The sequence below is a fragment of the Aeromonas sp. 11P genome (assembly GCF_051920165.1).
Lineage (GTDB): Bacteria > Pseudomonadota > Gammaproteobacteria > Enterobacterales > Aeromonadaceae > Aeromonas > Aeromonas veronii.
The window spans coordinates 344560-402230 of the sequence record NZ_JBQBDJ010000004.1; the positions used below are offsets into that span (position 1 = coordinate 344560).

General features: G+C 52.2%; 43 protein-coding genes and 5 pseudogenes (2 of these 48 only partly in view). 18 read left to right on the forward strand and 30 right to left on the reverse strand.

From position 1 onward, the window contains the following. Positions 1–75: the 3' portion of a sigma 54-interacting transcriptional regulator gene (locus tag ACTG1P_RS01820; RefSeq protein ID WP_440000319.1), read on the forward strand. It extends 2058 nt beyond the left edge of the window; 75 of the gene's 2133 nt are visible here — the last part of the coding sequence; the start codon falls outside the window, past its left edge; it ends in the stop codon at positions 73–75. Then, the gene (gene fdhD / locus ACTG1P_RS01825; RefSeq protein ID WP_440000320.1) at positions 72–902 is read left to right on the forward strand and encodes a formate dehydrogenase accessory sulfurtransferase FdhD; all 831 of its coding nucleotides are present in this window, start codon (positions 72–74) and stop codon (positions 900–902) included. The genes ACTG1P_RS01820 and fdhD overlap by 4 nt, the downstream gene beginning before the upstream one ends. Positions 903–1009: 107 nt before the next feature. Here the strand turns inward: fdhD and asd are convergent, their stop codons facing one another. After that, positions 1010–2122, reverse strand: coding sequence for an aspartate-semialdehyde dehydrogenase (gene asd, locus ACTG1P_RS01830; RefSeq protein ID WP_320656837.1), 1113 nt, complete (start codon positions 2120–2122; stop codon positions 1010–1012). 25 nt (positions 2123–2147) lie between these two features. On the opposite strand from asd, the gene ACTG1P_RS01835 reads away from it, so the two are divergent. After that, entirely contained in the window at positions 2148–2438 is a 291-nt protein-coding gene (locus tag ACTG1P_RS01835) for a hypothetical protein (RefSeq protein WP_440000321.1), read from the forward strand. On the opposite strand, the gene ACTG1P_RS01840 is transcribed toward ACTG1P_RS01835, so the two are convergent. From ACTG1P_RS01840 to ACTG1P_RS01850, 3 genes are all read right to left on the reverse strand, one after another. Then, positions 2429–3724, reverse strand: coding sequence for a D-amino acid dehydrogenase (locus tag ACTG1P_RS01840; RefSeq protein ID WP_440002268.1), 1296 nt, complete (start codon positions 3722–3724; stop codon positions 2429–2431). The genes ACTG1P_RS01835 and ACTG1P_RS01840 overlap by 10 nt on opposite strands. A 193-nt stretch (positions 3725–3917) precedes the next feature. Continuing rightward, complete coding sequence (locus ACTG1P_RS01845) at positions 3918–5438, reverse strand: cryptochrome/photolyase family protein (RefSeq protein ID WP_440000322.1); 1521 nt, start codon at positions 5436–5438, stop codon at positions 3918–3920. Continuing rightward, positions 5438–5599 (reverse strand): DUF2256 domain-containing protein, encoded by a 162-nt coding sequence (locus ACTG1P_RS01850; RefSeq protein ID WP_440000323.1) that lies wholly within the window; start codon positions 5597–5599, stop codon positions 5438–5440. Before ACTG1P_RS01850 ends, ACTG1P_RS01845 begins: the two co-directional genes overlap by 1 nt. Positions 5600–6060: 461 nt before the next feature. Between ACTG1P_RS01850 and ACTG1P_RS01855 the strand changes: the two genes are divergently transcribed. Next, a complete protein-coding gene (locus ACTG1P_RS01855) occupies positions 6061–7446 on the forward strand; it encodes a tryptophanase (protein ID WP_440000324.1) in 1386 nt (461 codons plus the stop codon). A 133-nt stretch (positions 7447–7579) separates the two neighbouring features. Here the strand turns inward: ACTG1P_RS01855 and cdd are convergent, their stop codons facing one another. The 3 genes from cdd to ACTG1P_RS01870 form a co-directional block, all read right to left on the reverse strand. Beyond that, positions 7580–8464, reverse strand: coding sequence for a cytidine deaminase (gene cdd / locus ACTG1P_RS01860; protein WP_440000325.1), 885 nt, complete (start codon positions 8462–8464; stop codon positions 7580–7582). A 197-nt stretch (positions 8465–8661) separates the two neighbouring features. Next, the gene (locus ACTG1P_RS01865; protein WP_440000326.1) at positions 8662–9348 is read right to left on the reverse strand and encodes an LrgB family protein; all 687 of its coding nucleotides are present in this window, start codon (positions 9346–9348) and stop codon (positions 8662–8664) included. Beyond that, positions 9345–9701 carry a CidA/LrgA family protein gene (locus tag ACTG1P_RS01870; protein WP_005333279.1) on the reverse strand — a complete coding sequence of 119 codons (357 nt, stop codon included), beginning with the start codon at positions 9699–9701 and terminating at the stop codon, positions 9345–9347. Before ACTG1P_RS01870 ends, ACTG1P_RS01865 begins: the two co-directional genes overlap by 4 nt. Before the next feature lie 161 nt (positions 9702–9862). On the opposite strand from ACTG1P_RS01870, the gene ACTG1P_RS01875 reads away from it, so the two are divergent. Beyond that, a complete protein-coding gene (locus ACTG1P_RS01875; RefSeq protein ID WP_440000327.1) occupies positions 9863–11572 on the forward strand; it encodes an alpha-galactosidase in 1710 nt (569 codons plus the stop codon). Between the two features lie 78 nt (positions 11573–11650). Here ACTG1P_RS01875 and ACTG1P_RS01880 read toward each other — a convergent pair whose 3' ends face one another. The 5 genes and pseudogenes from ACTG1P_RS01880 to ACTG1P_RS01900 all read right to left on the reverse strand — a co-directional run. Beyond that, entirely contained in the window at positions 11651–12151 is a 501-nt protein-coding gene (locus ACTG1P_RS01880; protein ID WP_005360277.1) for a hypothetical protein, read from the reverse strand. Positions 12152–12306: 155 nt separating this feature from the next. Next, complete coding sequence (sbcB, locus tag ACTG1P_RS01885; protein WP_440000328.1) at positions 12307–13734, reverse strand: exodeoxyribonuclease I; 1428 nt, start codon at positions 13732–13734, stop codon at positions 12307–12309. Between the two features lie 217 nt (positions 13735–13951). Next, entirely contained in the window at positions 13952–14176 is a 225-nt protein-coding gene (locus tag ACTG1P_RS01890; protein WP_440000329.1) for a hypothetical protein, read from the reverse strand. Between the two features lie 102 nt (positions 14177–14278). Next, a pseudogene (locus ACTG1P_RS01895) lies at positions 14279–14952 on the reverse strand (IS630 family transposase). Positions 14953–15063: 111 nt separating this feature from the next. Further along, positions 15064–15246, reverse strand: a pseudogene (locus tag ACTG1P_RS01900) (IS4 family transposase); the annotation flags it as partial. Between the two features lie 132 nt (positions 15247–15378). Between ACTG1P_RS01900 and ACTG1P_RS01905 the strand changes: the two are divergent. After that, the gene (locus tag ACTG1P_RS01905) at positions 15379–17415 is read left to right on the forward strand and encodes a reprolysin-like metallopeptidase (RefSeq protein WP_440000330.1); all 2037 of its coding nucleotides are present in this window, start codon (positions 15379–15381) and stop codon (positions 17413–17415) included. Positions 17416–17571: 156 nt separating this feature from the next. Here the strand turns inward: ACTG1P_RS01905 and gdhA are convergent, their stop codons facing one another. The 4 genes from gdhA to ACTG1P_RS01925 form a co-directional block, all read right to left on the reverse strand. After that, positions 17572–18903: an NADP-specific glutamate dehydrogenase gene (gdhA, locus tag ACTG1P_RS01910; RefSeq protein WP_440000331.1), complete on the reverse strand. Its 1332-nt coding sequence runs from the start codon at positions 18901–18903 to the stop codon at positions 17572–17574. Positions 18904–19130: 227 nt separating this feature from the next. Beyond that, complete coding sequence (locus ACTG1P_RS01915; protein ID WP_440000332.1) at positions 19131–19865, reverse strand: ankyrin repeat domain-containing protein; 735 nt, start codon at positions 19863–19865, stop codon at positions 19131–19133. Between the two features lie 2 nt (positions 19866–19867). Further along, positions 19868–20311 carry a hydroxyisourate hydrolase gene (uraH, locus tag ACTG1P_RS01920; protein WP_440000333.1) on the reverse strand — a complete coding sequence of 148 codons (444 nt, stop codon included), beginning with the start codon at positions 20309–20311 and terminating at the stop codon, positions 19868–19870. Positions 20312–20379: 68 nt separating this feature from the next. Continuing rightward, entirely contained in the window at positions 20380–21069 is a 690-nt protein-coding gene (locus ACTG1P_RS01925) for an outer membrane protein (protein ID WP_440000334.1), read from the reverse strand. 295 nt (positions 21070–21364) lie between these two features. On the opposite strand from ACTG1P_RS01925, the gene ACTG1P_RS01930 reads away from it, so the two are divergent. After that, complete coding sequence (locus ACTG1P_RS01930) at positions 21365–22174, forward strand: hypothetical protein (RefSeq protein WP_440000335.1); 810 nt, start codon at positions 21365–21367, stop codon at positions 22172–22174. Positions 22175–22240: 66 nt separating this feature from the next. Here the strand turns inward: ACTG1P_RS01930 and ACTG1P_RS01935 are convergent. Continuing rightward, positions 22241–23060, reverse strand: a pseudogene (locus ACTG1P_RS01935) (transposase). Positions 23061–23524: 464 nt separating this feature from the next. Between ACTG1P_RS01935 and ACTG1P_RS01940 the strand changes: the two are divergent. The 7 genes from ACTG1P_RS01940 (at position 23525) to ACTG1P_RS01970 (ending at position 38131) form a co-directional block, all read left to right on the forward strand. After that, positions 23525–24607, forward strand: a complete 1083-nt coding sequence (locus ACTG1P_RS01940; RefSeq protein ID WP_440000336.1) for a hypothetical protein — start codon at positions 23525–23527, stop codon at positions 24605–24607. A gap of 117 nt (positions 24608–24724) precedes the next feature. Beyond that, the gene (locus tag ACTG1P_RS01945) at positions 24725–25741 is read left to right on the forward strand and encodes an adhesion domain-containing protein (protein WP_069556478.1); all 1017 of its coding nucleotides are present in this window, start codon (positions 24725–24727) and stop codon (positions 25739–25741) included. A gap of 595 nt (positions 25742–26336) precedes the next feature. Continuing rightward, entirely contained in the window at positions 26337–31103 is a 4767-nt protein-coding gene (locus ACTG1P_RS01950) for an inverse autotransporter beta domain-containing protein (RefSeq protein ID WP_440000337.1), read from the forward strand. Positions 31104–31208: 105 nt separating this feature from the next. After that, on the forward strand, positions 31209–32282 hold the full coding sequence (locus tag ACTG1P_RS01955; protein ID WP_440000338.1) for a hypothetical protein: 1074 nt from the start codon (positions 31209–31211) through the stop codon (positions 32280–32282). Between the two features lie 232 nt (positions 32283–32514). Then, entirely contained in the window at positions 32515–33387 is an 873-nt protein-coding gene (locus tag ACTG1P_RS01960) for a hypothetical protein (protein ID WP_440000339.1), read from the forward strand. 481 nt (positions 33388–33868) lie between these two features. Beyond that, positions 33869–34492: a response regulator gene (locus tag ACTG1P_RS01965; protein WP_440000340.1), complete on the forward strand. Its 624-nt coding sequence runs from the start codon at positions 33869–33871 to the stop codon at positions 34490–34492. 3 nt (positions 34493–34495) lie between these two features. Continuing rightward, entirely contained in the window at positions 34496–38131 is a 3636-nt protein-coding gene (locus ACTG1P_RS01970) for an ATP-binding protein (protein WP_440000341.1), read from the forward strand. 89 nt (positions 38132–38220) lie between these two features. Here the strand turns inward: ACTG1P_RS01970 and ACTG1P_RS01975 are convergent, their stop codons facing one another. From ACTG1P_RS01975 to ACTG1P_RS02020, 10 genes are all read right to left on the reverse strand, one after another. Next, positions 38221–39453: an EAL domain-containing response regulator gene (locus tag ACTG1P_RS01975; protein ID WP_440002269.1), complete on the reverse strand. Its 1233-nt coding sequence runs from the start codon at positions 39451–39453 to the stop codon at positions 38221–38223. Positions 39454–39957: 504 nt separating this feature from the next. Beyond that, entirely contained in the window at positions 39958–40725 is a 768-nt protein-coding gene (locus ACTG1P_RS01980; protein ID WP_278166535.1) for an SDR family NAD(P)-dependent oxidoreductase, read from the reverse strand. 42 nt (positions 40726–40767) lie between these two features. Beyond that, positions 40768–41457 (reverse strand): porin OmpL, encoded by a 690-nt coding sequence (ompL, locus tag ACTG1P_RS01985; protein ID WP_236348609.1) that lies wholly within the window; start codon positions 41455–41457, stop codon positions 40768–40770. A gap of 95 nt (positions 41458–41552) precedes the next feature. Next, a complete protein-coding gene (locus tag ACTG1P_RS01990) occupies positions 41553–42419 on the reverse strand; it encodes an NAD(P)-dependent oxidoreductase (RefSeq protein ID WP_440000342.1) in 867 nt (288 codons plus the stop codon). Further along, positions 42416–43303, reverse strand: a complete 888-nt coding sequence (locus ACTG1P_RS01995) for an SMP-30/gluconolactonase/LRE family protein (protein ID WP_440000343.1) — start codon at positions 43301–43303, stop codon at positions 42416–42418. Before ACTG1P_RS01995 ends, ACTG1P_RS01990 begins: the two co-directional genes overlap by 4 nt. Further along, positions 43296–44189, reverse strand: coding sequence for an aldose 1-epimerase (locus tag ACTG1P_RS02000; protein ID WP_005346308.1), 894 nt, complete (start codon positions 44187–44189; stop codon positions 43296–43298). Before ACTG1P_RS02000 ends, ACTG1P_RS01995 begins: the two co-directional genes overlap by 8 nt. Then, entirely contained in the window at positions 44189–44977 is a 789-nt protein-coding gene (locus ACTG1P_RS02005) for an HpcH/HpaI aldolase family protein (RefSeq protein WP_236348611.1), read from the reverse strand. Before ACTG1P_RS02005 ends, ACTG1P_RS02000 begins: the two co-directional genes overlap by 1 nt. Before the next feature lie 11 nt (positions 44978–44988). Continuing rightward, positions 44989–46743 (reverse strand): L-arabinonate dehydratase, encoded by a 1755-nt coding sequence (gene araD / locus ACTG1P_RS02010; RefSeq protein ID WP_440000344.1) that lies wholly within the window; start codon positions 46741–46743, stop codon positions 44989–44991. Between the two features lie 64 nt (positions 46744–46807). Beyond that, a complete protein-coding gene (locus ACTG1P_RS02015; protein WP_440000345.1) occupies positions 46808–48265 on the reverse strand; it encodes a glycoside-pentoside-hexuronide (GPH):cation symporter in 1458 nt (485 codons plus the stop codon). A gap of 62 nt (positions 48266–48327) precedes the next feature. Next, the gene (locus tag ACTG1P_RS02020) at positions 48328–49716 is read right to left on the reverse strand and encodes a glycoside-pentoside-hexuronide (GPH):cation symporter (protein ID WP_234881673.1); all 1389 of its coding nucleotides are present in this window, start codon (positions 49714–49716) and stop codon (positions 48328–48330) included. 1005 nt (positions 49717–50721) lie between these two features. Here ACTG1P_RS02020 and ACTG1P_RS02025 point away from each other — a divergent pair. Beyond that, positions 50722–52026, forward strand: coding sequence for an alpha-glucosidase (locus ACTG1P_RS02025; RefSeq protein ID WP_440000346.1), 1305 nt, complete (start codon positions 50722–50724; stop codon positions 52024–52026). A 96-nt stretch (positions 52027–52122) separates the two neighbouring features. Further along, on the forward strand, positions 52123–52329 hold the full coding sequence (locus ACTG1P_RS02030; RefSeq protein ID WP_440000347.1) for a hypothetical protein: 207 nt from the start codon (positions 52123–52125) through the stop codon (positions 52327–52329). A 250-nt stretch (positions 52330–52579) separates the two neighbouring features. Here the strand turns inward: ACTG1P_RS02030 and ACTG1P_RS02035 are convergent, their stop codons facing one another. Both ACTG1P_RS02035 and ACTG1P_RS02040 read right to left on the reverse strand, forming a co-directional pair. Beyond that, positions 52580–53611: a LacI family DNA-binding transcriptional regulator gene (locus ACTG1P_RS02035; protein WP_069556383.1), complete on the reverse strand. Its 1032-nt coding sequence runs from the start codon at positions 53609–53611 to the stop codon at positions 52580–52582. Between the two features lie 554 nt (positions 53612–54165). Next, a pseudogene (locus ACTG1P_RS02040) lies at positions 54166–54984 on the reverse strand (IS3 family transposase); the annotation flags it as partial. Between the two features lie 85 nt (positions 54985–55069). Between ACTG1P_RS02040 and ACTG1P_RS02045 the strand changes: the two are divergent. After that, a pseudogene (locus ACTG1P_RS02045) lies at positions 55070–55988 on the forward strand (IS5 family transposase). On the opposite strand, the gene ACTG1P_RS02050 reads toward ACTG1P_RS02045, so the two are convergent. Further along, positions 55969–56097, reverse strand: coding sequence for a hypothetical protein (locus tag ACTG1P_RS02050; protein ID WP_440002340.1), 129 nt, complete (start codon positions 56095–56097; stop codon positions 55969–55971). The pseudogene ACTG1P_RS02045 and the gene ACTG1P_RS02050 overlap by 20 nt on opposite strands. Positions 56098–56914: 817 nt before the next feature. Here ACTG1P_RS02050 and ACTG1P_RS02055 point away from each other — a divergent pair. After that, a protein-coding gene (locus ACTG1P_RS02055) for an HD domain-containing phosphohydrolase (RefSeq protein ID WP_440000348.1) crosses the window boundary here: on the forward strand, positions 56915–57671 show its 5' portion. It continues 521 nt past the right edge of the window; 757 of the gene's 1278 nt are visible here — the first part of the coding sequence; the start codon lies at positions 56915–56917; the stop codon falls past the right edge of the window.

The following is a 57671-nucleotide window of genomic DNA, read 5'->3' on the forward strand; positions in this document are numbered from 1 at the left end:
ACCTTGCTCTCCAAGATGAAGCGCCTCGGCATCTCGGCCCGGGATCCCGAAATTATTGACGGGGTCGCACCATGAGAGAGCTACTTGAGCTGGAGGCGCAGAACGAACTGGCCCGCTGCGCCATCCACCGCGAGGTGGTGCACTACCGCGCCGATACCTTGACCTGCGACAGCGCAATGGCGCTCCCCTCCGAGACGCCGGTGGCGCTGGTCTACAACGGTATCGCCCACAGCGTGATGATGTGCTCGGCCTCCGATCTGGAGGATTTTGCCATCGGTTTTTCGCTCTCCGAGGGGATCATCGACAGCCTGCTCGATATCCACGACATCGAGCAGATTGACGGCTGTCAGGGGATTGAGTTGCATATCACTCTGGCCAATCGCTGCGTTCACCGCCTCAAAGAGAAGCGGCGCACGCTCGCGGGGCGCACCGGTTGCGGCATCTGCGGCAGCGAGAGTCTTGAGCAGGTGATCCGCACCCAGCCAGCGCTGCCTGACAGCCAGAGTCTGGCGGTGGGCCATATCGACAAGGTATTGAGCGCGCTGCGCCCGCTCCAGCTGCTGGGCCAGCGCACCGGCGCCACCCATGCGGCGGTGCATCTGGATGGGGAAGGCAACATTCTCGCCATTCGCGAGGATGTGGGGCGCCATATTGCGCTGGACAAGCTGGTGGGTCACTTGTGCCGCAGCGGTCGCCGTGATGGTGCCATTCTGGTGACCAGCCGCGCCAGTTTCGAGATGGTGCAAAAGTGCGCCAGCGCCGGGGTGGAGATCTTGCTCGCCATCTCGGCTGCCACCGAGCTTGCGGTCGAGCGGGCCGAGCAGACCGGTCTCACCCTGGTGGGTTTTTGCCGCCCCGGGCGGGCCGAGATCTATAGCGGCTGTCAGCGTATTCTGCTTTAAGTGACAGCAAGAGTGAGAGCCTGCTAAAGGGCTTATAAAAACAGGCAATGAAAAAGGGCGGGGAGTGTGACTCCCCGCCCTTGTTGTTTCTGCCTCTAGCTTGCGGATTAGCGCGCCAGCAGGATACGCAGCATGCGGCGCAGCGGCTCGGCGGCGCCCCACAGCAGCTGGTCACCCACGGTAAAGGCGGCCAGATACTCAGGGCCCATATTGAGTTTGCGCAGACGACCCACCGGAATGCTGAGGGTGCCGGTGACGGCCGCCGGAGTCAGCTCGCGGGCGGTGATATCGCGATCGTTGGGGATCACCTTCACCCAGTCGTTGTGGGCAGCCAGCAGGGCCTCGATCTCCGCCAGCGGCACATCTTTTTTCAGCTTGATGGTGAACGCTTGGCTGTGGCAGCGCAGGGCACCGATCCGCACGCAGAGACCATCCACCGGAATGACGGCGTTTTCGATACCCAAAATCTTGTTGGTCTCGGCCTGACCCTTCCACTCTTCACGGCTCTGGCCGTTGTCGAGCTTGGTGTCGATCCAGGGGATAAGGCCACCGGCGAGCGGTACGCCGAAGTTGTCTACCGGCAGGGTGCCGGAGCGGGTCTTCTCGGTGATCTTGCGCTCGATATCGAGAATGGCGGAGGCAGGGTCGGCCAGCTCGACCGCCACTTCATCGCGCAGCATCCCCATCTGGGTGACCAGCTCGCGCATATGGCGGGCACCACCACCGGAGGCGGCTTGATAGGTGGCCACGCTTACCCACTCCACCAGATCGGCCTTGAACAGGCCGCCGAGGGCCAGCAGCATCAGGCTGACGGTGCAGTTGCCGCCAACGAAGGTCTTGATGCCGTTGTTTAGGGCCTGCTCGATGACATCGCCGTTGACCGGATCCAGAATGATGACGGCATCTTTCTCCATCCGCAGAGCGGAGGCGGCGTCAATCCAGTAACCCTGCCAGCCGGCGGCTTTCAGGCGCGGATAGACATCCTTGGTGTAGTCGCCGCCTTGGGCGGTGATGATGATATCCTGCCTGGCCAGCGCCTCGATATCGAAGGCGTCCTGCAGAGTACCGGCATCGACGCCGAAGTTGGGAGCGGCCTCACCGGCCTGGGAGGTGGTGAAGAAGGTGGGTTGAATATGGGCGAAATCCTGCTCTTCCTGCATCCGGCTCATCAGAACCGATCCCACCATGCCACGCCAACCGACCAAACCTACTTTTTTCATATTGTCCTACCCTGGATTGCTGCTAATGAAAGGGGTGTTGCACGCCTGCGTCCCTGCTGGCGAAGGCCATTTACAAGGTCTTTACAAGCCATTTAAAAAATATGCGCTGCGAAAAATGCGTCTATCCACATTACGGATTGTGACGGCGGGCGCAAGTCGAATTGCACAATATTCTGTGCCGTTCGCTGCAATAAGCGGCAACGGCGGAGCGAGGGACAAAACGGGGCGCAGTAACGATGAAAAGGCCACCGCTTATGGCGGTGGCATGTCAATAAAGCGGGGGAAACAGCCCGACCGCGTGGGCGCTCAGGCGTAACGGGCCAGGGTCAACCCCTCGTCGCTGATGGCGGGTTCGCTGCCGCTGATAAGATCGCACAACAGCTGACCCGAACCGGCCGCCATGGTCCAGCCCAGGGTGCCGTGGCCGGTATTGAGCCAGAGACCGGGAATGGGGCTCGGCCCCACCAGCGGGGTGCCATCCGGCGTCATGGGGCGCAGACCGGTCCAGAACTCGGCCTTGTTGATATCACCCCCCTCGGGGAAGAGATCGCCCACCACCATCGCCAGAGTGTCGTGGCGCCTCGGATTAAGGGCGAGGTTGTAGCCCGAGAGCTCCGCCATGCCGCCGACCCGGATCCGCTCGTCAAAACGGGTGATGGCCACCTTGTAGGTTTCGTCGAGCACTGTACTGCGCGGCGCGGCCTCGGCGTTGATCATTGGCAGGGTGAGGGAGTAGCCCTTGACCGGATAGACCGGCAGCTCCAGCCCGAGCGGGCGCAGCAGCGGCCGTAAAAAGCCGGTGGCATAACTGCCGAGCGCACAGACGATGGCATCGGCGCGATAGCGCTGCTCACCCGCCCGTACCGCCACGGCGCGGCCGCGGGCTTGCTCAATCTCGTCGATGTCGCAGTTGAAGACGAACTTGACCCCGAGCTTCTCGGCTTCAAGGGCAAGGGCCTTGGTGAAGCGGAAGCAGTCGCCGGTCTCGTCGCCGGGCAGGCGCAGGCCGCCGACGATTTTGCCGCGCACCCGCGCCAGCGCAGGCTCTGCCGCTTCGCAGCCGCTGGCATCCAGCGACTGGTAGGGGACGCCGTACTCCTCCAGCACCTCGATATCGCGCTGACTGGCATCGAGCTGGGATTGGCTGCGAAACAGCTGCAGGGTGCCGAGCTGGCGCCCTTCGTAATCGATGCTCAACTCGTCGCGCAGTGCCTTCATACAGTCGCGGCTGTATTCGGCGAGGCGCACCATGCGCCCCTTGTTGGTGGCATAGGCGGTCGGTGTGCAGTTGGCGAGCATTTTGAGCATCCAGCGCAGCTGGAAGGGATCAGCAGTGGGGCGCACGGTGAAGGGGGCATGCTTTTGCAACATCCATTTGGCCGCCTTGAGGGGGATGCCGGGAGCCGCCCAGGGGGCCGCATAACCGGGTGATATTTGCCCGGCGTTGGCATGGCTGGTTTCAAGGGCAACGCCCCCTTGTCGCTCCAGCAAGGTCACCTTGTGACCCGCTTTGGCCAGATACCAGGCGCTGGTTACCCCGATCACGCCGCCACCGAGAACCACTATCTCCATATCGTCTTTCCTTAGACTCGTTTTTCTGATGTTTGGTTGATGGAAACCTTGATGTGGCCACCACCATAATCAGCCGCCACAGGATATTCAACCGCTCTGCGCAGGATTGGGATCTCCGTCTGCCTGCCAGTCACGGGGTGGTGTTTGATGCGATGACGCGCCTGATTGCCAGCGTAAATCGCTGCGCTGCTGTCAGGGGTATGTGTCAGGGGGCATGGCCCGCTTACAGCTGCTCAAGATGGATGAGATAGTGCTCCGCCGTCGCCAGAATGGCCTGCTGCTGTTCGGCGGCTTGGCCATCCCAGTTGGCATAGGGGAGGGCGAGGCGGGGATTGCCGCCCAGTTTGTCCCGATTGCGCCATAAAAAGTGCCAGTAGAGGCTGTTGAAGGGGCAACTCCCGTCGCCGCTGCGGGCTTTGACCTGATAGTGGCACCCCTTGCAGTAGTGGCCCATCCGCTCGAGATAGGCGCCGCTGCTGGCGTAGGGCTTGCTGCCCATCAGGCCGCCATCGGCAAACTGGCTCATGCCGCGGGTGTTGGGCAGCTCCACCCACTCGATGGCATCCACATAGATGCCGAGATACCACTGATCAACCTCGTCAGGATCAATCCCCGCCAGCAGGGCAAAGTTGCCGGTCACCATCAGCCGCTGGATATGGTGGGCGTAACCGTGCTCAAGGGATTGGTTGATGGCATGGCGCACGCAGGCCATGTCTGTTTCACCGCTCCAGAAAAAGCCGGGCAGCGGCCGGTTGGCACCGAGAAAATTGGTGCGCTGATAGTCGGGCATCTTCTCCCAGTAGAGGGCACGGACAAACTCGCGCCAGCCGAGGATCTGGCGGATAAAGCCCTCCACCTGCGCCAACGTGATGGTGGCCTGATTGGCCTGCCAGTGGGCTTCGGCGGCGCGGATCACCTCAAGCGGATGGAGCATCTTGCTGTTGAGGGAAAACGACAGTCGGCTGTGAAACAGGCTCCAGCCCCGCTCGCTCAGGGCATCCTGATAGCGGCCAAAGTGGGGCAGACAGTGGGTGAGAAAATGGGCCAGCAGCTCACGACTCTGGCGTCTTGTGATAGGCCACGGCAGTTGGCTGGCATCCGCCTCGCCGATGGTGCTGACCCCGTGGCGGGTCAGCATGGTATCAATCTCGCTCACCTCGTTGGCAAAGGTGAGGGGGGCCGGGATTGGCTGGCTAGCCGGCAGTTTGGCTCGGTTCTCGTCATCAAAATTCCAGCGCCCGCCAAGGGGTTGGCCGCGCTCATCGAGCAGCACTTGATATTGCTTTCGCAGGGAGCGGTAGAAGAACTCCATCCGGCTGTGGGGGTAGCGCTGCCAGCCATCGCGGGGGGTGAGAAAATGTTCGCTCTCCACCTCGGTGGCAGGGATGGCAAGTCCTGCCGCCCAGCTTTTCAACTGGCTGGCAAGGCGCCACTCGTCCGGGCTCTGCCAGGCAAAGCTGCTGGCCTGATGTGCTTCGAGCTGAGCCTCCAGCAAGCCGGGCAAGTCGTGCCAGCGGGCGCTCTCGTCGAGGGTCAGGTAACAGACGCGGTGGCCCGCTTGGGTGAGTGCTGCCGCGAAGGCGCGCATGGCGGCAAAGAAGGCCAGCACCTTCTGGCGATGGTGGCGGCAGTAGTCGGTCTCCTGACGCAGTTCCGCCATCAGATAACAGATTGCCGGATCCGGGGGGCGAAACCAGCTGTGACCGGCGTTCAGCTGATCGCCAAGAATAAGACGCAGCTCCATCAGACTCGCTCCTCAGGTTGCTGCCTGCTGTGACGAGCGTGGCGACAGCGCTCGCTGCAGTAGCGAACCTCCTCCCAGCTGCGCGCCCACTTGCGCCGCCAGCTGAAGGGGCGCTGGCAGACGGGGCAGATCTTCTCGGGCAGATGGGGTTTGCGATGCATTATGGCTTCCGGCCCTGGCTGATGGGGGGATGTGGCGTGTGGGTAGGGAGAATAACGAACCGGGGGCGCGGGCGGATCAACTTCACTGCCAGTTTGCCGCGCAGATGTGCACTTTGTGAGCGGGCGCACAGCCCGTCAGTGCACTCCTTGTTTGAAAATTAACCAGCCGTTAACGTGGCGAGGCTGCCCGTTGGCAGCATCCATCAACGGATCTTGTTGGCCATCGACTGTCTACAACCGATATGGAGGGGAGTGATGCCAATCATGACAGCTACGCCCCGGGCAGCTTGCCTGCTCGCCCACTGGTATACCCGGGATCCCATTCTCACCTTCGACTTTCCTCACCGCTGATTGGCGGCACCCGCCGTTTGAATTTGTCAGCCGGACGACCCTGATCGCCCCGGCCTCTTTGCCAATCCCGATTTCAAACACACTGGCCTTGCGCCGGTGAGGAGTCTTTTATGCGTCGTATACCCGAGCCGTTTCGTATCAAGATGGTCGAGCCCATCAAACAGACCACTGGCGCCGAGCGTCGTGCAGCCCTCGAGGCCGCTGGCTGGAACCCCTTCCTGCTGCTGGCCGAGGATGTCTATATCGATCTGCTGACCGACAGCGGCACAGGTGCCATGTCCGACCGCCAGTGGGCCGGTATCATGATGGGGGACGAAGCCTATGCGGGCAGCCGCAACTTCGTCGAGCTGGAGAGCTCGGTGCGCGATATCTTCGGCTATCAGCATGTGATGCCCACCCACCAGGGGCGCGGGGCGGAGCAGATCCTCTTCCCCGAGCTGGTCAAGCGCTGCAAGGGCAAGGCGCCGGTGTTTATCTCAAACTACCACTTCGACACCACCAAAGCCCATGTGGAGTTGGCTGGCGCGCGGGCCATCAACCTGCTCACCCCGAAAGCCCTCGATACCACGGCCCCCTACGCCTGGAAGGGGGATTTTGATCTTCCTCGCCTGAGCGACACCATCGAGACTATGGGGGCCGACAACGTGGCCGGTATCATCATCACGGTCACCTGCAACAGCGCCGGTGGCCAGCCGGTCTCCATGGCTAATATGGAGGCGGTTTCCGAGCTGGCCCGTCGCCACCATATTCCGGTGGTGATCGACGCTGCCCGTTTCGCCGAGAACGCCTGGTTTATCAAGGAGCGGGATCCTGCCTATGCCAAGTGCAGCATCAAGGAGATAGTGCGCCAGATGTTTGCGCTGGGGGACATCTTCACTATGTCGGCCAAAAAGGACGGGTTGGTCAATATCGGTGGGCTCTGCTGCTTCAAGGAGGATCTCGACCTGTTTCGCGCGGTACAGGTGCGCTGCGTGGCGATAGAAGGATTTGTCACCTATGGCGGCCTTGCCGGACGGGACATGGCGGCGCTTGCCATCGGTCTGCGCGAGGGGATGGATGAGGAGTATCTCACCTACCGCATCAGTCAGGTGGCCTATCTCGGCGAGCGGCTGGCCGAGGCGGGCATCCCCATCCAGACCCCCACTGGCGGTCATGCGGTGTTTGTCGATGCCAAAAAATTGCTGCCCCATATTCCGGCCGAGCAGTTCCCCGCCCATGCGCTCGCTTGCGAGCTCTATCTGGAAGGGGGCGTGCGCGGGGTGGAGATCGGCTCCCTGCTGCTGGGGCGTGATCCCGTGACCGGCAAGCAGGAGGCGGCGGACTTTGAGCTGCTGCGGCTCACCATTCCGCGCCGGGTCTACACCCGGGATCACATGGACTATGTGGCCGACTGCCTGATCGCGGTGAAAGCGCGGGCCAGCGACATTCGCGGGCTCACCTTTGACTACGAGCCGCCGCTGCTGCGCCACTTCACCGCGCGGCTGAAACCGGTTTGATCAGCAACCGGTTAGATGTGCTGATCAACCGCGCCAATCAGTGAGATCAAGGGCCGTTCCCGATTAAACGGCCAAGTAAAAAAGCCCCCGCACCTTGGTGCGGGGGCTTTCGTTTATCGACACAAAGCCGGGATCAAACCGCCTGATACTCCAGCTCGACCGAGCCCAGCGCCTTGAGGGTGGACTGGGCGGAGTCACGTTGGCTGATCTGGCCGTTTTTATTCTCCAGCAGCACGGCGCGGCGGATGGTGGCGAGATCCTCGCCGTTAAGCACCGCATGGGCGCAGGCCATCTGCATCGGCGGCAGGCTGGGGTTGAAGGCGGCGTTCTCGGCGTAGCGGCCAGAGAAGATGCGGCCATCGGCAAACTGCAGCGCTACCGCGGCATAGCCCTGGCTGTAGGGGGCGTAGCTTTGACGGGCTGCGGCCAGCGCGGCCTGCGACAGCGGGTCTTCGCTTTGAAGCTGAAGCTCTGCGTGATCCTGCGGGCTCATCAGCGCATCCGTGATGTCGAGATCCGCCGGGCCAAACGAGTGGGGCAGGAAGGATTGCAGGGCACTCAGGTCATCGGGCAGAGAGACTTTCAGGATCTTGGCGGTGCTCAGCTCGTTCATGAACTGACGGCAGTGGCCGCAGGGGGTGTAGTTGACGGTGATTTCAGAGATCCCGGTCTCGCCACCCAGCCAGGCGTTGGAGATGGCGGACTGCTCGGCGTGAACCGAGTGGAACAACCCTTGCCCTGCGAACTCCATGTTGGCACCGAAGTACCAGGTGCCACTCAGGCCGCAGGCGATGGCACCGACGTAAAATTTGGAGATGGGCGCCACCGAGCAGGCAGCAGCCAGCGGCAACAGGGTGAGGCGCAGGGCGCGATCATCGAGACCTGTGGCGGCTTTCAGGGTGGCGACTTGCTCCGGCGTGAAGCGGGCGTTGAAGTCGGCACTATCCAGCATGGGCTGCACGGCTGCTTTGAGCGGGGCAGAGAGGGTATCGAATGGCTTGGCAAAACGGGGATGCATAGTGTGTCCTCAAAGGCCAATTGGGCGGCCATTGTAGGGAGCAAGCTCGGGTAAATGTGTGAGCAGGCTCACGCCCTGATGGGCAAACGGAGGGGGATGGTAATGGAAACGTTTGTCTTGTGCAAATTGTGCGGCAGGTCGCACCCCGAGAGGCCAGCAAGCCTCCCGGAATGGTCAACAGGTGGTCAATGGGGTGATCAGATCAGCCAGTGATAGATGGCAAACAGCAGCGGGGCGACTGCCGCGGTGAGGATCCCGCACACCACCATGGCCAGCGATGCAAAGGCCCCCTGGGTGATCCCCTTCTCGGCGGAGGTGGCGGTGCCGATGGCGTGGGCACAGGCCCCCATGGCGAGCCCTTGGGCTTCCGGGTCGGTCACTTTCAGCAGTTTGAGCAGCGGGTAGCCGATCAGGGCGCCAACAATCCCCACCACCACCACCACGGCGGCCGCGATGGCGGGAATGCCGCCGATGGACTGGCTGACGCTCATGGCGAGCGGGGTGGTGATGGATTTGGTGGCAAGGGAGGCGAGCAGCGCCGGATCTGTGCCCATAAAATGACCGATCAGCAGGGTTGTGCACACCGAGATCAAGACGGAGGCGAGGGTACAGATTAGGATGGGCTTGAGCTTGGCCTGGATCTGGCGCACCTGTTGATAGAGCGGCAGCGCCAGCGCAACTACGGCGGGTTCCAGCAGCATGGTAATGGGGCTGCTGCCGCGCTCGTACTGCTCAAGGGGCAGATCAAACCAGAGCAGCAGGCCGATGATCACCGCGGTCGGCACCAGCACAGGGTTGATGATGGGCCAGGGCAGGCGGCGATAGAGTGCGCGGGTGGCTAAATAGAGCGTCAGGGTCAGGGGAATTGCGAGCCAGAAGATCATTTGTTCATCCTCTGGTAGAGCCGACCGACGGTGGCGAGGATCAGCACGATCCCGAGCACGATGCAGAGCATGATGACGCCGAAGGATTGGCGCAGGGGCTCAAGCCAGGCCACCAGTCCGACCGCGACCGGCACGAACAAAACGCCCATGTGGCGCAGCAGCAAGCCTGCCCCCAGCTCGACCCAGTGCAGCTTTATAAGCTGAAGGGAGAGCAGCACGAACAGCAGCAGCATGCCGATGATGCTGCCGGGAAAGGCAAACGGCAGGATGGCTGCCACGGATTTGCCTGCCAGCAGGCAGGCGACGATGACCATAAAGTCACGAAAGTACAGCAAGGCGCGTTGCGCGATCACGTGAACCTCATCGACTGGGATGAAAAATCGCAGTTTACCAGAGAGGCTGGGTCGCGGCATTAAAACAATAACAACTGAAATCAGTTCATTTGAGGCTGATTTGATTGGCATTTTTTGAAAAGTGCCTGATAGAACCCTTTTTCGAACTACAAGGAGTAGTGATGACATCCCTCTTGTCCCGAGTTCGCCAGCTGGCGAACGATACTGCGTTGCCACCCCATCTGCTGCAAACCCGTCAGTGGGAAGGGCCCCTGTGTCGGGTGCGACTCGACAACACAGGTTCTGATGCCACTCCGGTTGAGCGCTGGGTGCTGTTTGACGGCAAGCTTGGCCTGCCGGTGGAGAGCGCCATCTATGGTGAAGGATTCCAGATGCTGGCCCAGACCATGGGTAGCTGGCAATCACCGCAACATGTCGGCCGTTGCCCCGATGCCAGCGTTTATCGCATCACTGATGACAATGGCTATCACACCATTCACAACCTGTTGCTGGTGGAGCATGGCAAGGGGTGGCTGCTGCTCGCCTTTGCCAGCTGCCACCGTTTTGGCGGGGAGTTTCGCCTCTATCCTGATGGTCGCCTGCAGATCCTGATGAACTGCGAAGGGCGAAAACTTGCAGCCGGTGAGCACTGGCAGAGCGAGGCGCTGATCTGCCTCGAAGGGGCGGAGCGCGAGGATCTGCTGGCCGAGCTGGCACGGCTGATCGAGGCCGAGCACGGCTCGCTGATCGGTAAGGTGAGTGAGCGCCCGAGCGGTTGGTGCTCCTGGTATCACTACTACGCCGAGGTTAGTGCTACCGATATTCGCGAAAATCTGCAGGTGCGTGCCGAGCGCTTCCCGGCGTTACGCTATGTGCAGATAGACGACGGCTATCAGGCCAAAATGGGCGACTGGCTTACCCCTTCGGCCAAGTTCGAGCAAGATGTTGCTTCATTGGCTGCGGAGATCAAACAGGCTGGCTGTGAGCCCGCTCTCTGGGTCGCTCCCTTTATTGCCGAACCAAGCTCGCAGGTGTTTCAGGATCATCCCGACTGGTTTGTGAAGGGGGATGACGGTCTGCCGCTGCCTTCCGAACGAGTGACTTATGGCGGTTGGCGTTGCACTCCCTGGTATGTGCTGGACGGCACCCACCCCGAGGTGCAGGCGCACCTTGAGCAAGTGTTCCTTACCCTGCGTGAGCAGTGGGGCATTCACTACTTCAAGCTCGATGCCAACTTCTGGGGCGCTATCCACGGTGGCCGTTTCCACGACTCGGCCGCCACCCGAGTTGAAGCCTATCGACGCGGTATGGCGGCCATCCTGCGCGGTGCTGGTGAAGGCGCTTTCCTGCTTGGTTGCAACGCGCCCATCTGGCCAAGCCTTGGGCTGGTTCACGGTATGCGGGTGAGCGATGACGTGGAGCGCAATGGCCACCGCTATCGCCAGATCGCTCGCGAAGCCTTCTGCCGCGCCTGGCAGAATGACAAGCTCTGGGCCCTCGATCCCGACTGCATCTGCGTGCGCGATCTACCTAGCCAGCAAGCAAGCAAGGCGGATTACAGCTTCCATCTGGCAGCGCTGGTAGCGAGTGGCGGCATGATGCTGGCCGGTGATCGGCTGCAAGATCTCGATGAGGAGCAGGCGGCGCAACTGCGCAAGTTGCTGGCGCTCTGCTCAGCTCGAGCACCTTCTGCCCGTTTCGAGTCGATGGACTTTGCCTGCGGCGAAGTAAGCCTGCCCGAGGGGGGCACTCTGCTCTGCCTGTTCAACTGGGAGGGGCAACCACAGGAGTTTCTGCTGCCGGAGGGGGGAACCGATTTTTGGCAGGGGCAGGCAGTCGGCACAACCGTGACCCTGCAAGGGGGCGAGGGGCGGGTGATCCGCTACACCTGATCACAACATCACCACATACAATTCAGGCTCCATTACGGAGCCTGAATTGTTTCAATCAGCGGTTATCAGCCACGTTTTTCAGTAACGCCACTCAAAACCGACGGCGTATTTGGCTGAGCCATAGCCCGGGATATCACTGCCGGAGGCGATCGCCTTGAGGGTCAGCAACGGGGTGATGGGCACCCCCAGACCAAAACCGATGGCCAACTGATCATTGGGGTTCCCCATCAGATCGACCCGCATCACCCGATAGAGGGACATATCCTCGCTCAGGTGCATATAGGCTTGCGAAGCGCGGTTATAGACCTGACCAAACACCTCCAGCTGGAAACCTGACTGGGCGCTGATGGCCAGCGGTACCCCGACAAACTTGTAGAGATGGGAGCCGTTGAAGTAGCTGTTGGTGATCAGGGGAGTGAAATCAGTCTGCTGATAAAGGGTGTTGAAGTTCTGTTCTACGATGCGATAGGTCTGCTCGGGCAGGCGAGCAAGATAATCCGGCACATCGAACCGGTATGCGGCGTTGGCTGCCAGCGGCAGCAGGGCCAGTAATCCGAGCAGTGCGTGGTGACGAGGCATCAGCAAATGGCTTCCGTTCGGCCAAAGAGATCTCTTGCTTGGGAGACATCCGCTCAGGATGTTGCAAGATATTGGTTTTTGGGGAAATCCCCTTCGTCATTATGACCTGAAGAAGGGGATGGGCGGGAAGGATTTATTGTGAAACTACTCACAACTCATAAATCTTCCAGATAGTGATAAAGACTCTTTAGAATCGCAAAGTTCCGTTCGTTACTCTGGTTCTGCTCGGCCAGCGCCTCGAGACGGGGCACATAGTCCGGCAGACGGCGGCTGAAGTAGTCGCTGCAGTGCAGGCGCCAGCGTTTCTGCTCCGCTTCGCTCAAGGTGTGCGGCCAGTTGCGGGCGCGATAGCGGAACAGCATCTCCGGCAGCCGGGCGTCGGTAAAGGCGAACTCCCGTTCACCTAGCAGATCCGCGGGGGTGGCGCGCACCAGATCCATGGTTGACTTGTCGCCATGGCCAAAGAATCCGGCGTAGAGCTGGGTATCGGGGTCGCTGTCATTACTGCCGGCGAACTCCTGATTGAATACTTCCACCAGTTTTTCCCGTACCTCGGGGTGGGCGCGCAGCAGATCCAGGCTCTTGCGGCACTGCTCCCGATTGATGCCGAGCTCGTCGGCGCGCTCCGCCGTCAGGGTGGCGGCCGGCGCCAGCACCGGGCACTTGTTGATGTGCACCAGTTTCACCGGAATGCCCGCCAGATCCCCCAGCTCCTCTTTTTTGGTATAGAGGCGCTCGCGGATCTCCTCGCTGGAGAGTTCAATGAGCGGGGTGGGGTCACGGGTCAGATCCACCATGATCACCGCGTTCTGGTTGGTGGGGTGCCAGGCAAGTGGCGAGACCCAGCTTGCACAACCCTGCCAGGGGGAGAACATGCCGGAGACATGCACCAGCGGCTTCATGTTCACCACGTCAATCAGCGCCTTCACCTTGTTCTTGTTGCGAAGGTCAAAGAGATAACCAAACAGCTTGGGTTGGGCTTTTTTCACCAGCTTGGCCATCTCGATGGTGGCCAGCACGTCGGAGAGCGCATCGTGAGCATTGGCGTGGGCCACACCGTTGGCGACCGTCAGCTTCTCCAGCCGGAAACTCGGCTTGCCCTCATCGTCAAACGCCCACTCGATCCCCTCCGGCCGCAGGGCATAGCAGGCCCGCAGCATGTCGAGAATGTCCCAGCGGGAGTTGCCATTCTGCCAGCTGTAGGCATAGGGGTCATAGAAGTTGCGATAGAGGGTGTAGCGGGTCACTTCATCATCGAAGCGGATGCTGTTGTAGCCCAGCACACAGGTATTCGAAGTGGCGAACTGCTCGTGGATCTGGCGAATGAAATCCGCCTCGCACAGCCCGTCCTTCATCGCCTTTTGTGGCGTGATACCGGTGATAAGGCATGCCTCTGGGTCCGGCAGGTAGTCCGCCGGAGGTTTGCAATAAATGACCAGCGGCTCGCCAATGATGTTGAAATCTGCATCGGTACGAATACCGGCAAACTGCGACGGCCTGTCCTTGGCGGGGCTGATGCCGAAGGTTTCGTAATCGTGGAAGTAGAATGTTGGCTCGTTGCCCGCGTGTGCTGTTTTGCTCATGTTGCTCGAGATGAGGTATCCGATGACGGCGCCTGGCGCCTGGGTGGGCGGTGCTAGGCACCACAATTGCCTGCATGGTAAACCATAGCGCAGGCAGAACGAAGGGCGAGCCGTACTGGTGGCGGTTTATTGGGCAGTTTATCCCGACATTTTGTGCACTTCTCCTCTACTCATCGAGTCAATAAGGCCCATCCATCCTTCAGGATATGATGATTGTTTAGTGATATCTGTAGTGATCGGTAAAGATGGCCCCTTCATTGACGATCCTGTCCAGATTCGGGGTCTGGTAGCCCATCATTCCCTGGTTGTAAGCACTGATGTTCCAGTAACCGATGTCATCGCCCATGATGGCAAGAATAGTGGGCTTGGCGGCTGCTGTGGCACTACCAGCGGTGGCCATTAAGGCAAGGCTCATGGCTATTTTATTTATTTGAATAGCCATTATTGGCTCCACTCCTAATCTGATGTGAATTGGTACACAAAATGGGCGATGAAAGCTGCATGCGTTTAACGCAGCGGAAATAAATAACTGATCCCAATAGTGCTACACCTTCGCTGTGCCATAGCCATTCCCCAGGAAAGGAGACACGGTATCGATGAAGTGTTTCACTCGAGCCAGCAGGTTGGCCATCCCGCTGCATTGATGATTGCGCGTGATCGTTTCATGCAACTTGTGCTACAGCCGTTCTATGTGATTAACCCAAGGACTGTAAACTGGCTGGAATACCAAGCAGAACTTGGGGTTCTTCTTCAACCATCGCTCGGTCTGTTTGCTTTTGTGAATGATGTAGTTATCGAGGATCAGGGTGATGGTTTTGGCTCGTGGGTAGTGGTGACACAGCTTTTCCAGCATGGCGATAAACAGCGATGAGTTTTTCTTTATCCCACTGACTTAAAGCACCTTCAGTTGCCTGTATGGAGAACGCCTGCCAGGTGAATACCATCTCCATACAGCACCAGTAAGGTGACAATCTTAGAGGCACGGCCAGCCGGTAAGGCTTCTAGAGCCCCCAGACCTTCATCCCGATACCATCGAAGCCAACGGCCGATGGTCGAGCGAGCAGCGCTGGTAAGGTGATGAACATCAGTGATCGTGCGTCTTGCATGTAACAGCAAGATGGCCATCAAGCGAAGAGCATACTCTTTATCACGCGTGGCATGGATGATTTTGAGAATGCGGCGCCGTTGTGAGCGTGGCAGTGGTGGTAGGATAGGCATCAACTCAGTCCTTTGTGGGTGGCTTGTTTTGTTTGGCGACTAATGAGAGCGCACAAATTGGACTGAGTTCCCTTCCTCCAGTGATCTACTATTCGGAACAGCTATTTAGGTACGACATCGTCGCCGTCCGGCATCTTTCATTGATCGTCTCGCCAGTTTTGGCACTTCCCATTCATCACCGCGCCAAGCTTATCTAGGATTCAAGCTTTGAATTCCTAACACCAGATCACATGCCCCTACATCGATTATTTTTTTCAACTTTGCCCTGTCAATGTAATCAGCATACGTCAATATCTGCAGGGGCAATTTTTTAGACTTCCGCTAATAACAAAATGATTATGTGGGTAGGATCTTTCCTACCGTGTGTAAAGTTTATTCCTACCACATCGATAAAGTAGCCATCAGTCACAAGTGAGGCTATCTAAGATGACATGTATTATGAAAGGAGTATGTTTAGCCGCTGGTCTGTTCGTGAGCTGCGTATTGGATGCGGCCCCATGGATTACGTTGGCGGCAAAGGGGTCTGACCAAGAAAAAGGAGAAGTGCGAGCCAAGGCATATCATCTGTTAAGTGCTGATGAAGAGTATCTTCAACAGCTTTATGCCGGAATGAAGCAGATTGAACTGCCTCTGCCTGAGGGGGGAACCATAAGGTATGTGCTTACGCCTTATTCACTTCTACCCGATGACTTGGCACGCCAATACCCTCAATTATTAACTTTTCAAGGTTACCAAGTTGATAATCCCACAGGACAAGGGCGTTTTGATATAGGGCCTAATGGATTTTACGGTGTATTCACATATAACGGTCGTTCTGTGTATTTAGATGCTTTGGGAGATGGCCGCTATGCTTCCTACTATCAGAACGATTCTCGTAATAATTTAGCGAAGAGAGATGAGAAAATTGTGTCTATGCCTACTGTGGGCAGGCAATATAAACAAGTTATAGAAGGCTCTGCTCATAAAGGAAACGATATAGTCAAGGCGTACACAATTGCTATTTCTACTACTGGTGAATACACAGAATTTCATGGGGGGACAAAAGAGAAAGCACTCAATGCAATGATGACATTGCTCAACCGGCTCAATCAGATTTATCGAAGGGATCTTGGTGTTGAGCTGAGATTGGCAAGTGGTAACGACAATTTGATATTTATAGATCCACAGACAGATCCATTTCATAATGGTCAATTAGATATGAAAACCAATGCATCGGTTCAATCCTTGGCTAAGAATAATGGCCTTATTGGAGATTTTGACGTAGGCCATGTATTAACGACTAACGGAGGCGGCGTTGCTGTTCTGAGATCCCTTGGCACCGCTAGTCGTTCAATGGGTATGACGGGCTCATGGAATCCTACTGGGGATGCATTCTTCGTTGATTACGTCGCGCATGAGCTCGGCCATCAATTTGGTGCGGATCATACATTTAATGGAACAAGCGGTAGCTGTGGAAGTGGCAACCGCAATCCTAAGCAAGCTTGGGAACCAGGAAGTGGCAGTTCTATCATGGCGTATGCTGGTTTATGTGGAGAAGAGAGTATTCAGTCACATAGTGATCCTTATTTTCACAGCAAATCCATTGAACAGATAAAAGCGCACTTGTCTTTGCATTCTGATATTGGCACTGTAATTGAGTCGATGAATGAGGTGCCAATTGTGAATGCCGGTAATGATGTTGTGATACCAGCAATGACCCCATTCACGTTGACTGGCGCAGGTAGTGATCCCGATGGCGATGAATTGAGTTATACATGGGAGCAGATTGATCTTGGTGAGTTTTCTATGAATGTGGCTTCAATGGTTGATGATGGCTCTCGACCTCTGTTCCGTTTTATGTCGCCTGTCAAGAGTCCAGAACGTACTTTCCCTGCCATGAAATCCCTTTTTACGGGTGTATTGGCGAGGGGGGAAGCGTGGCCTGAGTTTACACGAGAGTTGAATTTTCGTCTTGTAGCACGAGATAACAGAGGTGGCGTCGCCAGCGATGATATGAAAGTCAAAATCCTGAGTGATGCCCGTTTCTCACTCTATCCGATACCAGGCAATCATATTACTGCTGGACAACAAAATGTAGTTAACTGGGAAGTGGGGGGCACTGATCGACCTCCTATTAGTTGCAGTATGGTTAATATCTCCCTGAGTTCAGATGAGGGGGTAAGTTGGCAGTCAATAGCACAGAAACAACCCAACAATGGGGCCGCAAGCATATATATCCCTGTCGATATAGCTGAAACTGCAAGAGTAAAGGTTTCTTGTGTAGACAATATATTTTTTGCCATGAGCCCAGAGTTGACCGTAAGCAATGCCTCACAAATGGCCACAGATAATACAGATAGTAATGAATACTCGATTGTTAAGGTTAATGAGGGCGAAAGTAACGATGGTGGTGGTGGTTCGTTTGACTGGGTTGCTTTAATTTTAATTGTAGGGGGGATATTTCTTCGCAGACAGGTGGGGTAATTAATACGAATATAATGTTTAGTTGTATACATACTATTTTGTAATAGAGAAAACAATACAATCAAATTTTACTAATGTACATTTTGTTTATTTTTAAAAGGGGTTCCCGGAAGGGTAATGATGCGAAGGAGTCTCCTTCGCATCATTGTTTTTGAATTACAAGATACCTTGATCCAACATTGCATCAGCTATTCGGACAAAACTAGCAATATTGGCGCCTCTCTCATAGTTTATCCATCCCTTGTTATCACGACCGTACTCGATACAGAGGGTGTGTATAGACATCATGATCTGCTGAAGATGTTCATCAACTATTTCTCTAGACCAAGATAATCGCTGAGCATTTTGACTCATTTCCAAACCTGATGTTGCTACACCCCCGGCATTCGCAGCTTTGCCAGGTGCAAATGAGACACCTGTCTCATGAAAAAGCGAAATTGCCTCCGCAGTACAAGGCATGTTAGCACCCTCTGCAACAAGTTGGACGCCATTAGTGATGAGCAGTTTTGCATCTCCGCTCCTCAATTCATTTTGCGTCGCACAGGGGAGAGCTATGTCAGTAGGTATAAACCAAGGGGAGCGCTTTTCATGGAATTGGACACCAACCTTATCTGCATATTCTTTAATTTGTCCACCATTGGTTTTGATTGCTTGCAGAGATTGGAGTTTTTCTGCTGTAAAGCCTGAGGGATCGTAAATGCAACCAGATGAATCGGATGCTGTGATCACCTTGCCCCCCAGTGCTATTGCTTTCTCTATCGCAAACTGAGCAACATTGCCTGAGCCAGATATAGAAATGTGCTTACCTGCAATGTGCTGGTTTGACTGGGCCAGCATGGCAGACACAAAATAAAGCAAACCATATCCGGTTGCTTCAGGCCGAAGCCGGCTGCCCCCAAAGGAGGCACTTTTCCCTGTAAATACACAATCATTTCTATTGGTCAGCTTTTTCATCATTCCTGCCATATAGGCGACCTCCCGAGCTCCTACACCAATGTCACCAGCAGGCACATCAGTATCAGGGCCTACATGGCGATAAAGCTCGAGCATTAACGCTTGGCAAAAGCGCATGATTTCTCCTTCACTTTTTCCCTTGGGATCGAAATCAGAGCCGCCTTTTCCTCCCCCCATTGGCAAAGAGGTCAGTGCATTCTTGAAAGTCTGCTCAAAGGCTAGAAACTTCAAAATAGAGGCGTTGACACTTGGGTGAAATCTCATGCCTCCCTTATAAGGACCGATAGCTGAGCTGTGTTGAATGCGAAATACTCTATTGACTTGCACCATACCCTTATCATCTACCCAACAAACGCGAAAGCGGATTAGCCGCTCTGGTTCCAGTATCCGCTCAAGTAAGTTATGCTGCTGGTATTTTTGATGAGATGAGTAAAAGGGCCAAATGGAATGAAGCACTTCACGGACAGCTTGCAAATACTCGGGCTGATGTGGATAACGTTGCCAAAAATGGTCAAAAAATAGGTCATAACTCATTAGTGCATCCTTGTATTAAACAACTCTGGTCACAGTTTGTTTTATATGAGGTTGAAATGTGACGTGGTTTACGATTTAGCACAAGAAAGAAAATTCTGAAATATTGCATTTTTGAAGGCGTATAGTTGCTGAAAATAATATACGCGGTACGGTGAAGTCATGTCATGAAGTTATGAGTACATAGATAATATAAAGGCTGCAAAAGTTGCAACCTTTATAAAATTATTTTAGCACGCTTTCTTTCCTGTTTTGAAATTTACTGCCCCGTGTTTAATTAGAATGTCAACAATATCCTGATGGCCACGTGAACATGCATAAGTAAGAGCGTTTTGTTGCAATGGTTCACTGACAAGATCTACTTTGGCACCAATGGATAGCAGATAGTTAACCATCTCAATTCTATTGTTGCTGGCGGCTATCATCAACAAGCTTTCTGCTTCTTTGTCTGCGCTCTGATCGTTGATATCTATTTTCCCTTTCAGTTTGCTATATATTGCCTTCGCGACGTCAGCGTTTTTCCCGAGTGCTGCTGATTTGAGCGCATTTTTGACGTCTGCATCGTCCGTCGCGTATAAGTCTGCACCTTTATCAATAAGATAGTTGACTATATCTTCGTAGCCGATAAAGGCCGCCCAGCCAAGGGCTGTCTGTCCGCGACCGCTTAAATTATCTTTAGCTTCAAGTGGTTGTCCTGACTCTACCATCTCTTTAACTTGAGCCAAGTTACCTTTTTTTATGGCATCAAACCACTTGGTGTGTGGACCTACGGATGGATAATAAAATATTCGATGTGGTAATACGTGACTATTGGCGATGGAATGCATCTCTTCGTAACTTAACCGATAGTCAGATAGTGATGCGGGTTTTACTGGTTGGAAGTCACTGGCTGCTAATATGGAGCCTGACAATGCTAATGTGAATATACTGGTGATAAAGATTCTTTTTGCTCCACGAATATACATAGTTAACTTCCTCTATATGTTGCGAAACCATATTGTGTCAATGTAATTGGGACATGATAATGTGTGTTATCATCCACATAAAACTCAATGTTCACTATGGGATAGAAGCTATTTTTATTCTGCAATTGGTAGTATTTTTCTGTTGAAAACTCAAGCTTGTACTTACCAAAAGCATCATTGCTTCCTAACTCAACATTGGTAAATCGTTTGATCCTGCCATTTTCATCTGTACGCTGGGTGTCGATTAGCTGCCACTGCTTGCTTCCATATCTAAACAGTTTTACTTCTACTCCATCAGCTCCTTTGCCAAGGGAGGTGTCCAGAACATGGGTACTAAGATAACCATTTTCCGCATTGATGTTGGTCGTGACCGGACTTGTAGCAGAATATGCAAGAGGGGATATCGACAATGGAAATAAAAGACTAAGCGCGATTTTATTAATCATGATCTATTGCTCATTGATGTTGTTAAGAAGCAGGTTGACGCCAACCTGCTGTTTTTAATGTGGTTTAATCAGAATGGATAGGTTAGGCCAAGGTAAATTTCTTGTAGTGATAGTTCAGCTTTTAATTTCTCATCACTCTGATGGCGAGCATTATCAAAACGGTTAAATCCGCTCTCAACTTTTCCTAGACCGATATAGCGGTATCCAAAGTCAGCGATAAATGACGAACTGATGTTTGCACGTAAGCCTGCACCGATAGAATAGGCAAGGTTGCTCTGTTCATTGCTATCAAAGCGTCTTCCTTCATTACCTTGCCAACCCTCTACATCTATCTTTGACAAGCCTAGACCCGCTTGACCATATACAGACCATGAACCGTAAACAGGTACTTCGCGGTATGCATTGATCATCAGTCGTTCAGTGCTTATTTTATAATTATTTCTGGAACCGTTAAAAGAACCACCGTCTATGCTTGTGATAAAATGTGAATCAGTCTTTGGATTATATTCCAATTCTATCTGCCAATATTTATCAAACTGATAGCCTAATGCCACTGAGCCACGCTTATCATCATCTTTGCTCACAACTTCAGTGTAACTCGCATTGCGAGGGTCAATACCAACACGAAGCGTGGTATCCATACTACTTGCGTACTGAGTACTGTCTATAAATTTTCCGGAAACATAATATCCATCAGCGTGAGCTGCTTGTTGAAATACGGCTGCACTAATGAATATTAAAGGAATATGTAATTTCATTATTTTTCCTCATTTTTGCACTAGCTATAGAAGCTATAGATGATAAAAGTTTGTTTTAATTATATTTTTAAAGTTGTGAAACAGGCTCAATCAATAATTGAGTTATATTATCGCCAATCTGTATGTTAACCGTGGATGAATAAATGCTGTGGTCTGTGTAAGGTATTTCTTATTAGGTGGAGGTTGTGTGAGTGACTAGGCCAAGTTTGGCTTTATGGTCAGGATATTCTGACTTTAAAAATCTTTGTTAATGTGTATTCTGCGTGGGGGCCATGCGAGGCTGCTTTGGGGTTGTATGAAAAAATGCATATCAACAACTTTAATGTTAAGAATAAATATCAGTGCGGAGATGAATATCGTGAAATTTTTTCAAATGATGGTGTCGTTAATATTTAACATAGCAATTTTCTGGCGATGGCTGATAATTGTTGTATTTCCGGTGATCGCGATGGAGAGTGAGCATACGTTGCCTGTTTATGGCCTAGGTGGGCCACTACAACCGGAGCTATCCGTTCCAAATTTTCGATTGGGGCAATTATTGACCGCCAATGCGCGCTCCAGCGATCCCGACGGTGATCCTATTCAATATCAATTTCGCTGGTGCACTCAGCCTGGGGGCGGGGGGATGTGTGTAGAAGGACAAACTCAAATATTCAACACTCCGGGGAACAGATACGTCGTTGCTAGAGCGATAACACCGAGAGGTTATCCGCAAGAGACGCAAGGGTATAGTGTATGGAGTCAGGAAGTTGTCGCCAACATGATTGGAACACCTCCTGTTGCAAAAGATGTGCAGATCATTGGAAATAGCATTGTGGGTCAGGTGTTGACCGGTCATTTTACCTATGAAGACATTGACGGAGATCCTGCTGGGGAACATTATTATTTGTGGTATAGGGCTGATGACTCGGCTGGGGCTTTGAATAAGGTTCTCGTAGCTGGCGGGGTCGACTACGTTCCCACTGAGGATGATATTGGTAAGTATCTGGTACTTGAAGTGACGCCTGTTTCAGCATCTGGGTCCATACCAAATAGCGGATCTTCAGTATCCGTTGTTACAGTTATGCCGATTGTTGATAGTCGGCAACAGCAGCATATGTTTTAAGGTCCAGATTCGCGTTGTTGACTAAATCAACCATCAAGTCATAACTTATCACGCCCCGGGTTACCACTACACTCGGGGCGTTCTGACTGGTAGGCCCAGGGTATTCAGCTTGTTGATGGCGCTTACATACGCCATGACTTCTCCCACTTGGCCGTTGTAGTTACGCAGACTGATTTTCCTCGTCAGTGACAGCTTGAACCGATACATCGCCGTCTCTGCCAGCGAGCGACGGTGATACCCCGATATCTTCTTCCAGTGCGCCAGCCCATCCTTTCGCATTACTAGTATGGTCTCATTTCTTGGATGTCCCTTTTTCCATAACCCCGCACTCTTGCGAGGTGGGATACAGGTTGTCGCCCCTTTGTGCGAGATAAGTTGATGGCTGGCTTTACTGTCATAGGCGCTATCCGCATAAACACATCGCAGCTTACGCCGCAGAGCGTTGAGCAAGGCGGGCAACACCCCGGCATCATGGACATTTTCCAGCGAGACTTCCGCCAAATTCGCCGTTTCTTAACGCCATGTTTTACGACCTTCCATTCGCCTTCGCCAAACACCTTCAGCCCGGTTGAGTCGATGACTAAGTCGGTGATACTCCCCTTGGCCGGTTGTCGATAGGACACTTTCACCGTGTCACCGTGCGAGCGCGCTGGCTGACACAGCTGTAGTCCGGTAGCGGTACATTCATCAACTCGAACAGAGAGTCGAGTAGTCCCAGAGTGGTCCGCAGAGTGAGGTTGAAAATCCCCTTGAGCATCAGGAAGGTACAAATGGTCTGGTCGGTGTAGAGCTGGCTGCGGCCCCTCCGCCCATGATGGTCGTGGTGGAACCAGTTGTTCATGGCCTCGGTATCAACCCGGAAGGTGAGTGAACCACGGTTAATCAAAGACTTGTTGTACTTAGGTCAGTTGGTGATGGGGTGAAGCGATGTGCCCATGATGCAGACTTGAAGGGGATGGTGGTGATCAAATCACCGAGCCCTCAGTTAGTTCCATCCAAGCTGCGTCGATTTGGGCAACAACGCTCGTACCATACCAATGCCGCAGGTTGTTTCCTACAAGAAGGAAGGATCTATCCTACATACCTGAAACCTCCTTGTGGCTATTATTTGCTCATCGATTCAGCGAGCTCGTTGAAAAGATAAAAATCCAAAATCGAGTTGCCGGTCTTAATGCGTTGGTCAATATGAAATGTTGCCCAGCCGGATACAGAGTTGTTTGTCCTTTGCCTCATCCGATAGGCTAAAAAGGGCAAGCGGTATCAAGCTGAACCAGGGATAGTCTCCTCGCGATTGTTAACAACGTGCAGTTGCTTATTGAGCTGCGTATGTAACCGACAAGGTCTCTATTCATGAAAAAGTTTGCAACCCCTTCTCACCATATTCGCCGTACCACCTTGGCTGCCGTTTTGCTGGCAACTCTGGTCAGTAACGGCGCGAGCGCTTTGGTCTCAACCAACAGCGCAGGTCCCATTCATGGCCGTCAAATCACCGTCGTTGCCGCACCGGAGATCACTGGGCTGGGGGTGGTCGGTGTGCCGGTCACTCTGCCAACAGTACCGGGTACTGCCGATGCAGATGGTGATGCACTGACCGACTGGTACTACGTTTGGCAACTGGATGGTGTTGATGTCGGCGGCGAGCAGTTAGCAGGCAGCATTGATGCCATTCCCGCCTACACCCCGCAACCTGCTGATGCTGGTAAGAAGCTGACTCTCAAGCTGCGTGCTGTTGCCGACGAGCGAAGCTTCCCGGTGGCAACCCGTTACTCAGCGGATAGCCTCTCCAACGAAATAACCATCGCTGCAGGTGATCTGGAAATCGGTGGTGAAGGCCCCATTGTTGAAAATCCTGGTATCCCGGGCTCCATCGGCCTTGACGGGGATGGTAACGGCAGTGGCCCAGAGAACCAGGAGATCAAAGTCGATATCGGTTCCTCCGTTAGCAACAACAACAACGGTGGTGATCTGGAGTGGAGCCTGGGTGGTGATGACAGTAGCCAGTTCACCATTGACGACAACGGTGTGCTGACCTTGAAACCGCAAGATGCAGAAAACCCGCTTGATAGTGATGGCAATGGCACCTATGTGGTTGAGGTAACGGTCACTGACCCGGCGACCGGGGCACAAGACACAATCACTATCACCATCACAGTTGACAACGTTGTTGAAGCCGCAACTGACGTCAAGGTAGTCGATGAAGCAGGCGTCGTCATTACAGGCAACCCGGTCGTAGGGACCACTTTGCACTCGGCCGTGACGCTGGATGACGGTGCTGGCGAGAAGCTTGACCGTGCTGATGCCACCTACCAATGGCAGCGTGCCCTGGATGGTACGGAAGATTGGGCTGGTGTTGCTGGTGCAACCAGTGCCACCTACACCACCACAGGGGCGGATCAGGGTTACAAGTTCCGTGTGGATGCCAACGGCAAGTAATATCACTACATATCCCAAGAGTGGCAAGGAGGCCCGGTCTATACCGGGCCTCCTTTTTTGTCCACAAACGGGTTGGCAATAAGTTCATAGAGTGACGTGTTAACCAAAGGAGGAACTATGATCTTTCCCCTACGTATATATCCAGCCGCGTGTTTGCCAAAGATAGGGTGCATGGTGTTGCTTCTGCTGGCTGGACAATCAGCGAATGCGAAGGTGAGTGATTCGACAGCTGTAATTCACGGGCGTGGGGCTCCGACAGCACCCGCCATGACATTTAAAGCAATGACACAAGATCAGTATTTGCGTGTGGATCGCGTTGACAATTCCGTTGATCCGGATGGCGATGAGATTACTTACCAGACACGTTGGTGTTCTGAACCGTCTGGTCAGGGATCTTGTTCGTTCGGTGATGCTCAGCTGATGTCAGAATCTGTGGGCTATTACGTTGGGGCTCGTGCTGTCACCCCACGAGGTTATCCGCAAGCCACCCAAGGTGGCAGTGTCTGGACTGAACTGGCCACTGGCCGGATACCGAAAGTCACCAATATCCAGGTCAACCGTGGCCAGTTGGCCGGGCCAGGAACAGCGGTCTCAGCCAATTACCTGTATGAAGATCTGGATGGGGACCTTGAAGGAGCCAGTCGCTATCAGTGGTACGCCAATGGCGTTGCTATCGCCGGTGAAACGGCACGCGAATACATGGTGAAAGAGACCGATCTCAACAAAGATCTGGCCGTAGAGGTCGAGCCGATTGCCCAGAGTGGCTTGGCAAATCGAGGTAGAAAGATGGCATCTGCGGTGTGGAAAGTAGCCCATCTCACAGTCAAAGTGGGGGCGCTCACCTTTCACAGGTCTGCGGTGTCGGGTCAACTGGCTTCCAACAGTAGCGCAACGACCACTTGCCAGCAGCGAGGGATGAGATTACCGACAAGGGCTGAGTATCAGTTTCTCTATAATGCCTATCCAGGTAATAAAATTTCTTCTGTGATCGGATGGCCAACAAACATCTATGCATTTTGGACTTCAGACGTTCACACCAACGGTAGCGTGCATTGGGCATTCAGATTGGATAACGGAACTACTAACGGAACATATTCGGTTAATAATGAATATTATCTTTGTGTCAGTGGGTGATTAATCTCTTATTAAAAAAAGACCGCCAAGGCGGTCTTTTTATTTGTCAACACCATTTGATACAGCATAAGAATAAGTGGCGAAAAGCTACTTGAGTGCTTGTGTCTGGCAAGAAATTAAAAAATGGGTTTATGCTGTTTCAACAGAGCAGACCCGCGAATAGTAGCAGTGTGTAGAAATGATAATCAAGATGTTATGTATAAAAAAGCCGCCTGCTGGCGGCAAAACGTTCAGGCTTGTTAAAGTCGGAAGTCTGACTCTATGCAATGTGTAACCAGTTTTCGAAGCACGACTCGTGGTTGCACAGGTGGATGATTTCATAGGTTGCAAAATAATTCCCGTAGGAAATTTCGCATTTCCTTTCTTTTATCTGAATATTGTCATGGAAAAGGTTTTTCTTTCTATTAACCCCTTGATTGCAAATGATTTCTGCAATTTGCCCGCATGCAAGTGTGGGGTAATTCCTACAGATAGTGTCGTCTCGACCTACATAGCAGGTCGTGCCAGTTAGGTATTATATGCGGAGTTGGCTAGTTCTTGAGCTTTATCAGCGCAAGCAGCCATAACTTGTAATAACCGAAGTGAGCTTTTCAATATGTTTAAAAAAAGTCGCGTATATCAGCTGGTATGGACTTACCTCTTTATCGGCCACAATGCCGTGTTGCCCGTTGCATACGCGGCTGGCTCGGTGATTGAAACCAAAAAGCGCCATGAACAATCTTCAGAGAATACCTATACCGTCAAGGTTGGCGACAGCCTGAGCGGGATTGCCAAAGCATATGGTGTGCCCGTTCATATTCTGCTTGCCATGAACGATAGCCGGTTGGCGACTCATCCTCTCGAAGTTGGTCAAAAGATTGTGGTACCAGTGGCGGGATCATTGCCGGAACTCGGTGGCAACAATTCGCTTAAGCTGACTGCGAGCAATGAAAAAACAAAATCTGTTGGGGATTACGCAGCGGAAAATGCTGCGCGCATTGCTACTCAGTTTGCAACAAGCGATGGCGTTGAGGTTGACGAGACTCTGGCTGCTAAAGTTGCACGCCAGACTTACGGCAATGCCGACAATGCATCTGCTGTTGCTGGTACATCCTATGGTGCCAAAGAAGAAGCGCAATACTGGAAGCGTCAAGCAGTTTCCGGTTTTGAAGCCGAAGCCAACCAGTATGCTCAGGAGCTGGTAGGCAAGGGAACAGCAAGAGCAAAGATTGCCCTTGATGATGACATGAACATTGCCGAGTCATCCCTTGATGTGCTGATGCCATTCGCAGAGAGCGAGTCGCGTATGCCGTTTGTGCAAGGTGGGGTCAGAAAATCCAGCAATGACAACGTCACCGCCAACATTGGTATCGGCCAGCGCCATTTCACCAAAGATTGGATGCTCGGTTACAACGCCTTTTATGACCAGGATTTCACCGAGAGCGCTTCTCGTGCCGGTATCGGTGCCGAAGCTTGGCGTGACAATCTCAAGATGTCTGCAAACGGCTATGTCCCGCTGAGCTCTTGGAAAGAAAGCGACAATATCGAAGATCACTTATCCCGTGCGGCCAGTGGCATTGATGTCAACATTCAAGCCTATCTGCCATCGCATCCGGCACTGTCTGGCTCAGTTACCGCAGAGAAATATTTTGGCGACAACGTGGACATTCTGGGCTCCCAGAAGCTGGAGAAAGATCCCCATGCCATTACCTTGGGTGTCGGTTATCAGCCGGTTCCGTTGGTTAAGTTTGATGCCAAGCACACTGAAGCATCAGGTGGTCAGAGCAACAGCCAGGTTGGGGTAAATCTTGAGTGGCGTCTGGGCGAGTCTCTCAACAACATGTTGGATGGCAGCAAGGTCAACAAGTCCATGCAGGGCATGCGCTATGACTTGGTCGAGCGTAACAACCAGATTGTTCTCGAATACACCAAGGCACAACTGATGTCTGTGGGTTTACCGCAGCTGCTTAGTGCGTTCGAAAACAGCCCGTTTGATATTTCACTGCAGGAAGTGCGCAGCAAACACCCTATTGCCGAGATTGTTTGGCAGAGTCCCTTGTTTGACAAGCTTGCCATCCCGGCTGCGCAGTTGAGCGGTGCAAATCTGACGACTCTGCGCTTGCCCGAGCTGCCCGCATTTGAAGCAGAAGGCAGCAATATCTACGGCATTACAGTCATTGTCCGTGACATAAAGGGTAACGAGGTCAGTGCTTATAGCACCCTCGAGGTACTGCAAAGTCGTACCAGACCTGAGGTTGATGATCCGAACGGGGACAAGGATGGTGACGGCCTGACCAACGGCCAGGAGAACCAGCTTGGTACCGATCCGGATAACAAAGACACCGACGGCGACGGTATTGACGACAAGACCGAAGTGGACAACGGCTCCAACCCGCTTGACCCGAACGACCCGGTGGTTGATCCGAACGGGGACAAAGATGGTGACGGCCTGACCAACGGCGAGGAGAACCAGCTTGGTACCGATCCGGATAACAAAGACACCGACGGTGACGGCGTTGACGACAAGACCGAAGTGGACAATGGCTCCAACCCGCTTGACCCGAACGATCCGGTGGTTGATCCGAACGGGGACCGCGACGGTGACGGCCTGACCAACGGCCAGGAGAACCAGCTTGGTACCGATCCGGATAACAAAGACACCGACGGCGACGGCATTGACGACAAGACCGAGGTGGACAACGGCACCAACCCGCTAGATCCGAAAGATCCGGCCGGTGATCCGAATTCTGACCGTGATGGTGACGGTCTGACTGATGGCCAAGAGAACCAGCTTGGTACCGATCCGGATAACAAAGACACCGACGGCGACGGCATTGACGACAAGACCGAAGTGGACAACGGCTCCAACCCGCTTGACCCGAACGACCCGGTGGTTGATCCGAACGGGGACAAAGATGGTGACGGCCTGACCAACGGCCAGGAGAACCAGCTTGGTACCGATCCGGATAACAAAGACACCGACGGCGACGGCATTGACGACAAGACCGAAGTGGACAACGGCTCCAACCCGCTTGACCCGAACGACCCGGTGGTTGATCCGAACGGGGACAAAGATGGTGACGGCCTGACCAACGGCCAGGAGAACCAGCTTGGTACCGATCCGGATAACAAAGACACCGACGGCGACGGTATTGACGACAAGACCGAAGTGGACAACGGCTCCAACCCGCTTGACCCGAACGACCCGGTGGTTGATCCGAACGGGGACAAAGATGGTGACGGCCTGACCAACGGCCAGGAGAACCAGCTTGGTACCGATCCGGATAACAAAGACACCGACGGCGACGGTATTGACGACAAGACCGAAGTGGACAACGGCTCAAACCCGCTTGACCCGAACGACCCGGTGGTTGATCCGAACGGGGACAAAGATGGTGACGGCCTGACCAACGGCCAGGAGAACCAGCTTGGTACCGATCCGGATAACAAAGACACCGACGGCGACGGCATTGACGACAAGACCGAAGTGGACAACGGCTCCAACCCGCTTGACCCGAACGACCCGGTGGTTGATCCGAACGGGGACAAAGATGGTGACGGCCTGACCAACGGCCAGGAGAACCAGCTTGGTACCGATCCGGATAACAAAGACACCGACGGCGACGGCATTGACGACAAGACCGAAGTGGACAACGGCTCAAACCCGCTTGACCCGAACGACCCGGTGGTTGATCCGAACGGGGACAAAGATGGTGACGGCCTGACCAACGGCCAGGAGAACCAGCTTGGTACCGATCCGGATAACAAAGACACCGACGGCGACGGCATTGACGACAAGACCGAAGTGGACAACGGCTCCAACCCGCTTGACCCGAACGACCCGGTGGTTGATCCGAACGGGGACAAAGATGGTGACGGCCTGACCAACGGCCAGGAGAACCAGCTTGGTACCGATCCGGATAACAAAGACACCGACGGCGACGGCATTGACGACAAGACCGAAGTGGACAACGGCTCCAACCCGCTTGACCCGAACGATCCGGTGGTTGATCCGAACGGGGACAAAGATGGTGACGGCCTGACCAACGGCCAGGAGAACCAGCTTGGTACCGATCCGGATAACAAAGACACCGACGGCGACGGCATTGACGACAAGACCGAAGTGGACAACGGCTCAAACCCGCTTGACCCGAACGACCCGGTGGTTGATCCGAACGGGGACAAAGATGGTGACGGCCTGACCAACGGCCAGGAGAACCAGCTTGGTACCGATCCGGATAACAAAGACACCGACGGCGACGGCATTGACGACAAGACCGAAGTGGACAACGGCTCCAACCCGCTTGACCCGAACGACCCGGTGGTTGATCCGAACGGGGACAAAGATGGTGACGGCCTGACCAACGGCCAGGAGAACCAGCTTGGTACCGATCCGGATAACAAAGACACCGACGGCGACGGCATTGACGACAAGACCGAAGTGGACAACGGCTCAAACCCGCTTGACCCGAACGACCCGGTGGTTGATCCGAACGGGGACAAAGATGGTGACGGCCTGACCAACGGCCAGGAGAACCAGCTTGGTACCGATCCGGATAACAAAGACACCGACGGCGACGGCATTGACGACAAGACCGAAGTGGACAACGGCTCCAACCCGCTTGACCCGAACGACCCGGTGGTTGATCCGAACGGGGACAAAGATGGTGACGGCCTGACCAACGGCCAGGAGAACCAGCTTGGTACCGATCCGGATAACAAAGACACCGACGGCGACGGCATTGACGACAAGACCGAAGTGGACAACGGCTCCAACCCGCTTGACCCGAACGATCCGCTTAACGGTGGTATGAAGTTGAGTGATAACAGCCTGACCGTTGTACGCAATAACGCGGTACCGAATGGCGTTGACAGTAACGAGTTGCAGGTGGCGGTAGTAGATGCTGCAGGCAATCCCAAAGCGGGCGTCACTGTATCGTGGACCACCAGTGCTGGCACCTTGTCTGGCGCAACCAGTGTTACTGATGCCAACGGTATTGCGCACATTGAGGTGGTACATAACGCGATTGATGTTGTTACCGTGACTGCGTCCTTGCTCGGAAACAGCCAACAAGCGGATGTGAATTTTGCTGCAGGTCAGATTGCAACTGATGGCGTACGGGTAACGGATCAGACGGGAGGCGATGTGCCTGTCAATGCACCCGTAGGTACCACCCTCTATGCGAATGTGCGTCTCGAAGGTGAATCAGTAGGGCAAACGGGCCGAGCGGATATGCAACTGACAGACGGCAGCCGTCTGACTTATCAGTGGCAGCGAACCAATGATGGCGTGAACTGGAGCGATATCGGCACCCAGGATCGCTACACCACGACAGGTGCGGATCAGGGTTACACCTTCCGTGTCCATGTCATCGCAAAGTGATGGCGAAGCGATAAGGTAACTCGCAAACCATCTTGTTAGTAGCAACGGGTAGCCCATCTGATGATGGGCTACCTAGATAAAGAAGTAACAAACAGGAAATTTTAAATGAAGCATATCAACAAGTCTGGCCACAAGCGCCCTGCAATTCGTCGTACTACCTTGGCTGCTGGCCTGTTGGCTGCACTGTTGAGCCATGGTGCAGCTGCATTGGTATCCACCAATAGCGCGGGTCCTATCCATGGCCGTCAGATTACCGTGGTGGCCACACCTGAGATTGTAGGTCTGGGGGTTGTAGGGGTTCCGATAACATTGCCTGCAGTACCGGGTACCGCGGATGCGGATGGTGATGCACTGACCGACTGGTATTATGTGTGGCAGCTGGATGGTACTGATGTGGGAACAGAACAGCTCGCCGGTAGTATTGATGCTATTCCGCCATACACTCCGACAGCAGCTGATGCGGGTAAAAAATTGACTCTCAAATTGCGTGCCGTTGCCGATGCGCGAAGCTTCCCGGTGGCAACCCGCTACTCAGCGGATAGCCTCTCCAATGAAATCACCATCGCTGCTGGTGATCTGGAAATCGGTGGCGAAGGCCCCATTATCGGCATTGATACGGATGGCAACGGTACTGGCGCCGAGAACCAGGAGATCAAAGTCGATATCGGATCCTCTGTCACTAACAACAACACCGGTGGCGATTTGGAATGGAGCATCGCCGGGGCTGATAGTGGTCAGTTCACCATCGATGACAATGGTGTGCTGACCCTCAAGCCGCAAAACTTCGAAGATCCTGTAGATAGCGATGGCAATGGCACTTATGTGGTTGAGGTAACAGTGAAGGATCCGGCAACGGGTGCAGAAGATACCATCACTATCACTATCACCATCACTGATGCTGCTGAAAATGCAACCGCAGTCAAGGTCGTGGATGCCACAGGTACCGAGATCACCGGTAACCCGATTGTTGGCGATGTACTCCACTCCGCCGTGACCCTGGATGATGGTTTGGGTGAGAAACTTGACCGCACTGATGCCACCTACCAGTGGCAGCGTCGTGACACCGTCAATTCCGGTACTTGGGAGGATGTGGGTGGTGACAACCCGACCTATACCGTGACGGGTGCTGACCAGGGCTTCGAGTTCCGGGTTGATGCAAATGGTAAAGGCCCTAAATAAAACCTAAATAGTCAATAGGTAGAAAAGGGACGAGTGAGTCAGTGAATAGCAGGGTGTCAGGTATTTTGCCATGAATAATGTGGCAAATATTAAAGCTGCCTTTCGTCACCAGCTTGCTCGTTCCTTTTTTTGTACTATATTTTTCAAGAATTCATTGTTTGGTGTATATACCAACATCTAGTTAATAATGTATGTCAACGGTAGGTACTGAGGCATCATTGAGAGCAAAAATATGAACTACATAGAAAAATTATCCCGATCCTGGCTACCGTACCTTTGGGTGCCAACGATCCTCTATGTTGCGTTGAGTAACGTAGTCAACGCCCAAGGCAGTAATGCTACTCTGCCTGTCCATGGTCGCCAGCCAGATGCGCCAACTAATGTCACCATATCTGCTACCAATGGTGTTGCTAGCGTCACCAACTCTGCTTATCGCGATATCGATGGTGATGCATTCAACCGCTGGTCTTATCAATGGAGCCCAACAAAGTCAGACACCAACGTAGCCTCGACCAATGCCACATATAACATTATTCCCGGCCAGGAGATATTTGTCAGGGTCGGTGCATTGGCTGCAACTGGCTTCCCTGATGCCACCAGAACAAGTAACTGGTCAGAGTGGTCGCCGGGATATAAAGTGGATGCTGACATTTTCACGTTTGGTACCTGTAACAGCAATAATTTTGTTTATTCTGATAGAATCAATACCCGTGCCTATGTCTTTGTTGGTAGAATCTATTTAAATGGCACTATTGTAGGTAGTGCGAGTAACTTCAACGATTTGAACAACAGCACAACTGTAGCCTTGAATAAACCCATACGAAGCTTCAATATATGGCAAGCAACAAATACAGCTATCAGTAATACAACTTATTATTTGGAGTTTTCAGAGATTACATATATGGATAACACCAGTGTAGTTATTGCTAACAGTCCTGGTGATGATACTTATAAAACTAATCAAAGGCCGATCCCTAGCCCATTCTCCGCCACTGGTAGGTATGCGAACGGGGGAAGGGTCGTCGCAATTGCTGCTTGTGCTGACATGCGTAGTAGTAACTGGCAAGGATATACAGGGATTCGCTTTGCGCTTGCTCCGGTGTGATAAGTTATAGTTTAACGTCGGTTTGATCCCTAATCTTGATGACAGAAGGCCTCAGCATCGCTGGGGCCAATTTATTTGTCCTTGGGGTTAAGTTATCATAAGCCTGTTTTTAGTTTTTCTGCTCTTTAAAAAAGATAGAAATACCTTGCTTAACGAAAATATATATAACAGCTTAGTACCAGTGTTGATATTTCATAAATCGATTTAGTTGCCTCAATATCAATAAATATTACATGATGAGTCGGATTAATGTCAGATTGTCGAGACTGGCATGACGACGGTTGCCGGCTAGGGTACACACATTAATCCGTTTTTTAAAGTTGCTATACTCATTTATAAATCATAAATGATACTCATCATGTAACCGTTGCTCGAATTCACTATACAGAACGTTCCAGCGGCCATCTTGTGTATAGACTTGCAATGTTCTATATTTATAGATGAATATTAAACCATTATTTAATATGTAAAAAGGAATTATATGGCAAGTATCATGGTCGTAGATGATCATCCAGCTATCAGGATGGCAGTAGGTATCTTGTTAAAAAATAAAGGGCACCAAATCTGTGGCGAGTTCGACAATGGCATTGATGCCTTGGCTCAGATCCGACAAGAGTCACCCGATATCCTGGTACTGGATATTAATATTCCTCGTATTGATGGTTTTGATGTCATCAAGCGCTGCAATGAGTTGGCTATGCCACCCAGAATAATAGTGCTAAGTGCTCATGACAGCGATCATGTTAAAACCCGTTGTATTCAGTTGGGCGTCTCAGCCTTTGTCTCCAAACTTGACGATTTGACCAAGCTATCATCCGTAGTCGAGCAAGTTCTGGCTGGCTATGTACTGTTTGATCACGCTCTTCGTTTTGATGCAGCCAACATGTCAGATATCGATAGCAAAGAGGCGTTGAAGGCGCTCTCAATGCGTGAGATGAGTGTACTGATGGCGCTGGCAAGAGGTGATAATAATAAAAAAATTGCTAACGACTTGGTATTAAGTGAAAAAACCATTAGTACCTATAAAACAAGGCTGATGACCAAGTTGCAGCTTAACAATATCGTCGACCTGCTAAACTTTGCCAAGCGTAACAATCTGGTATAAGTTATGAATAAACTATTTATATTATGTGTTTTACTCTTTCTGACAGTGACGGTAAATGCAGAAAGTGGTGACGATACTGTAACCAGTATGCCTATTTATTCACGCGAGCTGGCACTACATAATGGTTATTCAACCTCTATATTCAGTAGTGGCGAAAAAGAATGGTTGCGTGGTAAAAATCATTTGATTGTGGCTGTGCCGGAGCCAGACAACCCTCCCCTGGATATCTCACAAGTTGCTAACGAATATGAGGGGGTGACAGCTGATGTGATTGGCTTGCTCTCTTCGAAGCTCGGTATCCCAATTATTGCCAAACGGTATGAGAACCGTTCGGCAGCGTTAAAAGCCATTCGCCATGGTGAAGTCGACATTATTGGTTCAGCTAATGCATATGAAGAGTTTCAGGGATATTTATTGACCAAGCCATACGTATATGACAAGCCTACATTGTATATACGGCAGGGAATCAAGGTCGAAGATGTCAAGTCGATCGCTGTGCCACAGGATTATCTGCCAGATGAGTTTTTCAATTCTATATTTAGTGATAAAATAATAACAAAATACTCTGGCCGTTATAGTGCACTGGCAAGTGTTGCGTACCAAAGAAATGATGCTGTATTAGTTGACCAGTTATCAGGGAACTATTTAACAAATAAATTTTATCTTGAGAGTGTTGAGTTTGGTCATTTTGTCCAATTTAATTCATTCGGATTTTCATTTGCACTTGCACCTGAAAACAAGCAGCTGCAACGACTTATTAATAAGGCAATTGATGATATTCCCTCAACCGTGATTAATTCGATCTATGAGCGCTGGTCTGGAGGAGGAATGTCTTTAATCGATGGCGATCTTAATTTAACTGCAGCAGAGCTGTCTTATCTTAAGAAAAAGAAATCGATAACATTTGCGGTAAATGACCGGATCCCACCGATGGGGTTTATTGATAAGGATGGATATTATCGTGGTATATTATCAGATCTGATTCAAGCCGTTAGAATGAGACTTGGCGTAGATGTCAATATTGTTGTGATGGATGATTTGCGCCAACAGTTAGATGCGATAGAGTCTGGTGGTGCTGATATTGCCATTTCGAGTCCCGATAGAAAATATTATCAAAAATTATTATTTAGTAGAGCTATTGTACTAGATCCGCTTGTTTATGTTGTTCGTAAGGAAAATCGCGATCACTATTTAGATGCCGCAACAGTCTTGCATGATGGACCGTTAGCTCTGGTGAAAAATACAATAGCGGAAAAGGTAGTTGATGAATATAAGAGCGAAAACTTACGTATTACCTATTTTGAACGGTATGATAGTGCACTTGCATGTGTAGAAAGTAGATTGTGCAATGCTGCTATTGTGCCACTACGTCCAGCAAATTACTTTATTAATACTAACCATATTGATACATTGGTTGTCGCTGGTGAGTTGTATGACTCACAACCGATATCTGGTGCATTTACTGCACGTGGTGATAATGAGGTCTTAATTAGAGTCATGGATAAAGTTTTAGCGTCAATTCCTCCAGCTGAATTGGACGTGTTATCCAGCCGTTGGCGGGTGAGTGCCAAACAAGAGACATTAACTATTGATGATGTTTTTCATCAGTTTTGGCTGGAAATATTAATAGTAACATTAGCATTGCTAATAATTTTATCTTGGGCATTTATTTTACGTCAACAAAATTTGGCACGTATAAAAGCTCAGCTAGAATTAAATCAGCAGCTTAAGTTTATGGATGATCTTGTTGATAGTATTCCACATCCTATATTTGCTCGCGATAAATATAACAACTTTATTCTCTGCAATAAAAGTTATTGTACTTTTATTGGTGCTGAGAAAGCACAGATGCTTGGTGCAAATATAGAAGAGTTACCAATTTCAAAGAAATCTCAAATAGAGCTTCGTGATATTTATAGAAAGTTGAATGAAAATGGAACAAGCTACGAAGGCGATCATCTGCTTGAGTTAGCTGATGGTCGTTCATTCCATGTCTATTATTGGTTACATATATATCACGATTTATCTGGTGAGATTGGCGGACTGATTGGAGGCTGGCTTGATATCAGTGAGCGTCATCGTTTGATGGAAAAATTGGCAACCGAGTCACAACGTGCTGATTACGCAAATAGAGCAAAAACCACGTTTTTGGCGACTATGAGTCATGAGATTCGTACCCCAATGAATGCTATTATTGGTTTGCTAGAATTGACTCTTCGGAAAGGGGGTATCAGCAAGCAAGCGTATGAATCGATTGAAATAGCGCTTAACTCCGCCACAGAATTGCTTGGGTTGATTGGGGATATTCTTGATATATCAAAAATCGAGTCTGGCAAGCTTGAACTAGCGCCTTCACCTCACAGCATCGCTGATCTTAGCCGCTCAGTACTTAATGTTTTCTCAGCTAATGCTAGAGAGAAAGGATTATTTCTTACCTGTGAGATAGAATCCGATGAGTCCGTTTTGATCGACTCTATGCGCTATAAACAGATAATATCAAATTTAATCAGTAATGCGATTAAGTTTACTAAAGAAGGCGGTGTAGATCTAAGTCTAACTTTGTTAACTGAAGGAGACGATTGTTTAGTTAAAATAAAGATTGTCGATACTGGTATAGGGATCAGCTTGGAGGATCAAGCACGTCTATTTCAACCCTTCAGTCAAGCGGAACACTCTAAAGATGAGTATCGCTCTGGTACCGGTTTAGGTTTGCTTATCTGTCGAACATTGTGTGAAATGATGGGTGGATCACTCGACCTGGTGAGTGAAAAGGGAGTAGGGACAACGGTAACTGTATATCTTCGCGTACCTGTCGTTGATCCAGGATCGATTGAGGTGAGTGTATTACCAGCGTTCAGTGAAACTCAGCTGAATGTTACTCGCGCCAGTAAAATTTTGATTATCGATGATCACCCGACTAATCGATTGCTCGTCAGTCAACAACTAGCTTTTTTGGGACATGAAGTCAAAACGGCAAAGTCAGGTCGTGATGCTTTGTTGCAACTAGCTGATCAACGCTTCGATTTTATTATTACTGATTTCAATATGCCGGATATAAATGGGTTGGACTTTACTGCGCGTTATCGTCAACAAGAGCATGACGAGCGGCGTGAACGTACTGTTATCATCGGTTTGACGGCGGATGCAAGGCAAGAGCAGATCCAGCATGCCATTGAAGTAGGGATGGATGATTGTTTATTCAAACCAGTTAGCCTCGATGAAATCAGAGATTGCCTTGCGGCTCATGATCGCCGTCCAATGGTTGATAAGCAAACGTCAGCCGCAGATGTTGCTGCTAGGATCGATAAGGTTCTTGGTAGCTTGGCCGGTAACAACACTGAGCTTATGCTTCCTTTGATACACGAATTCATCAAAGCAACGAATGATGATATTAACATGCTCTCATTAGCCAGTAATGATGAGGATAGTCGTCGCTTCCTTGATCACTTGCACAGAATTAAAGGTGGAGCCAGGATCATTGGTGCAGAGCGCTTGGTTGAATGCTGTACCGAGTGGGAGCGATCGCCTCGTTTGAGTTGGTGTATGCCTAGCGCACTCCGCCAGTTGGAAGATATATATTGTGAAGTCAAGGAAGGTGTTGATTTCTGGGAGAAAATGAGGGACATAAATAAAGTTTAGATAGTAGTTCTAACTCTTTAAATATAGGTGGAGTCCCGGAATTTATATATCTTTTTAAAATTCCGGGACTATATGTATATTGGGCTAAATCAGTTTTCTGAAATGATATCTTTAGCTTTGTTTTTCCAACCCTCATGCCAAGTGGCTAGCTCATGATATGGCATTGCTTTACCCGAAATAAAGCCTTGGCATGTGTGGCAACCTAGTTTGTCCAGCAGTTGCCAAGTCTCTTTATCTTCAACGCCTTCAGCCACTGTTTTTAACCCAAGATTATTCGCCAGTTTGATGCTTGATTCTACAATTGTCATGTGAGATGTCATGCTGTGGCAGTGGTCGACAAAGCTACGATCGAGCTTTAGTTCGGTGAAGGGAAGTAATGCAAGTTGTTGTAGCGATGAGTATCCAGTCCCAAAATCATCAATCGAAATGCCGAAGCCATGCATTCTCAATCTCGTTAATATCTCGAGTGCTTGGCCGATATCTTCAGTAAATGCACTTTCTGTAATTTCTAAGATGACTTGCTCGGGATTTATTTGGTTCAGGCCACAGTGTAGCAGCAAAAAATTGCTCAAACTTTTATCAACAAGTGAACTGGCTGATAAATTTAGTGATATGTTTAAAGATGGCTTGGTTTTAGCACATTCATGATAATGTGAGAGAGCCTCACGAATAATCATCTCGGTCAGTGAGTGCATCAGACCATGTTTTTCTGCTAACGGAATGAAGACGTCCGGTGATATCATTCCATGTGTTGGATGAGGCCATCGAGCAAGGACTTCGACGCCAGACCATTCTCCAGAGGAAAAATGTACTTTAGGTTGAAACCAAGGTTCTAACTGCCCATGCTGAATCGCATATTTCAGGTCAATATTGGTAATTCGTGGTTCTTGTTTTTTATCGGATAAAACGCTTGGTACTGGTGACCAACGGCCGATTAATGCTTCTAGCTGAGAAGGATTGGTCGGTTTATCAACTTTACCTAATATTTGCAGACCAAATTCTGCTCCCATTCGCAATACTGCATCGACTACATCGTTCTCTAGCACACTAGAAAGAATGATTCCTCCATTAAATCCTGTAGAGGAGAGTCTTCGTAGTAGCGCCATGCCATCCATTCCTGGGAGCCTTAGATCACAGAACAGAATGTCAACGCAGTTTTGTTCACAAACCTCCAGCGCATCAAACCCATCCTTTGCCTCTAAAATATGTTGGAAACCCATGTTGCTAAGCATACTGACCAGTATGGTACGGTGAAGTGCGTAGTCTTCTACAATCAGGAGTACCTTGTCTCTATTGTTCCCGATATGTGCATGTGCCTCCATATTGCTATTTTTCCTCTTGAAATAATACATTGGTGGTGTCGGGTGGAGCTTCATCAAGCTGCTTTGTATGAATGACTTAGCTTTGACATCTATTTTAGCAGCTTATATGAAGAAGTGTGTTTGAGGGGACACGTAAATATTCTGACAGGCAATCTCTGGCGATCTACTGAAGTGCGGTCATTGGGATAGTGACAACAAGTCGTAGGATATGTGTTACAGCGTTGACCTTAACTGCATGAGAAGATGATCATTACTTTTCAGTGATGATTTATTTTTTACCATGTTAGATTTTTGATTTGTATATTCTTTTCAATATATGCTGATTACAAAAAAAGTGTGACTACCAATCTGCTTGCCCCTCCAAGGAGGGGCCTTTTTGTTATTGGAGGGATGACTTGTTTATGCATTTTTGTTTATGAATATAAGCTCGATTATCTTAGGTTAGGCATTCTCTAAAAATTCACAGATAGATTATCTACTTGCAGTTAAATTGTTACTCTGATCCTAATTAAGGGTCAGACCTGCATCAACAATGAAATCCTGGCCAGTACAGCCATTGGACTCGTCAGAACCGAGGAAGAGGGCCATGCGAGCACAATGTGAGCCATCGAGACGGAATTTGAGTGCTTGCAGTTCGACAAACTGGTTCACCGCGGCAGGGTCGAGTTGCGCCCACATCGCATCCTGTTTTGGGGTACGGATTGCGCCTGGGACCAGGCTGTTAACCCGAATGCCTCTTGCGCCCAACTCCTGCGCCAGGGTACGGGTAAAACCATGGATAGCGGCTTTTGACAGGGAGTAGCAGACTCTCCCGGGGCGACCCCTCATCCAGTTGATGGATCCCATATTGATGATACTGCCGCTCCCTTTTTGCTCCATGCCTGGCAGCACGGCTTGGATCGCAAACAACTGGTGACGCAGATTGATATTGATGCGGTTTTCGAAATACTCCTCGGTCAGATCCTCTATTTTGTGGTGATCATCGCTGCCCGCGTTGTTGATCAGGATATCGACACTGCCCAGCTGTTGTTCAACGGTCGTAAAACACGCTTTGAGCAGAGTCAGGTCGGTGACATCGCAAAACAGAAACAGGCAGTTGAGCTCATGCGCGAGTGCTTCGCCTGCTGATTTATCAAAATCGAGGAAGGCGACTTTGGCACCCTGGCTGACAAAGGCGCGCACCAACTCTTCGCCAATACCACTGGCGCCACCTGTGATAACGGCGACCTTGCCGGCAATAGAGTGATATTGTACTTGCTGGGAATAGTTCATAACTGCTCTCCGTGAGTCATAGATTGAATTCATCTGGCAACATTAGAAAAAGTATTTAACACCAATGCGGATCCGGTATGCTTCTGCATCATAGGCAATATTTCTATCGTACCACTGTAATTCAAGATAAGGCATCCATTGTGGATTGATGCGGTAACGGGTTTGACTGGTTAGCTCCCAGTGATGATCTTTCCCATTAGCACTATTGAAATTGTTAACACGAGAAAAATAGTGCGATTCAAAAGTATGGGTCAAGGCTGGCGTTATTTTATTGACAATATACAGTGCATATTCATTGGTGTCGTTATTATCGCCATAACCATCAAGATCCGTAGTTAGATAATTTTGATGATTGTAACGGTATCGTGCAATAACGGAAAAGTTATCGGTAAAGTTGTACTTTCCATCCAGATACGCAGAACCACCAGATCCAGAGCTAGAGGAGTTAACCAAACCACCTGCATTGACCGAGAGTTTAGTGGTTAAATTTAATAGCGGATACCATCCCTCAATTTCGTTATAACTGTGCTTTAGCTTGTCTAGTTTCTCGGTGTTATACGCATTGCTGGCCATAATCCCGGCACCAGAGTCCCAGTTATAGCCGAGTCGCAACAATAACTCATGTTGGTCGGTAGCAAAGTTAAATGCCTCACGGCTTTCAAAATAACCGCCCGCGAAAGCTGCGTTGCAGCATATAAGAGGGATTAAGCATATTTTGGGGTGGATACGCATAGTGATTGACTCGCCAATGGTAAGTTGATATTAAATCGTGCAGCGATTGGCATGAGGTAAATTAATTACCTCATGCGATGGTTTTTATCAGCCAGCTATTGAATGTTTTGCTTTACCAACTTATAAGTGGCACAGAAATCCTCACGGCCCAAACCGTTATTCAGGCCTTGCTGGTAAATGTTATTCACCAATTCGACTCCGGGCAGGGTCAGCGCCTCTTCGCCCATTAGGTTCTTCATGATGCCGATATCTTTGGCCATGTTCTCCAGCGAGAAGACTGTGTCGTAGTTCTCGGCGATCAGGGCACCTATCTTGCTGGTCAGATAGAAGTTGCTGCCGCCACCGTAAGAGACTGCGGTGTTGAAGCTCTCTTTATCGATGCCGAAGTGATCGGCGGTGGCCAGCATTTCGTTGACACTGTTCTGAATTTGGGCGACCAAGGTGTTGTGCAGCACCTTCATGATCAAACCACGGCCATTACCCCCCAGGTGGATCTGGTTGCTGCCCATCATGGCCAGCAACGGCTTGACCTTTTTGTAGGCGGACAGGTCGCCACCTATGTAGATCCCGAGCTCGGCAGCCACGGCGGCAGGGACCGATTTGACCACGGGCGCATCGAGCATCACGGCACCGGTTTCTGCTACCTGGCGGGATAAGGCGATTGACACGGCCGGGTCAATGGTGGACATGTCGATGGTGATCTTGCCGGGGCAAAGGTGTGGCAGCAGTTCGGTATAGACCGCTTTGACGTGTTCGGAGCGCGGTACCATGGAGATGATCACATCCGCATCGGCTGCCAACCTTGCAATGGCAGGGGAGGCGATGGCGCCTGCATCGACCACCCGGGCGACAGCCTCCTGATTGATATCGAATACCAACACATTGCCATCAAATTTTTTGACGATGTTCTTTGACATCGCTTCGCCCATCAGACCAAGACCGATAAAGCCGATAGTTTTCATCCGTTGTTTTCCTTAAATGTGGGTTTAGCAAGACCGGCGATGTCAACACGCATGCTGAACAGCGCACCTGAGAGCGGACGTGCTGCCAGTTCGGCGGCGTCCATATTTTCGCGAGTGGTGGTGATGAAGAGGGTCTTCATGTCCTCACCACCAAAACAGACCATGGTGGGGCAACGTACCGGCAAGGGATATTCGGCCAGCAATACCCCCTCTGCAGAGAAGCGGGCGATACGATGGCCGTCAAACAGGGCGCTCCAGTAGCATCCTTCGACATCGATTGCAGCCCCATCTGGGCGCCCTTCGCCGGCGCTGGCTGCAAACTTGCGCAGCAGTTGCCGTTGACCGAGTGAGCCGTCGCGGGCCAACGGAGTGCGATAAAGGCGGCGGTTGGGGGTATCAGTGGTGTACATCCAGCGCATGTCCGGGCTGAATGCCAAGCCATTGGCTCCCAGAATGTCGCACTGGATCACCGACATCTGCAGCTCGGCATCAACCCGGCATAGCAGGGCTCCGTTGTAATCTCGTGGGCTCCAGTAAGTGCCTGCATAGAAACGACCCGCCTGATCGGTACCGCCATCATTAAAACGGGCCAGTGCTGGGTTATTGGGGTTATCGGCGACTTTTCGCTCGATCTGGCCGTGCTGATCGCACAGATAGATCCCGGTGCGCATCGCTGCGATAAAGCCACCCTGTTCGCGCAGGGCAAAACAGCCCACTTCTTCGGGGAAGGGGATTGTCGTCATGACGCTGCTTTCGGGGTGATAGCGGTGCAGGCAACGCTCGAGAATATCGGTCCAGTAGAGCGCCTGTTCAGCAGTGCTCCAGGTCGGGCACTCGGGCAGATGGCCGCGGTAGTCGGCCAGTAGCAGAGCAGGATTAGGCATAGTGAGAAACCTCAAGCAGCATGGCGATCTGCAACTGCCCATTGGCTGGCACAGTGGCCATGGCCAGCGCAGGATCACCAAAGCCACCGTTGTTGATGGCATCGTTGATATGAGAAACCGGCTCGATGGCGATGAAGTCACGATCGGCGGGCGGCAGAAACAGGATGGCGTGAGGCGCATCGGGTGAGCTCAGGGTCACCATCAGCTTCTCATCTGGCCAGCGCACCCGTGCACAACCACTCCAGTGATGGAAGCAGTTATCGACACTGGCGGGTTCAGGTTTGCGCCAGGTGCGATAGTTCCATTGGGCCGGTAGTGGCGCGAGACCAGTGGGCAGGGACTTGTGGTCGTTGAGTACCACACCGCCTGCGTCGAACTGGATCTCGGCGTGCGCCGCACGGGGAAAATAGGGGTGAAAGCCCAGCCCAGCCGGGACAGCGTGATCAGCCAGATTGTGGTAAGTGAGTACGATATGCAGCGCATTATCTTGCAGGGTAAAGCGCTGAGTTGCCCGATAAGGCCAGGGCCATTGCGCCGCGGATGCTCCCTGTGCGTCATGGTGCAGGGTCAGCACGACAGAGTCATCATCTGCATCCCCTTCTTGCCATGGCTGCTGCCAGCCGTTGCCATGAATTGAGTGGGGATGATCGCCAAAATTACGCAGCAGGGCGTAATCACATCCGGCGAAGTGAAACCGTCCATGAGCGATACGGTTGGAGTAAGGTACCAGGGGAAAGCAGCCCCCCTGGTTGACCGTGACGTTCTGACCATCGGGCAGGGAGCGCAAGATCTCCCTGCCATGCCAGGTCAGTTTGCCGATAGCGCCACCCAGCTCGGGGATGAGCTCCAGATCAAGCGGGCCGCTTTGGCGGTGAAGCCTCTTCATCAGTAAACCTCGCCACCGGATATGCTCAGACGTTCCCCCCGGATCGCGGCGAGCTGTTCACGGGCGCGAGCCAGCAGGTAACTCATGTCGGAGCCGAGCGCCACGAAGCTAAAACCCATCTCTTGATATTTGTTCACCAGCTCGGGGTTGCCACCGACGATCCCGCAAGGCAATCCCAAGCGCTGGCACTTCTCCAGCCCTTCGCGGATCTTGGCTTGCACCTCGGAGTGAGAAGGATTGCCAATATGGCCCATGGCTGCGCTCATATCGCCGGGGCCGATAAAGAAGCCGGTCACTCCTTCAATGGCCATCTCTTCCATGGCATCAATGGCGTCAGGGGTCTCAATTTGCAGGATCAGGCAGAGCTCTTCCCGGGCTTTACGCACGAATTCAGGGTCGGCACCGTAACCGGACGCACGATGCACCGCGGCAAAGCCGCGTTTGCCCAGGGGAGGGTAGTAGGCCGCCTCTACCGCTTTGCGGGCTTCTGCTGCACTGTTGACAAACGGCACCATCAGCGATGTTGCACCGCCATCCAGCGCCCGTTTGATCAACACTGTGTCGTTCCAGGCCAGGCGGTAGAGTGGGGTGGTGGCCGGGTTGCTGGCACGAATGGCGCGATCGATGCGGATCGCATCCAGGCTATCGACCGGTACATGTTCCTGGTCCAGCACCAAAAAATCGAAACCGACAGTCGCCATGGCTTCCGCCACCGTATCGCTGCCAGTCATCATCCAGGTGCCCAGTGGGCGTGGACCTTGAGTAATCGCAAGTTTGAACGGATTCATTGTTTGCTCCTTTAAAAAATCGGGGGCTCGGGCACTTTGCTGCCAGCCTGGAGGAAATCGAAGTCACAGCCCTGATCGGCCTGGGTCACATGTTGTTGATAGAGTGCGGCATAAGAGCGTTCATAAACTTTGTGTACCGGTTTGAGCGTGCGGCGGCGCTCGGCCAGCTCTTCATCACTGACCAGCATGTTGAGACGGCCATTGGCGATATCGAGCTCGATGAGGTCACCGGTACGTACCAGTGCCAGTGGTCCACCAATAGCCGCTTCAGGGGCAACATGCAGGATGCAGGTGCCATAGTGAGTACCGGACATGCGGGCATCGCTGATCCGCACCATGTCGGTGACGCCTTGTTGCAGCAGCTTTTTCGGGATTGGCAGGTTGCCCCACTCCGGCATGCCCGGCGCGCCGACCGGGCCGGCATTGCGCAGGATAATCACTGACTCCTTGGTTACCTCCAGGGCTGGGTCATCGATGCGATCCGAGAGCTCTTGATGGCTGTCAAAGACGATGGCGGGGCCCTTGTGGTGACGCAGTTCGGGTTTGGCGGCAGATGATTTCATCACAGCTCCGTTGGGACACAGATTGCCGCGCAATACTGTCAATGCACATCCACGGGAGAGCGGTACAACAGGGTTATCGAGCGAGCGGATCACGTTGTCGTCATAACAGGTCGCGTTGGCAATCCACTGTGCAACGGGACGATTGGTGACCCCGATCGCATCGAGGTGGAGGAATGACTCCACCTTTTTCAGCTGGGCCATCAGACCGCCGGCGAAGAAGAACTCCTCCATCAACTGATCACCAGAGGGAAACAGATTGGCCAGCACAGGGACTTCCCGTGCTACCGACTCCATGTCTTCCAGAGTGAGGTTGATGCCTGCCCGGTTGGCCATCGCAATCATGTGGATCGCGGCATTGGTGGAGCCGCCGAGCGCCATGTAGGCCACTACGCCATTGAGGAAGTTGGCTCGGGTCAGCCAGCGGGAAGGTTTGTGATCATGCCACACCATGTCGACGATGATTTGGCCGCATTGGGCTGTCATCTGGACGTGTCGCGAGTCAGCGGCGGGGATGGAGCTGGCCCCCGGCAACATAAAGCCCATGGCATCGGCGATGGAGGTCATGGTGGATGCCGTGCCCATGGTATTGCAGGTGCCGATGGAGCGAGTCATCGCCCCCTCCAGCTCGATCCAGTCATGCTGGGTAATGGCCCCCAAGCGCAATTGGTCCCAGAACTTCTTGGTATGGGTACCGGCACCGGTGACATGGCCGCGCCATTTGCCGCTCGACATGGGGCCGGCGGGACAGAAGATCACCGGCAAGTCCATCGAGATGGCACCCATCAGCAGGGCTGGCGTGGATTTGTCGCAACCGCCGAGCAGCACGGCCCCATCGATCGGATGCTGGCGCAGCAGCTCTTCTGCCTCCATCGCCAGAAAGTTGCGATAGAGCATGGTGGTCGGCTTGACCAATACTTCCCCGACCGACAGCGCGGGCAATTCAACGGGGTAGCCCCCCGCGGCCCAGACGGCTCGTTTGACGGCCTCGGCGCGCTCACGCAGGTGGCTATGGCAGGGGCTCATTTCACTCCAGGTATTGATGATCCCGATCACGGGCTTGCCCATGAATTCGTCGCGGTTCAAGCCACTTTGCTGACTGCGTTGACGGTGGGCGAAGGCACGGATGGTGTCGGGGGCATACCAGCGTTGGCTACGCAGCGCCGAGATATCGAGCTTGGCCAGGTTTTCACTGTTGAATGACATAGGAATACCGCTCTCTTTGTCTGATTTGATTAAGGATTAATTCAATAAAAACAGCATGTTAAATTCACCCATTCTGACCTGCGCGAAGAGGATGGCTGTCAGGCGATGGAGTAGATTGCTCATGTATCCGGTGATGGGGTCTCCGGGGAGAAGCAAGGGCATGGCGTTGTGCCAGCTCCCGGACGATCTGTTGATAGCGGGCATCAGTGAGCGGGTAGAACAGCAACATCAAGGCTGCAGCGCAAATCAGGGCGCAGATCGGGTAGAGAAACATCAGATTGGCGATGCTGCTTTGGGTCTCGGAGCTTTGCGTCGCGTTGGGAACATAGCCTGACCATGCCAGCACCAGCCCGGGAATGAGGCCCGCAAGCGCGGCCGAGCATTTGCGGCAGAAGGTCAGACTGCAGTAGACCAGCCCCTCTGTGCGGATGCCGGTTTTCCATTCCCCATACTCGACGGTGTCAGAGATGAACGCCCAGTTGAGACTGTTGACGAAAGCGGATCCCCACAGGGCCAGGGAGGTGAAGAGGATGTAATCGAGAGCACTCTCGCTGTAGAGGTAGTTGAGCAGATCACCGCATATCCACACGCCAATTCCGGCCAAATAGACAGGCAGTTTGCCAAAACGGTGCACGGCAAAGGGAACCAGCAATACCCCCAGGTAGATACACCCTATGCTGATGAAGCTCATGTAGGCGATCATCGATACATCGCCAATCACATATTGGGCGTAAAAAACTTGAACAATCAGCTTGGTGTTGAACGCTGCCAGCGTCAGCAAATTGGCCAGCGCCAGGATGCCCAGCGGACGGTTTGCCAGCACGGCCCGTGCGTTTGTTTGTACTGCCGAAAACCCCGATTCGTTGACAACCGATGGCAGCACATGGCGTTCACGAACTCTGCTGTAGCAAAAGAGTACTGCGGCAGCCCCCATGACCGAATAAATCAGTACCGCAACGCTATAGCCGACCTGTGGCTTGTCAAACAGCAATACCAGCGGCATGAACCCCACCGAACAGAGCAGTAATCCGGTATTGGCTCCCCCCTGGCGCCAGGCGGCGAGCTCGGCTCGGTCCTGGAGTCGCTTGGTGAGGGCCGGGACCATGGCGCCATAGGAGGCATTGCCAAAACTGTAAAAGGCACCAAACATCATGAACAGCAGGGTAAACAGCACTGTTTTAGCGATGACCGAGAGCTCAACGCTGGTAAACAGGGCGGTGTTGATAAGAGCCAGTGGCACTATCGTCCAGAGCAGGAAGGGGCGAAATTTACCTCTGGGGCCGAGTTCGGAACGATTATCCAGCACGCTGCCGGTCACCAGATCGGTGCAGGCGGTAAAGAACTTCGAAACCAGAAAGATTGCTCCGGCCCATGCTGCCGGAATGGCGGCCACATCGGTCAGGAAGATCAGCAAATAGAGAGTTGTGCAGTTGAGCAGGAAGTTATAGCCGAGATCACCCACTCCGTAGGCCATCTTTTCCTGCCATGCCAGACGGTCACTTGCCACATTGCGATATGTCATGGGATCACTTCCTTGAAGAGAGCAACAGCGTGGCCAGCACGCCGTTGCCTGTTGCATGAGCGTCAGCTTTGGGTAGCAGCCACACGGCGGGCACCAAGACTGGCGATGATCTCTTGATAGCGCTGCTCGTTGAGGGTGTAGAAGAGGGCCATCACCAGCGCCGTTACGATAGCCAGGCTTGCCGGGTAGATGAAAATCAGCCCAGTGATCCCAGCTTTGGCTGCATCGGTTTGCTCCACATTGGGCATATAGCCAACCAGTGCCAGAGCGAACCCGGGGACGAACCCTGCGATAGCTTGCGAACATTTTCTAAAGAAGGTCATGCCGCAGTAGACCAAGCCTTCGGTACGGGTACCGGTTTTCCACTCACCGTACTCAACGGTATCTGAGACAAACGCCCAGTTAAGGCTGTTGACGAAAGAGGTGCCAAAGAACGCCAGCGAGGTGAACAGCACGTAACTCATGACAGTGCCACCGAACAGGTAGTTGGCAATGTCGCCGGAGATCCACAGGCACAATCCGGCCAGATAGACAGGTTTTTTGCCGAAGCGGCGTACCAGCGCAGGCACAGACAACACCCCGAGGTAGATGCACCCCATGCTGACAAAGCTCATGTAAGAGACCATGGAGACATCACCTAGAATGTACTGTGCGTAGAAGACCTGCACGGTGAGTTTGACGTTGAATGCGGAGAGGGTCAGCAGGTTGGCTACTGCCAGCACCAGCAACTGGTTGTTCTTGAGTACCGCCTTGAGCCCCTCCTTGATGGTGGGCTTCTCGACTATCTGGTCAGGGTCATTACCTATGATGGTGTGGTGTTCTTTGACGTTGAGGTAGCAAAAGAGTACCGCCGCCAAGCCGACCGAGGTGTAGGCTAGGGCTGCCACCATGTAGCCGGTCTCCTGGGATTCAAACAACATGGCGATGGGCATGAAACCGACGGTGGCCAGCAACAGGCCTGTGTTGGCTCCGCCCTGACGCCAGGCTGCCAGCTCTGCGCGATCCTGAACATTTTTGGTCATAGAGGGCACCATGGCGCCATAGCTGGCATTGCCCAGGCTAAAAAACAGGCCAAATGCCATGAAGCAGACGATGAACAGGGTGGTCTTGGTCTCGCTGTCGAGCTCAAAATTGCAAAACAGCAACATGTTGCAGACAAACAGCGGCACTATGGTCCAGAGCAGCATCGGACGAAACTTGCCGCGAGGTCCGAAGCTCTTGCGGGTGTCGAGGAAAATGCCGGTGCCTAGGTCGGTGAAGCCGGTGAACACTTTCGCCACCAAAAAGATGACGCCTGCCCACGCCGCATTGATGCCTGCTACATCGGTCAGAAATTTAAGCAGATAGAGGGTGGTGATATTCAATACAAAGTTGTAACCAAAATCGCCGACGCCATAGGCAAGTTTTTCCCTAAAAGGCAGTCTGCTTTCGATATGCGCCTGAACAACCATTTTATTCTCCATAGTGTGGAATCCATCCGGCAGATCAATAATCGTAGCGGTGCGATTGCTGGCGCAAGGGTGATTATTGAAAAGTGGGATCCAGATCGAGAGATTGCGCTGGTGGTTAAGGATTCTCTTACAAATGGTGTTTGCAGGTGAGCTAAACGTTTTCGTGTGGCGGGTATTGGTTGGTGATCGAGATCGCTGTTTGGGTTTTACGCGATTGAAATGAAATCGTAGCGCTATTATTGTGTTGGCGAGCAAGCGGGGATGGCCCGACTAAACAGGAGCTTATGCAATGCAACTCGAATTTTCGTCACAGGCATTAACGATTCAGCATCAGCAGCAGTTGTTATTTTCTCATCAAGCGGATGCCCCGGCGTTTTATATAGGCAAGGGCCGGGAAAAAATGGAAATTTATCGCGGCAACTTTGACATCGAAGACTATATCGAGTCTCGCGTTGCATTGGCTCATATCGAACAGGTTGACAACAACCTGTTTATTTTTGCCCCGAATGCCTTTACCCCTGCTTTGCTACAGGTGGCAGTGGTGTGTGATGGCGATGATGTGATGCTTTATCCGACCATACTGGACGAGGCATATAACCGCTTTTGGGTCAGATTGCCGGCCGAACGTAAAGAGCATGTCTGGGGTTGTGGCGAGCAGATGTCCTATTTCGATTTGCGTGGTCGTCACTTTCCGTTGTGGACGTCAGAGCCCGGTGTTGGTCGCCATCCCCACAGCGAGATCAAATGGAAAGCCGATGTGATGGGCAAAGCCGGTGGGGATTACTATCACACCAACTATCCGCAACCCACGTTTGTCTCCTCTCGCAAATACAGCTGCCATATCGACACCACCGCTTATGCCGATTTCGATTTTCGTCACGAAGGGTTTCATGAGCTGCAAGTGTGGGCGATCCCGCAGACCATCGAGTTGCGCACCGCAGAGAGCTATCTGGGCATTATCGAAAAACTGTCCGCGCGGTTTGGCCGCCAGCCCAGGTTGCCGGAGTGGGTCTACAAGGGAGCGATCCTTGGTCTGAAGGGGGGGAGGTCAATACCTTCAGTCGTCTGGAAAACGCCCTTGACCATGGTATCAAGGTTTCGGGTTTGTGGAGTGAAGACTGGTGCGGCTTGCGGGTCACCTCGTTTGGCAAGCGCCTGTTCTGGGACTGGGATTGGCAGCACCATCAGGAGCGCTACCCCAATCTGCCCGCCAGGATAAAGGCGCTCAATGACCAGGGCATCGAGTTCATGGCCTACGTTAACCCATACCTGTGTGAAGATGGCAAGCTGTTTCCTATCGCCAAAGAGCTCGGCTATATGGCGCTGGACAAGGATGGTCAGGTTGCGCTGGTCGACTTTGGTGAATTCTATTGCGGCTGTGTCGACTTTACCAATCCAGACGCCATGGCCTGGTTCCGTGATACCGTGCTGCGTAAAAACATGCTGGATATGGGGATCAAGGGGTGGATGGCTGACTTTGGCGAGTACCTGCCGACCGATAACATCTACCTGCACAACGGTGTCGATGCCAAGCTGATGCACAATGCCTGGCCGACTCTGTGGGCCCAGTGCAACGCTGAAGCGATCGCGATGAACGGCCAAACCGGTGATGCCCTGTTCTTTATGCGAGCCGGTTACACCGGGGTGCAGCAATACTGCCCGCTACTGTGGGCAGGGGATCAATGTGTCGATTTCAGCCGTCACGACGGTCTGGTCACGGTGATCTCGGGGGCGCTCTCCTCCGGTATGTTGGGGAACGCGTATCACCACTCGGATATCGGTGGCTACACCTCACTGTTTGGCAACCGTCGAACCAAGGAGCTGTTTGACCGCTGGGTTGAAATGGCTGCCTTTACCCCAGTCATGCGTACCCACGAAGGTAACCGCCCTGATGAGAATTTCCAGTTTGACCAGGATGGCAGCACGTTGGCGCATTTTGCCCGGATGACCCGAGTTTATTGCCACCTGACTCCTTACTTGCGTAGCCTGGTGGATGAAGCGGCCGAGAAAGGGTATCCGGTTCAACGTGCCATGATGCTGCATTTTGAACATGATCCCGAGACCTACGTCATACAGGATCAATACCTCTATGGGTCAGAGTTGCTGGTGGCACCGGTTCACCAAGGGGATGTGCGTGAGTGGACAACTTACCTGCCTGCAGGTGAGCAGTGGACGCATGTCTGGAGCGGCCAGCGCTTTACAGGGGGCCAGCGGGTCACTCTGCCTGCACCGATTGGCCAGCCCCCGGTGTTCTATCGTGCCAAAAGTCCCTGGGCTTCGCTGTTTGCCGAGCTAAAGGTGCTGGCGTAAATCGCACCGACGTTCGCCATAGAGGATGCGACCCGGATAACCCATGGCCGTGACAATGTTCACGGCCATTATGTTTCACCAGAGGAGCAGAGCTGCATGATTGACACTCTTGACGTTGTGCAAAACCCCAGCCAGGACGACATCCATTTTTTACGAGACAATCTGATCAAAACCAATCGTGAGTTTGTCGGTGAACAGATACGTCGCCCACTTGCCATCTTCTATCAGGATGAGCAGCAGTGTCGTGCCGGAGGATGCTGCCCGCGAGCGTGGCTGCCGTTTTTCACAGCTCGATACTTTTAGCTTTCAAGCAAAGCCTTTTTACCAAGCGCGGGGGTATTCAGTCGTCATGACGTTGGAAAAGTGCCCGGTGTTTCATCAACGATATTACTTAACCAAAACCTTGTAGAGCAGGCAGTGACTGGTGCCCTGTTTAAAAATATCTGACGCAACGGATAGTGTTCTGGTAGATACATGAGGGTATTTATCTTCATGGGCTATTTATCAAGGCCATGGTTTTGTGATGGTTTATGGTGTGACAGTATTGGCTTGGTCACAAAACAAACCGGGTACTCTGTCTGGGGATCAAGTCAAATCCGGCATCAATGATCTCGCCTTTATAATCGGGCTCGCGCGCCATCCGCAACATCATGGACGCAGCCTGGCTGGCAACAGAGTGGATATTGATATTGATACTGGACAAGGTCACGGGGGCCAAATAGCCGCTGCCTGGAAAATCGCCAAACCCGATGATAGAGAGTTGCTCTGGTACCGGGATATTACGTGCAATCGCCTCCATCAGTAATGCCGTACCAATGGTATCGTTTGATGCAAAAATGCCGTCGAGTTTGCGCTCTTTGAGCAGTGTCTTGATGAGTAGCTCGCGGGCGGCGGGATAAATATTGTCGCTGTAAGGGATTTCGACCAACAAGGGATCCATACCCGCCGTCTCAAGTGCCTGGCAAAAGCCGCTGTAGCGGCTCTGCGCACGAACGTCATCGTTAAAACGGGTCGTGAAATAGGCAATTTTATGGCAGCCGGAGCGTATCAGGTAAGACGCGGCATCGTAACCCACCTGAAAATGATCGATACCGACCTGCGCGACAAACGGACTGGCTTCACCGATTTGCCATGCTTGAACCACAGGCACCGCACTGTGCTCCAGCATACGAATCGTAGTATCACTGTGTTTCGCGCCAGTGAGGGTTATGGCAGCAGGAGACCATTGTAAAATGGAGCGGATCTGCTGCTCCTCTTTTTCCATGGAGTGATCATGAGATGCGATATAGAGCTGAAAACCTGCATCACTCACGATATGTTCAATCTGTTGGACAAAGGTACTAAAGGTAATATTGGAAATGGAAGGAACGATAATTGCCATTGCCGAGCTTCGCCCGGCAGTAAACTGACTGGCAATTTTGTTGTGCACATAACCCAGTTCATCAATGGCACGCTGAATTTTATGGCCGGTATTGGCTTTTACCTTGTCTGGATGACGTACATAAAGTGAGACAGTCGAGGGGGACACCTTGGCCAGGGCCGCGACATCATCAAGCTTGACGGTTTGTTTGTTTCTCGAGGACACGTGTTCTGCTTCCTGATCGGTTTTACTGGGCTATAACTCTCTCTGTCCTGATGGGATAAGGAGGTTAATAGCTCTGCGAGCTCCTGATAAGTGTATAAAAAACAAGGTGAAAACAAAAGCAGTAATTACAGCGGAGACTGCAGCTCATCATAATGGTAGGCACGACTCATGACTAATGTTGAATAGATCCATATTTCATCAGCTTTTAACTCTGTACGTCATAGTGTTGACCTTGTTTTTAATCTACATTAAAATACTTTAACGCATTTCTTACAATGATTCGGTGATAGAATGGAGCTATTTTTCTTTGTCTAGCTCAATCAATAACTTTTTTCGTTTTAATATCCAGTCATTGACCTCAGAAACAGAATGAAAACCAGTGTTATGAGACGCTGGGAATTATACCTTTTAATCCTACTATACAGAGTTGAACGAGAAATCCCCAACTCCTGTAGTAAATATTTTGTTTTTGTTGAAATGGTTTTTCAATTGTTCATATATCCCCCCTCATGTTGAAGCGACTCTAAAACACCTCTAGGGCATAGTTGTAGTGGTCAACTAAATCCAGACACTTGGTTAGGCCGTTCTTCGGCTTTTGCTGGCGGTATCCCGTCATTGTGTTGATGTGGACGCCGCCAGTTGTAGTAATCCATCAGGTAATAACTGATATCCCGCTTTGCCTCCCGTATGCTCATGTATCCCGTTGCAGGGAGCCACTCTGACTTCAGGCTTCTGAACAACCGCTCCATCGGGGCGTTATCCCAGCAGTTGCCACGCCGACTCATGCTCTGGGTCATACGATAGCGCCACAGTCGTTGCCGAAATGCCCTACTGCCATATTGGCTACCCTGGTCGGAGTGAAACAGCACACCGGATAGGCAACCCCGCTGCTGATAGGCCATCTCCAGTGCTTTGATTGCCAATTCTGCATCAGGTTTATCAGATATCGCCCATCCCACGACCCGCCGGGTGTGCAGGTCAAGAACCGCTGCCAGGTAATGCCAGCGACCACCTGCCCAGACGTAGGTGATATCGCCACACCACACCTGATTGGGTGGCTGGACATCAAATTCTCGGGCCAGCAGATTGGGAATATCCGGTCGTTCTGACCGTGCCACCTTATAGCGGTGTGCGCCCGGCAGTTTGGATACCAGCCCTGCTTCCTTCATCAGACTGCACACTTTGAATCGACCAATCTGATACCCTAACTCCCGCATCATCGACATCAAGGCACGGCTGCCCGCTGAGTTCCGGCTTTCTTTGAACAAACGGCGCAACTCACAGCGCTGTTGCATGCGCTCACGGCTAATCGTCCGCCTGCGAGCCAGATAATCGTAAAAACAGGAGGTGGGTACATCGAAAGCGCAACAGACGGCGTTGTTGCCCAAATCGATGCAGCTTAAATGGAACTAACTGAGGACTTGGTGATCTGACCACCATCTCCTTCAAGCCTGCATCATGAGCACGTCGCTTCACCCCATCACCAACTGGCCTCAATACAACAAATCATTGATTAACCGTGGTTCACTCACCTTCTGGGTTGATGCCGAGGCCATGAGCAACTGGTTTCACCACGGCCATCATGGGTGCCGGGGCCGCAGCCAACTCTACACTGACCAGACCATCTGCACCTTCCTGATGCTCAAGGGGATTTTCAACCTCACTCTGCGGACCACTCAGGGACTACTCGACTCCCTGTTCGAGTTGATGAACGTACCGCTTTGTGCCCCCGATTACAGTTGTGTAAGCAAGCGGGCCCGCACGGTGACGGTGGCTTATCGACAGCCCCCAAAAGGACGTATTACCGATTTGGTTATCGACTCAACCGGGCTGAAGGTATTTGGTGAAGGCGAGTGGAAGGTCAGAAAACACGGCGCCGAGAAACGGCGAGTCTGGCGCAAATTGCATCTGGCAGTAGACCCGGCTACTCACGATATCGTGGCGGCGGAAATCTCGCTGGAGAATGTCCATGATGTCGAGGTGTTGCCGACTCTGCTCAATCCACTACGGCGCAAACTGGGGCGTGTTTATGCGGATGGCGCCTACGACAGCAAAGCCAGTCATCAGCTTATCTTGTGCAAAGGGGCAACAGCTTGTATCCCGCCTCGCAAAAGCGCGGGGTTATGAAAAAAAAGGACACGCAAGAAATGACGCGGTGCTGGTGATGCGCAAGAAAGGGCTGGCGTACTGGAAGAAGATATCGGGGTATCACAGTCGCTCACTTGCAGAGACAGCGATGTATCGGTCCAAACAGTTGTTAGCGGGGAAAGTCAGTTTACGTAACTACAACGGCCAAGTGGGAGAGGTGATGGCGTATGTCAGCGCCATAAACAAACTCAATACCCTGGGTCTGCCTGTCAGAAAGCCCCGAGTGTAACGGTCACTTGGGGCTGGGGCAGTTGTGGCTTGATGGTTGATTTGGGAAACAGCGCCGCGGTGGCCATTAAGGCAAGGCTCATGGCTATTTTGTTTATTTGAATGGCCATTATTGGCTCCACTCCTAATCTGATGTGAATTGGTACACAAAATGGGCGATGAAAACTGCATGCGTTTAATGCGGTGGAAATATCATCCCGTGCAGGCTATTGGAGGGATGTAATACCAGATGGGCACATTCTCCTTTATCGCTGCCGTTATGACCTGCAAAGAGTTGAATATGACCTGAATAGCCCGAGTTAACCGCAGCTTGGAAATCAGCTTTCAACAATTTCACTCTATAAATCCCGTTTATCCTTGTCGCCTTATAGCGAATATAACCGCTGGTTATCCGAGATTTTTTCTCCAACCCTTCGGTCGCAGGCTATTGGGTAGGCTGGAGCGAGCATGGGAAGCTGTATCCAGAAGGCGTGAGGTGCCCATCGTTATCGATGATGATAAGGCGAATAAATGGGTGATGGAGTTCACAGTTCGGTTAATCAATTTGGGGATGGAAGCAGTTATGGGCGTTGTGGTCTGCCTGTATTCAAACATCTTACTGGCAAGCCGAGCACTCTTTAATTCTGATTAAGTAATAATTAAGTAAAGCTGGGGTGTTGATTGTTTCGCTCAAATATGAGCTTTTAAAAATGCTCACAATCTCTACGCGAGATTTAAAAAGTCTGCTCGCATATTTTTGAACGGATAAATATAACTTGAATGGGAGTGGCCAAATAAATCCAGCTGTGATCTTTGTCTTTTCAAGGTGCTAGGGTCATAAATGCCTATAAAAACAAGGTAAAAGGCTCGGCTATTGACTAAGTTGATAGAAGGCGAAGCATAAAACAGCGCCAGTTTGATACGACAACATCGCATGGGACCCGGATCATGGACAGAGCGCAGGGCGCAGCCCCCTTTTCGTTGCAAGTGGATCTAAGGCAGGTGGTGTATGCCCTGTCAGCCTCGCTGGATCTGGTGGGCATTGGCGATGTGGCCCACGGTAAACGGGTCGGGATTATGGCTGCCGAGTGCAGCCGGGAGCTGGGGATGAGTGAGGCCGAGCGCTGTCTGCTGTTCGAGCTGGGGGGGCTGCATGATATCGGTGTCTCCTCGACCATCACCCATCACCATCTGGTCAGCGAGTTCGATTGGGAGTCCTCCCAGCGCCACTGCGAGGTGGGATATCAGCTGCTCAAGGATTTCCGTTTGTTGGCCCCACTGGCCCTGCCTATCCGTTATCACCACACCCACTGGCACCTGTTACGCGAGATGGCCGATATGGACCCTAATGTAGCCCGTCAGGCCAACCTTATCTTTCTGGTGGATCGCTGCGATGCGTTGGCGGCGCCCTACTATGGTGATGGTTCATTGTTGATGCATACCAACGAGATCCGCGCACGCCTGCAGGATTTCCGTGACGAGTTCTTTGCCCCCGAGCTGGTGGATGCCTTCCTCAAGGCGTCTCGCTCTGAGGCATTCTGGCTGCAGCTGGAAGCGCGCTCCATCAATGATTACATGCTGGAGATGCTGCAGGTGCGGGAGCCTTGCCTGACCTCCAACGGGGAGCTTAAAGCGCTGGCGCAGATCTTCTCCGGCATTGTCGACGCCAAAAGTCCATTCACGATGACGCATTCACTCGGTGTGA

What these genes read in the sequence shown, in the direction of transcription:
- fdhD (WP_440000320.1), top strand. Translation starts at nt 72, where the DNA reads ATGAGAGAGCTACTTGAGCTGGAGGCGCAGAACGAACTGGCCCGCTGC.
- asd (WP_320656837.1), bottom strand. Translation starts at nt 2,122, where the DNA reads ATGAAAAAAGTAGGTTTGGTCGGTTGGCGTGGCATGGTGGGATCGGTT.
- ACTG1P_RS01835 (WP_440000321.1), top strand. Translation starts at nt 2,148, where the DNA reads ATGAAAGGGGTGTTGCACGCCTGCGTCCCTGCTGGCGAAGGCCATTTA.
- ACTG1P_RS01845 (WP_440000322.1), bottom strand. Translation starts at nt 5,438, where the DNA reads ATGGAGCTGCGTCTTATTCTTGGCGATCAGCTGAACGCCGGTCACAGC.
- ACTG1P_RS01850 (WP_440000323.1), bottom strand. Translation starts at nt 5,599, where the DNA reads ATGCATCGCAAACCCCATCTGCCCGAGAAGATCTGCCCCGTCTGCCAG.
- ACTG1P_RS01855 (WP_440000324.1), top strand. Translation starts at nt 6,061, where the DNA reads ATGCGTCGTATACCCGAGCCGTTTCGTATCAAGATGGTCGAGCCCATC.
- cdd (WP_440000325.1), bottom strand. Translation starts at nt 8,464, where the DNA reads ATGCATCCCCGTTTTGCCAAGCCATTCGATACCCTCTCTGCCCCGCTC.
- ACTG1P_RS01865 (WP_440000326.1), bottom strand. Translation starts at nt 9,348, where the DNA reads ATGATCTTCTGGCTCGCAATTCCCCTGACCCTGACGCTCTATTTAGCC.
- ACTG1P_RS01875 (WP_440000327.1), top strand. Translation starts at nt 9,863, where the DNA reads ATGACATCCCTCTTGTCCCGAGTTCGCCAGCTGGCGAACGATACTGCG.
- ACTG1P_RS01880 (WP_005360277.1), bottom strand. Translation starts at nt 12,151, where the DNA reads ATGCCTCGTCACCACGCACTGCTCGGATTACTGGCCCTGCTGCCGCTG.
- sbcB (WP_440000328.1), bottom strand. Translation starts at nt 13,734, where the DNA reads ATGAGCAAAACAGCACACGCGGGCAACGAGCCAACATTCTACTTCCAC.
- ACTG1P_RS01890 (WP_440000329.1), bottom strand. Translation starts at nt 14,176, where the DNA reads ATGGCTATTCAAATAAATAAAATAGCCATGAGCCTTGCCTTAATGGCC.
- ACTG1P_RS01905 (WP_440000330.1), top strand. Translation starts at nt 15,379, where the DNA reads ATGACATGTATTATGAAAGGAGTATGTTTAGCCGCTGGTCTGTTCGTG.
- gdhA (WP_440000331.1), bottom strand. Translation starts at nt 18,903, where the DNA reads ATGAGTTATGACCTATTTTTTGACCATTTTTGGCAACGTTATCCACAT.
- ACTG1P_RS01915 (WP_440000332.1), bottom strand. Translation starts at nt 19,865, where the DNA reads ATGTATATTCGTGGAGCAAAAAGAATCTTTATCACCAGTATATTCACA.
- uraH (WP_440000333.1), bottom strand. Translation starts at nt 20,311, where the DNA reads ATGATTAATAAAATCGCGCTTAGTCTTTTATTTCCATTGTCGATATCC.
- ACTG1P_RS01925 (WP_440000334.1), bottom strand. Translation starts at nt 21,069, where the DNA reads ATGAAATTACATATTCCTTTAATATTCATTAGTGCAGCCGTATTTCAA.
- ACTG1P_RS01930 (WP_440000335.1), top strand. Translation starts at nt 21,365, where the DNA reads ATGAAAAAATGCATATCAACAACTTTAATGTTAAGAATAAATATCAGT.
- ACTG1P_RS01940 (WP_440000336.1), top strand. Translation starts at nt 23,525, where the DNA reads ATGAAAAAGTTTGCAACCCCTTCTCACCATATTCGCCGTACCACCTTG.
- ACTG1P_RS01945 (WP_069556478.1), top strand. Translation starts at nt 24,725, where the DNA reads ATGATCTTTCCCCTACGTATATATCCAGCCGCGTGTTTGCCAAAGATA.
- ACTG1P_RS01950 (WP_440000337.1), top strand. Translation starts at nt 26,337, where the DNA reads ATGTTTAAAAAAAGTCGCGTATATCAGCTGGTATGGACTTACCTCTTT.
- ACTG1P_RS01955 (WP_440000338.1), top strand. Translation starts at nt 31,209, where the DNA reads ATGAAGCATATCAACAAGTCTGGCCACAAGCGCCCTGCAATTCGTCGT.
- ACTG1P_RS01960 (WP_440000339.1), top strand. Translation starts at nt 32,515, where the DNA reads ATGAACTACATAGAAAAATTATCCCGATCCTGGCTACCGTACCTTTGG.
- ACTG1P_RS01965 (WP_440000340.1), top strand. Translation starts at nt 33,869, where the DNA reads ATGGCAAGTATCATGGTCGTAGATGATCATCCAGCTATCAGGATGGCA.
- ACTG1P_RS01970 (WP_440000341.1), top strand. Translation starts at nt 34,496, where the DNA reads ATGAATAAACTATTTATATTATGTGTTTTACTCTTTCTGACAGTGACG.
- ACTG1P_RS01975 (WP_440002269.1), bottom strand. Translation starts at nt 39,453, where the DNA reads ATGGAGGCACATGCACATATCGGGAACAATAGAGACAAGGTACTCCTG.
- ACTG1P_RS01980 (WP_278166535.1), bottom strand. Translation starts at nt 40,725, where the DNA reads ATGAACTATTCCCAGCAAGTACAATATCACTCTATTGCCGGCAAGGTC.
- ompL (WP_236348609.1), bottom strand. Translation starts at nt 41,457, where the DNA reads ATGCGTATCCACCCCAAAATATGCTTAATCCCTCTTATATGCTGCAAC.
- ACTG1P_RS01990 (WP_440000342.1), bottom strand. Translation starts at nt 42,419, where the DNA reads ATGAAAACTATCGGCTTTATCGGTCTTGGTCTGATGGGCGAAGCGATG.
- ACTG1P_RS01995 (WP_440000343.1), bottom strand. Translation starts at nt 43,303, where the DNA reads ATGCCTAATCCTGCTCTGCTACTGGCCGACTACCGCGGCCATCTGCCC.
- ACTG1P_RS02000 (WP_005346308.1), bottom strand. Translation starts at nt 44,189, where the DNA reads ATGAAGAGGCTTCACCGCCAAAGCGGCCCGCTTGATCTGGAGCTCATC.
- ACTG1P_RS02005 (WP_236348611.1), bottom strand. Translation starts at nt 44,977, where the DNA reads ATGAATCCGTTCAAACTTGCGATTACTCAAGGTCCACGCCCACTGGGC.
- araD (WP_440000344.1), bottom strand. Translation starts at nt 46,743, where the DNA reads ATGTCATTCAACAGTGAAAACCTGGCCAAGCTCGATATCTCGGCGCTG.
- ACTG1P_RS02015 (WP_440000345.1), bottom strand. Translation starts at nt 48,265, where the DNA reads ATGACATATCGCAATGTGGCAAGTGACCGTCTGGCATGGCAGGAAAAG.
- ACTG1P_RS02020 (WP_234881673.1), bottom strand. Translation starts at nt 49,716, where the DNA reads ATGGTTGTTCAGGCGCATATCGAAAGCAGACTGCCTTTTAGGGAAAAA.
- ACTG1P_RS02030 (WP_440000347.1), top strand. Translation starts at nt 52,123, where the DNA reads ATGATTGACACTCTTGACGTTGTGCAAAACCCCAGCCAGGACGACATC.
- ACTG1P_RS02050 (WP_440002340.1), bottom strand. Translation starts at nt 56,097, where the DNA reads ATGGCCATTCAAATAAACAAAATAGCCATGAGCCTTGCCTTAATGGCC.